The following is a 53,974-nucleotide window of genomic DNA, read 5'->3' as shown; positions in this document are numbered from 1 at the left end:
GAGCAGCCCGCGGCCGCCGGTTCGGGTGCGGGCGCGCCGATGCGGGGCAATCCGAGCCCCACGCCGATCGGCGCGGTCTTCGGCGTGACGCCACGCTCGTGCGCGTCACCGGCGCGGGTGCGGCGGTGGCTCTTGATCGCGGCATCGGCGACCAAGTGGTGCGGCGCCGCTGCGGTGATGTCCACCGTGACCAGGTCGCCGGGGCGGATCGGCTCGGCCGTGCCGCCCGGGCGGAAGTGCACGAGCCTGCCGTCGCGGGCGCGGCCGCTCATCCGCGCGGTGGCGGCGTTCTTCTTGCCGGCGCCATCGGCTACCAGCAATTCCACCTCGGTGCCGAGCAGCTCGCGGTTGGCGGCAAGGGAGATCTCCTCCTGCAGCGCGATGAGCCGGTCGTAGCGCTCCTGGACCACGGCCTTGGGCAGCTGGTCGGGCATCTCGGCGGCGGGCGTGCCGGGCCGCTTGGAGTACTGGAAGGTGAACGCGCTGGTGAAACGCGCCTGCCGGACCACGTCCAGGGTCTCCTGGAAGTCTTCCTCGGTCTCACCGGGGAAGCCGACGATGATGTCGGTGGTGATCGCGGCGTGCGGCATGGCGGCGCGCACCTTGTCGATGATGCCCAGGTAGCGGGCCTTGCGATAGGAGCGGCGCATCGCCTTGAGCACCCGGTCCGAACCCGACTGCAGCGGCATGTGCAGCTGCGGGCAGATGTTCGGGGTCTCGGCCATGGCCTCGATCACGTCGTCGGTGAACTCGGCGGGGTGCGGCGAGGTGAAGCGGACCCGCTCCAAGCCGTCGATGTGCCCGCACGCGCGCAGCAGTTTGGCGAACGCGCCGCGGTCGCGCGGCTCGTCCGGGTCTGCGAACGAGGCGCCGTAGGAGTTCACGTTCTGCCCGAGCAGCGTCACCTCGAGCACGCCTTGGTCCACCAGCGCCTGCACCTCGGCGAGCACGTCACCGGGGCGGCGGTCGACCTCCTTGCCGCGCAGCGAAGGCACGATGCAGAAGGTGCAGGTGTTGTTGCAGCCGACCGAGATGGAAACCCATCCCGCGTAGGCGGACTCGCGCTTGGCGGGCAGGGTGGACGGGAACGCCTCCAGCGACTCCAGGATCTCCACCTGGGCTTCCCTGTTGTGCCGCGCCCGCTCCAGCAGCACCGGCAGCGAACCGATGTTGTGGGTGCCGAACACCACGTCCACCCACGGCGCCTTGCGCACCACGACGTCGCGGTCCTTCTGCGCCAGGCAGCCGCCGACGGCGATCTGCATGCCGGGACGGCTCGCCTTGATCGGCGCCAGGTGCCCGAGCGTGCCGTAGAGCTTGTTGTCGGCGTTCTCGCGCACCGCGCAGGTGTTGAAGACGACGAGGTCGGCCTGCGCGCCGGGCGCGGCCTTCACGTAGCCCGCGTCCTCCAGCAAACCCGACAAGCGTTCGGAATCGTGCACGTTCATCTGGCAACCGAAGGTGCGGACCTCGTAACTGCGTGCTGTGCCCTCGGCGGGCGCGGGAGCCAACACTGCCTGTCCGATCGAATCCACCCGTCCAGGGTACGGGGCGGCCTCCGACGGTTTTCGCGGGCATCTGCCCAGGCTCGGGGGGCGTCCGCGGCCGAGGACGGAGGGACCGTGAAGTTACGCGCACATGTCGAATCGGCGTGGCGGGAGGGTGTGTCGCGGAAAGTCGGGCAAATTTCCGATTTTTGCCTAAGGTCATGACCATGACCGACGACGCAGCCGCTCCCGGCACGACCGGGGACGCCTCTGCCGGGGACGTCAGCGCCGCCACCAGCGCGCCGCCGATGATCTCGATGCGCAATGTGGACAAACACTTCGGCGACCTGCACGTGCTGAAGGACATCAATCTCGAGGTCCCCAAGGGCCAGGTCGTCATCGTCCTGGGGCCATCGGGGTCCGGCAAGTCGACGCTGTGTCGCACCATCAACCGGCTGGAGCCGATCGATTCCGGCGACATCGCCATCGACGGGACCCCACTGCCCGCCGAGGGCCGCGCGCTGGCCGCGCTGCGCGCCGACGTCGGCATGGTCTTCCAGTCCTTCAATCTCTTCGCGCACAAGACGATCCTCGAGAACGTCATGCTCGCGCCGGTCAAGGTCCGCAAGGTCAAGAAGGACGACGCTCGGACGCGCGCCATGGAGCTGCTCGACCGGGTCGGCATCGCCGATCAGGCCGACAAGTACCCGGCGCAGCTGTCGGGCGGCCAGCAGCAGCGCGTCGCCATCGCCAGGGCGCTGGCGATGAGCCCGAAGGTGATGCTGTTCGACGAGCCGACCTCCGCCCTGGACCCGGAGATGGTCAACGAGGTGCTGGAGGTCATGGTGTCGCTGGCCAAGGACGGGATGACGATGCTGGTCGTCACCCACGAGATGGGCTTCGCGCGCCGCGCGGGGAATCGGGTGCTGTTCATGGCCGACGGCCAGGTGGTGGAGGACGCGGCGCCGGACGCCTTCTTCACCGCCCCGAAGTCCGAGCGTGCGAAGGACTTCCTGGGCAAGATCTTGAGCCACTGACCTGCCGGAACAGCGGCCAGCACACCCACTGGATAGGGAGAAGGAACTCGATGAGGATCAATCGCGCTCTGCGCATCGGCGTCGGGGCGATCGCCCTGACACTCGCCGCCGCGACCGCCACCGCGTGTGGCGGCGGCAGCGACAAGTCCGCCCTGGATCACGCCAAGGACGGCAAGCTCACCATCGGCATCAAGTTCGACCAGCCGGGCCTGGGCCTGCGGAACAAGGACGGGTCCTACAGCGGCTTCGACGTCGAGGTGGCCAAGTACGTAGCCGGGAAACTGGGCGTGCAGCCGAACGACATCACGTTCAAGGAGGCGCCGTCGCCGCAGCGCGAGACCCTGATCGAGAACGGGCAGGTCGACTACATCGTCGCCACCTACTCGATCAACGACAAGCGCAAGGAGAAGGTCGACTTCGCCGGACCGTACTACGTCGCGGGACAGTCGCTGCTGGTGCGCGCCGACAACACCGACATCAACGGCCCGGACAACCTGAAGGGCAAGAAGGTCTGCTCGGTGAAGGGCTCCACCCCGGCCCAGAACATCGAGAAGAACTTCCCCGATACGCAGCTGCAGACCAACGACACCTACTCGCTGTGCCTCGAGGGCCTGCGCGCGGGCTCCTGGGACGCGGTGACCACCGACGACATCATCCTGGCCGGTTACGCGGCGCAGAGCAGCGGCGCGTTCAAGGTGGTCGGCAAGCCGTTCACCACGGAGAACTACGGCATCGGGTTGAAGAAGGGCGACAAGGAACTGCGCGACAAGATCAACGACGCGATCGAGGCGATGATCGCCGACGGTTCCTGGAAGAAGGCGTTCGACTCGACCGTCGGCGCGTCGGGCTACCAGGCCCCGCAGTCGCCGACGGTGAACCGGTACTGAGCGTCCGCACTGCCCGCCCGGCACGGGTGGCCCGTCCCCGACCGGGCCGGGCCACCCGCCGCACCGCCCCTGCCCATCGAGACCCGATCGGAGGAACGCGTCCGCCGTGTTCGACCTGATCTCGAGGTACGACAGCCAAATCCTCGAAGCCTTCTGGGTGACCATCCAGCTGACCGTGCTGTCCGCGGTCGGCGCGCTGATCCTCGGCACCGTCGTCGCGGCGCTGCGCGTGTCTCCCGTGCCGGTCGCCCGCTGGGTCGGCACCGCCTACGTCACCGTCTTCCGCAACACCCCGCTCACGCTGATCATCGTGTTCATGTCGCTGGGCCTCTACACGACGATGGGCTGGCGCCTGGCCGGTGAGGGGCCGGACTCGTTGGCGCAGAACAACTTCCGCTTCGCGGTCGTCGGCCTGAGCCTCTACACCGCCTCCTTCGTCTGCGAGTCGCTGCGCGCGGGCATCAACACCGTGCCGATGGGCCAGTCCGAGGCGGGCCGCTCGCTCGGGTTCGGCTTCCTGCAGAACCTGCGGCTGGTCGTATTGCCGCAGGCTTTCCGCTCGGTGATCGCCCCGCTGGGCAGCGTGTTGATCGCGCTGACCAAGAACTCCACCATCGCCTCGGCGATCGGCGTCGCCGAAGCGGCGACCCTGATGGCGGAGATGACCGAGACCGAGGCCGCCGTCCTGGCGATCGGCGCGATCTTCGCGCTCGGCTTCGTGATCCTGACCCTGCCGACCGGCCTGTTCTTCGGCTGGCTGGCCAAGAGATACGAGGTCGCCCGATGAGCACGGGAGCTTCGGTCCTGTTCGACGCGCCGGGCCCGAAGGCGCGGCTGCGCAACAACGTCTACTCGCTGCTGGTCGTGGTCGCCGTGGCCGCGACGGGCTGGGTGCTCTATCGCGGTTTCGCCGACAAGGGGCAGTTCACCGCGGAGAAGTGGAAGCCGTTCCTGGAGGCGGAGGTCTGGTCGACCTACCTGCTGCCCGGTCTGCGCGGCACGGTCGTCGCCGCGCTGCTGTCCATCGTGCTGGCGCTGATCGTCGGCATGATCTTCGGCATCCTGCGGCTGTCGGACCATCGCGTGGTGCGCTGGATCGCGGGAACCGTCGTCGAGGTGGCGCGCGCCATTCCCGTGCTGATCCTGATGATCTTCCTGTTCGCGGTGTACTCCGAGTACGACCTGTTCGCGTCGGAGGATCTCGCGCTCGCCGCGGTGGTCACCGCGCTGACCGTCTACAACGGCTCGGTCATCGCGGAGATCGTGCGCGCGGGCATCCGCTCGCTGCCGAAGGGGCAGACCGAGGCGGCCGTCGCGCTGGGCCTGCGCAAGAACCAGCTGATGCGGTTGATCCTGCTGCCGCAGGCGATCACGGCCATGCTGCCCGCGCTGATCTCGCAGATGGTGGTCGCGCTCAAGGACTCGGCGCTTGGCTACCAGATCACCTACGTCGAGATCGTGCGCTCCGGCCAGCAGCTCGGCGCGGCCGAGCAGAACACGATCCCGGCGCTGATCGTCATCGCCATCGTCATGATCGCGCTCAACAGCGCGCTGACGCTGGTGGCGACCAAACTGGAGCAGCGGCTACGGGCACGCAGACGCGGCAAGGGCGGCGGCGCGGTTGTCGCCGCCGACTCGGTCATCACCGACGCCGCGCCCGGCGTCGACCTCGGCCACAAACCCTGAGTCCGGCGTCGGAACCGTTGCAGCGCAAGCGAACTAGCTACCGCGCGGCAATACCGCACGGCGCGGATCGCGGCGCCGGAGTGTTGCGCTCGAGCTGAGCGCAACACTCGTGCCCGCGCAGGCGTCCGTTCAATCTCGTAGGCATACGCCGATCCCCGGTACGACCGGTGGGACGGTCATCAGTGCTTCAAACCTGCGGGAGTTGATCGATGACCAGCCGTACCTCCGCCCTTTTGTTCGACGAGTCCTTCCCCGACTGGGACGAGCAGGTCGGGATCGGCGGTGGCGCGTTCGCCTACCTGGCACCGGGTCAGCACGCGCGCTACCTCGCCGAAATCGGCGCCCCGCGTCCGTACCCGGCGCCGCGGGTGTTCTTCGCCGGCGAACATCTGTCGGTCGCGCACGCCTGGATCCAAGGCGCGCTGCAATCGGCGCTGGAGTCGGTGCGCCATGTGCTGGATCAGGTGAGCGTGCGGCTTGATCGCGCCACCTGGGTGCTCGCGTCGGTGAGCGCCGTGTGGGGCGCAATCCGCAAGTCCCCGACACAGGAGTAGGAAATGACGGTTACCACGACCTCGATCACGCTGGAACGCGCGACGCTCATCGTCAGCGAGGCGCTCGCCCACGGCACCGCGCACGGCTTCGACCCGCTCACGGCGGCGGTTCTCGGCCAGGGCGGCCATCTCGTCGCGTTACAACGCCAGGACGGCTCCGGCATATTGCGACCACAGATCGCGATAGCCAAGGCTTGGGGCGTGCTCGGCCTCCCCAATCGCGAGATCGCCCGCCGCGCGGCGGCCGTGCCTGCCTTCTTCACCTCGGTGGCGGCACTCGCCGAAGGGCGCATCCTCGACGTGCCCGGCGGCGTGTTCACCCGGGACTCGGCGGGCAGAATTCTCGGCGCGGTGGGGTCGACTGGGGCCGCGACCTCCTTGGAGGACGAACGCGCCGCCATGGCGGGCATCGAGGCCGCCGGTCCATCCTCCGACACAGGAGAGGCGTAGACCGACTATGCCGCACCCGAAACCCGCGCAGCGTTGCACCTCCGCCGCGGCGGTACGAAGGGTACAGACCTCGACCGCCGCGGGCCGGGCCCCGATCGGCTGTCCGAGCAGCGACAATCAGCAAACCGATCGAAAACGTCGTAGCCGTCCGAGATTCCGCTAGACCCGGGATCTCTCCAGTGCGGTGGCCGCACCCGGCACAGGTGAAGCCGCGCACCGGCCCTCCGTATCCCGCACAGCCGACCGGCGTGGAGCGCAGTTGTGAGCGGGATACGGCTCGGCCCGACCGGGCCGGATCGATTCGGCGATCGCCGACGACGACCGCGCATGGCTTCAGCCGCCGTCGCGAGGCGCCGACCCCGGTGCCGGCGACGAACACGCACGAGTTCGTGCGGTTGGACGGCAGCCGGTATACGACATCGCCGGACCGACCGACCCCGGCTCTGCATCACCGGAAGCCACGTGCGCCATCGAGTTCAATCGATGGACTCGTCGAGGTCGCCCTCGACTCCCCGAGCGGCCAATTCGGTTTTGACCACCCGGTAGGCCGTGGACTGGCCGTAACCCCGCCGGGCGAGCATGCCGACGAGGCGGCGGATCGTCTTGTCCTGGTCCAGTTCTCGCGGCAGCGAGCGCAATTTGCGGCGGACCAGCTCGGCGGCGCGGGCCTCCTCGTCGTCGCCGGTGATGGCTTCGAGAGCGGCCGCGGCATCCGACTGCGCGACGCCCTTGCGCCGGAGTTCCTGCGCGAGCGCCTGTTTGCCTTTACCGGAGAAGGTGTGGCGAGAATGCACCCATTGCTCGGCGAAGGCGGCGTCGTCGACGAGCCCCACTTCGCCGAGGCGATCGAGCGCCCGCTCGCTCACTTCGGCCGAGTACCCCTTGGCGGCCAGACGCTGCGCCAGCTCGGCACGGCTGCGAGCGCGAACGGCCAGCAGACGCAGACACGCCTCCTTCGCCTGTTCGACCGTTCCGCCTTCGGCTCCGGCCGCTCCCGGAGCCGCCGATCCTCCTTCGGAGCCGGCCGATGCCGAGCCGGTCCGCGCTCCCCGGTGACTACGACGGGACCCAGCCGAGCGCACCCGCTGCGGATCGGATGCGCCCGGCCGGGTTCCCATGGTGTCCGGCGCGGCCGAATCACCTTCGGCCCTCCGGACGAGTTCGTGATCCTGCCCGCGCGACCGGGCGCCGTCCGGCGAACCGGAGGCGGACAGGAGTTCTTCCAGCCGGCGCCGCATCTCCTGCACCGCGTCGGCTCGTGCCCGCCCGGAGCCGGACGGAGCCGTTCCGGGCGAGCGACGGCTGTGCGTCGGCTCAGAAATCGGCGGGCACCTCCGCGGCCGCATCGGCCGTCACGTCGGCGCCGATGCCGAGCTTCTCCTTGATCTTCTTCTCGATCTCGTCGCGGACGTCGACGTTCTCCAGCAGGAACTTGCGGGCGTTCTCCTTGCCCTGACCGAGCTGATCGCCCTCGTAGGTGTACCAGGAGCCGGACTTGCGGATGAAGCCCTGCTCGACGCCCATGTCGATGAGCGAGCCTTCCTTGGAGATGCCGTGACCGTAGAGGATGTCGAACTCGGCCTGCTTGAACGGCGGGGAGACCTTGTTCTTCACGACCTTCACGCGGGTGCGGTTGCCCACCGCGTCGCTGCCGTCCTTGAGCGTCTCGATACGACGCACGTCCAAGCGCACCGAGGCGTAGAACTTCAGCGCCTTGCCGCCGGTGGTGGTCTCCGGCGAGCCGAACATCACGCCGATCTTCTCGCGCAACTGGTTGATGAAGATGGCGGTGGTGCCGGAATTGTTCAACGCGCTGGTCATCTTGCGCAGCGCCTGGCTCATCAGGCGGGCCTGCAGGCCGACGTGGCTGTCGCCCATCTCGCCCTCGATCTCGGCGCGCGGCACCAGCGCGGCCACCGAGTCGATGACGATGATGTCGATGGCGCCGGAGCGCACCAGCATGTCGGCGATCTCCAGCGCCTGCTCACCCGTATCGGGCTGGGAGACGAGCAGCGCGTCGGTGTCGACGCCCAGCTTGCGGGCGTAGTCCGGATCGAGCGCGTGCTCGGCGTCGATGAACGCCGCCACCCCGCCCGCGGCTTGCGCGTTGGCCACCGCGTGCAGCGCCACGGTGGTCTTACCCGAGGATTCCGGGCCGTAGATCTCGACGACGCGGCCGCGCGGCAGGCCGCCGATGCCGAGCGCGACGTCGAGCGCGATCGAGCCGGTGGGGATCACCGAGATGGGCTGGCGCGCCTCCTCGCCGAGGCGCATGACGGCGCCCTTGCCGAAGCTCTTCTCCACCTGGGCCAGCGCGAGCTCGAGCGCCTTGTCCCGGTCGTACGCCTGTGGTGCCATGTCCTGATCCCCTTTTCGACGGGTAAGTCTTTCTGTGGTTGGCGCCTACAGTAGAGCGCGGCACCGACAAGTTCCGGCGACCAGCCTAGACGAACAGGTGTTCGAGTCAAGCGACGCGCCCCGCACGCGCCGCGCCGCTCCCGGCGAACTCCGGGCGATCAGCGCACGAGCGCGATCCGGTCGGTGTCCAGCAGCGTCTGCGCCTGTTTGAGCACACGCAGGGAAGGCGTCACCTCCACGTCGGTGATCCCCGCCAGCGCGCCGAGCCGCTCGGTCACATACCGGTAGAGGTCCGCGGTGTCGCGGCAGATGATCGAAGCGAACAGGTTGGACGACCCGGTGGTGGCGGCGGCGAAGACGATCTCCGGGTGCGTGGCCATCGCGCGCCCCACCGCGTCCAGGTCGGCGGGCCGCACGCGCAGCCACAGCGCGCCGCGCACACCGTAGCCCATTCGCTCGATCGCGAAATCGACGTCGAAATACAGCACGCCCGCCGCGGTCAGCTCGGCCATGCGCCGCGCGACCCGTGGGGCCGTCCATCCGGTCGCGGCCGCGAGCTGGGCGTACGGAGCGCGCCCGTCCCGGCCGAGCAGCGTGAGCATCGCCTCGTCGGCCGCCGAGAGGTCCACCGACGCGTTCGGTCCCACACCTGAGCACCTCGGCCGGGCCGGGCCGAGTTCGTCCAACTGAGCGGCGGTGAGCAGGTGCCGATAGCGCGGCCACTCCTCGTCCAGCGGGAAACGATGGATGACCTCGTGCGCGGCCAGTTCCAGCACTTGCGGGGCGCGGGGCAGGATCTGCAACAGCAGCGCGTCGCGCCGCTGGATCGAGCGCGGCCTGCCGACGCAGGTGACCTCGGACCCGGTGGACAGCAGGGTCACCCAGCTCAGATCCGGGAAACGGGCCAGCGATTCGGCCAGCCGCAGCGCTTTGTCCGGTGTGGATTTCAGGCGCAGCACCCAGCGCGCGTGGCCCAGCGGCACCGCGTTCACCTGCCCGGCCACGTGCAGGATGCCGCGCTGTCGCAGGGCGCGGTACCGCCGCGCCACCGTCTGCTCGGAGACCCCGAGAACGCCGCCGAGCCGGGCGAACGGAATCCGGGCGTCGTGCACCAGCGCGTGCACGATCTGTTTGTCCAGCACATCGAGTTCGGAGGATTCGCTCGAGCTGTCGTCATCCACTAGAGGAATCTAACGCTGATGTGGCTGCGGATAGGGGGTTCCGGTCGATTGCCGCACGCTTGGCGTCGAAATCGTTCGAATCCGCCGTGGAGGCTCCCGTGAGGAAATGGCTCCCCTTGTTCGCCGCGTGCCTGGGCACGCTGATGCTGCTCATCGACGTCACCATCGTGAACGTCGCCCTGCCGGACATCGCCGCCGATCTGGACACCGGTTTGTCCGGCTTGCAGTGGGTGGTGGACGGCTACGCCCTGGCGCTGGCCGCATTGCTGCTGGTGCTCGGCTCGCTCGCCGACCGGGTCGGCGCGAAGCGCGCCTACCTGGCCGGACTGGTCGTCTTCGCGGTCGCCTCGCTCGGCTGCGGCGTCGCCCAGAGCGCGGCCGGCCTCGTCGCGGCGCGCGCGCTGCAAGGCGTCGGCGGCGCGGCCATGTTCGCCACCACGCTGTCGCTGCTGCACGCCACCTACACCGGCCGCGACCGCGGCGTCGCCTTCGGCGTCTGGGGCGCGGTGTCCGGCGCGGCGGCTGGCATCGGCGTGGTCCTCGGCGGCGTGCTCACCGAGGCGCTGTCGTGGCGCTGGATCTTCTTCGTCAACCTGCCCATCGCCGTGCTGGCGATCGTTCTCACCGCCGTCGTGTTCCCGCCCGCTCGGCGGCGGGCGGGCCGAGCGGTGGACGTGCCCGGCATGCTGGCCTTCGCGACCGCGGCGACGGCGGTCACCTACGGCGTCATCCGCGGCGGCGAGCACGGCTGGACGGACGCGGCCGCGCTGACCGCGTTCGCGCTGGGCGCCGCCGCGGCGGCGATCTTCGGTCGGGTCGAGGCACGCGGTGCCGCGCCGATGTTCCCCTTGGCACTGCTGCGCAATCGCGATTTCGGCGCGACCCTGTTCGGCGCGTCCGGTCAGACGTTCGCCGCGTTCGCGAGCAGTCCTCTGATCTCGCTGTGGCTGCAGCAGCAACTGCGCATGTCGCCGCTGCACGCGGGTCTGGCGATGCTGCCGATGGCCGCGACCGCGTTCGTGGTGGCGGGCGCGTTCGGACGGCTGCTGCACGACGTCGCGCCGAAGTGGACCATCGGCGCGGGGTTGGTGGTGGTCGGCGTGGGCAGCTGGCTGCTGATGCTCGTCGGGGCGGGGTCGTCCTGGGTCGCCCTGGTGCCGGGATTCGTGGTGATCGGCATCGGCATCGGCGTCAACGCGCCCGCCCTGGTCTCGGTCGGCATGGCCGCGGTCGCCCCGCAGCAGGCGGGCACCGCCGCGGGTGCGGTGAACACCGCGCGGCAACTGGGCCTCGCGCTCGGCGTCGCGGTGCTCGGCACCGTCTTCCGCGGGGTGGCCGACGCCGCGCAGCCGATGACGGCGCCGCACTTCGTCTCCGGGCTCGACGCGGCGTTCGGCGTCGCGGCCGCGGTGGGCATCGGATTCGGACTGATCGCGTTCGCGTTGTTCCACCGCCAGCGCGCGAACACCGGGGCCGACGCCGAGCGCCAGACCGTCGCCGCCTGACCCCACTCCCCCGCGAACGGCGGCGCCCCGGCCGGGCGTCGCCGTTTCGCACCGAGCCGGCAGTTCTAACGCTGCGGCAGCACGGACTCGTCACCCGGATCCCTCGGCCCGAAGATGCGCCGCTCGGATTCCTCGATCCGGACATCGTTGATGCTGGCCTCGCGCCGGGACATCAACCCGTCCGGCGCGAACTCCCACTGCTCGTTGCCGTAACTGCGGAACCACTGTCCGGATTCGTCGTGCCATTCGTACTGGAACCGCACCGCGATGCGGTTGCCGTCGAAGGCCCACAGATCCTTGCGCAACGCGTAGCCGTTCTCGATCGACCACTTCCTGGTGAGGAATTCGACGATGGCGTCGCGGCCGGTGAAGAACTCGTCGCGATTGCGCCACACCGAATCCTCGGTGTAGGCGGCGGCGACCAGCTCCGGATCGCGGGTGTTCCACGCGTTTTCGGCAGCCCGCACTTTGGCCTTGGCGGATTCCGCGTCGAACGGGGGCAGGGGAGGTCGCATGACAGCTACCTTTCTCGAAGTTTCACGGATTCACGGGAGAAAGCTCGGCAGGACCCCATCGCAACGCTCCCCCTGATCGCTCGACCACCTCTTCGATGGCGAAATCGATCGAGCACTGCGCGCCCGCGGTGAATGTTTCGGGCGCCCAGATCAATTCGGCGGTGCCGGTGAGCTGCAACATGGCGCCCGTGGACCAATCCGGGATCAGGATTCCGCAGCGGGGATCGACCGCGATGTTGCCGAGCGTCATGAACATCGAATTGCCCCGATAGTCCGGCCAGCGCAGCCGGGTGGGCGAGAGCACCTGCAGGAAGCCGGGATTCCCACCGCGGTGCGAGGCGTCGGCGTTGCCCTCCTCGTCCGCGGTCGCGACGAAGAACGTGTCGGCCGAGGCGATCGCGGCCCGCTGATCGGCATCCAGTGCGGCGCCGTGACGCACCTTGGGCGCGGCGGCACCGGGTGTGTAGCTCTCGACGTCCCGCCGGGAGATGTACTTGGGGCAGTTCGAGTACACCTGATCGGTGACAATGCGCAAGCCCGCGCCGTCCGGCGCCGATCTTCCGTTGACTCGCATCCGCCTGCGCCGCTGCGGTTGCAGGGCGATCATGCCGACGCGGGAGCGCCGGGTCAGCGCTTCGTGCAGCGGATCGGCGGCGGCCGGACGGGTGCCGATCGAAATGGTCCGCTCGTCCACCGCCCGGACGAATCCCGGCTGCCCGACCAGCTCGCTCGCCCACATCCGGCCCGCCGCGTCGGCGGCGGCGAGCACCACCATCCGCTGGTCGGCCAGGAAACCGGCGGCGACCGCGGGAATATCGGAACGGATCATGCGGCCGACCCGGTCGGCGATGTCGCCCTGCCCCATCCGGCGTTGCACGGCGATCTCCCCGCGATGGAACGCCCCCATCACGATGCTCCCTTCGCTACCCGGCCGGGTCAGAAGAAACCGCAGGTCGGTGCGGCGCCGCTGGGCGCGGGGGCGGATTCGGCGCCGCTGGGCGCGTACACCTCGAGCCGGATGCCGTCGGGATCGGTGAAGAAGATCCCGCCCGACGCGACGCCCTCGCCGTGCGCCACCACGCCGTCGTGGGCGAAGGCGACCGAGAGCTCCCGCAGCACCCGTTCCACCGCGCGCACCTCGTCGATGCTGCCGACCTGGAACGAAAGATGATGCAGCCCCGGCGTTTCGGTGGAGAACGCGCCGTCGCTCTGCTCCCACAGCGTGACGACCAGCTTGCCGTCGCGGCCGAGGAAGGCCCAGCGGCGCCGCTCGTCGGCGCTCGCGGCGATCTGGTCGAAACCGAACGCCCGGCGATAGAAGTCCACGGAGCGATCCAGATCGGAGACGTTCAGGCCGATGTGACCGGTGCTGAGCTGAGGCGCGGCGACCGAGGTCATGGGTTCCTCCTAGGAAGATTAAACCACCTTATGTGGTTTCACTGGTTAGAACCTACCCAAATCCGGACGCCAGTGTCAACCATTCAAATAGTTTTACCGGTTAGAAAGGAGGTGGTGGCCGTGGCCGACAACGCGCGCTCGGTACCCTCGGGCATGCCCGATCCACGCCCCCACCTCGGTGAACCCCTGGCGCTCGATCTGCTGAACACCAGATGGATCGAGCACGGACCACAGGACCTGCTCACCGATGTCACCGGCCTGCGCACCTGGCTGGCCTCGGCGGGACTGACCGATCGCGCGACCGCCGACGAGGCCACTTTGCACGCGGTGGTGGCCGCTCGCGCCGCCATCTACGACGCGGTCGTGCACGCCTCCCCGGCCGGGCTCAACGACGTGCTCGACCACGGCCGGGTACGTCGCACGCTCACCGCGACCGGTCCCGCCGACCTGGTGGACGTCCCGGAGCCGGCCTGGCTGCCCGGCTGGCTGGCCGCCGACAACCTGCTGGAGCTGTTGGGCACCGCACCGGACCGGATCCGGCAATGCGCGCATCCGGAATGCGTGCTGTTCTTCTACGACACCTCGAAGAACGGCACCCGCCGCTGGCACTCCATGGCCACCTGCGGCAACCGCACCAAAGCGGCGCGGCACTACGCGCGAAAAGCCTGAGCCTTCAGAACAATTCGTCCAGCAGCCGGTAATACGTCAAGCGACTCTCGTCCGGCTCGGCCAGCCCGTAGGCCGCGAAGAAGGCCGCCACCTCCGCTTCACCGTGATCGGCGCGCAGATCGCGCGCGGCAAGCGCCAGATCGCGGTAGCGGTCGGCCACACCGAGGCCGGAGACATCGAGCAGGACCCCGTTCGTCAGCACGTTCGGCGGAGTGAAATCGCCGTGCGCCACCACCAGGTCCTCTCGATCCGGCCGCTGCGCCAGCAGCCGCGCGAGGATCTCCGCCGGGGTGGCTGCGGTGTTGTCGTCGTCGAAATCGTCCGCGTCCACGAGTCCCTCGACCACGTTGCGGCGCGCCCGCGCCAGCACGACGTCCAGGCTCTCGTCGAACGGGCACTCGGCGACCGGAATGTCGTGCAACCGCCGCAGCAGTCTGCCGAGCGCCGTGCCGACCGACGCCGCGCCCGTGTCCGTGTCCGCAGACCAGCTCGGTGCGCCCGCGTCCGCGAGCACCAGCACGTCGTCCTCGAACGCCGCGACCTCCGGCACGGGTATCCCGTGGTCGCGCAGCCAGGTGAGCCGCTGATACTCGGCTACCGCCTTGGGCCCGCGCTCGAGCCAGTAGACGCCGTCGACGCGCACGACCGCACCGCTCATGCCCTCGTGCCGGTCCGACCAGCTCGGCGCCGCGCCGAGCAGCGCCGCGACGGTGGGTGGCAACGGGATCGGCAGCTCGTCGAGCGTGTCCAGCGCCGCGCGGGTGGATTCGATCTCCTCCGGATCGCCCTCGGCGATGCGCAGCCGCATCGCCTCGGCCAGCAGTTCGCGCGCCTCGGGCAGGTGGCCGCGCTCGGCGAGCGCCTTGCCCAGGTGCTGCACGGCGAACGAGAGCACCTCCGGCGCGGCCACCCGCGCGTGTTCCACGGCGCGGCGGTACAAGCGCTCCGCGGTGCCCGCGTCGCCACGGTAGCGGTAGACGTCGCCCAAGTTGATCCACACGGTGATCCGGCGCCGTTCGGTGTCCACCAGTTCGAGCGCGCGATCGAGGTGATCGAGCGCCTCGTCGTAGCGGCCGAGCAGCATCAGCTCGATGCCGGTCTGCCGGTAGCCCGCGAAGTCGTCGGGACGCGCCTGCGCCACCCGGACGGCCAAACGCTCCGGGTCGTGCGGGATCATTCGCTGCCGCTCGTCGAATCGGTACAGCGGCTCGTCGCGCTCCACCTGCCCGGGGGCGCTCACCAGCGCGTCCTCGGCACGTCGAACTCGGCGCACAGGGCGCGCCAGACGTCGCGGGGATCGGTCCCGGCCTCGATGGCTTCGGCGCCCGTGCGCCCGCCCAGCGCGGGAATCACGTGGTCGGCCAGCAGGGCGTCGCCGCGGGCCACACCGAACTCGGTGTGCAACAGTTCCTGAAACTCGGTCAACCGCACCGTCCCGAACTTACTCCGGTCGCACGCGTTCGCTGGTCAGGGGCACACCGGCACCCGCTCCGGTCACGAGTGAACGGCTTGGCGGACCTGGTGGCACAGGGCGACCGGATCCGGGAAATCGGGGGTGGCCGCGGCCTCCTGCGCCGCTCGGGTGTAGCGGGGATCGGCGAGGATCGCACCGACCGCGGCGCGAACGGCCTCGGGCGACAGCGGCCGGACGACAATCGAACTGCCTTGCCGCGCCACGCGATTGGCCAACTCCCACTGGTCGCCGCCGCCGGGAACGGTGACGATCGGCACCCCGGCGGACAACGTCTTGGCCAGCAGTCCGTGACCGCCGCCGCCGACGACGACGGACGCGTGGGTCAGCAGTTCGTCCTGCCGCCCCAGCCCCGCCGTGGCCCACGGCGGCAGATCGGCGGGCGGCGTGTCCAGCATCGAAATGGCCACGCGGACACCGGTTCCCTCCAGCGCCTCCAGGACGGTCTCGACCATGCCCGCCACACCGGTGTGCGCGGTCGATGGGGCGACCATGACCAGCGGTGCGTCCCCGGGCGGGAGATCGAGGATCGCGTCGGTCGGCTCCCACAGCAGCGGGCCGATCACGTGGGCGTTCTCCGGCCAGTCCGGGCGCGGTACCTCGAGCGCGGGCAGGGTGGCGATCAGGCGAGCGGCGGGGCCGGGATCGTCGGCCGGGAGACCGACGCTCTCGCGCGCCCGCCCGCGCTGGCGACGCCCGTTGCGCAGAGCACGCGCGGTCAGGCCGCGCAGCACGCCGTCGCGCACCCGTCCGCGCAGGCCCACACCTGGCGCGAGCCCGCTCCCGATGGGCGGCAACCCCTTCGACGGCAGGTACAGCGGGTGCGGGGACAGTTCCACCCACGGAACGCCGAGCCGCTCGGCGGCCATGCCGCCGCCCGCGGTCAGCACGTCGGAGATCACCAGTTCGGGCAGCATGGCGCTGAGTTCGGGCAGGATCTCGGTGGAGATGTGCGCGGCCCGCTCGTGGATGCGCTGCCCGGCGTCGGCGTCGTCGTCCACCGGTCGCGGCGCAAGGCCTTTGAGTCTGCGCACCCCGATTCCGGCGGCGAGTGCCGCGTCGAACCACCGCGGACCGGTGAACAGGACCGGCTCGTCACCGGCCGCCAGGAATTGGGAGCACAACGCGATAGCGGGGAATGCGTGACCGGGATCGGGCCCTGCGACGACGGCTACTCGCATCCGCCTAGCCTGCCACACCCTCGGGCGGGCCGATCACTCCCGCGTCGCGGCGTCCGCCGCTACAGCTTGCTCACCGTCGAGTTGTCCGACCCCGACACCGCCTTGTACAGCAGGTACAGCCCGAACACGATGGCGCTGATGACCAGGATCGGGAACAGGCCTTTGATCAGCGCGCCGATGACGGCCAGCGCGATCCAGACGACCGCGACGATGCCGATGATCTTCCACAACATTTCGATGCCTCCATGAGTCGGTTTCCGCTTCGAGCATGACACTCGGATCAGCGGGAATCACCAGGTGAGAAGGCATTTCGGGGTTGAAATCAGGGTTCACCCTTACTCCGCGGCCCGGCTGGGCACGCGGCGATCGGGGTTTCGGCGCCGACCGGTCGTTCCCCGTCCGGAACACAGACGCTGGTGCGCGCGTCGGCGGACGCGCGCACCAGCATCGGCAACGTACCGCTCAGCCTTGACGCTCGGCGTCCGGCAGCTCTCCGGCCAGCGGATCGTCCTGCGGCATGCCATCCGGTTCCCGCATACCCAGATCGGCCGTGTCGATCGCGTAGGGATCGACCGTCGGTTCCCGGCCCACGCGCGACCGGTCGCCGGTCGGCGGCATCGGCAAGGTCTCCTCGTCCGGACCCGCGTGGTTGCGCCTGCGCGCCGTCGCGACGTCTTCCGGATCACCGGTCCGCCGCTGCGGCGGACGGGTCATCGCGGGGCGGGCGCGCGGCGGCTGCGGCACCGGCTGCCTGCCGTAGACGTCCCAGGCGGACTGATCCGGATCGATCTGGTAGTGGTCGAACAGTTCCTGCTCGGCCTGCGGGCTGATCTGGCCGTTGTGGTCGAGCTGCGGCGAGGCCTTGACCGCGTCCTTGCCGACTCGCACCTGCAACACCGCCGACTCGGGGCGGTGTTCGGCGCCGGCCAGCGGGACCAACGCGTCGGCGCTGAACAGGCCGGTGGATACCGCGATCCAGGTGGGTGATCCGGAATTGTTGTCGACGTAGACCCGTTTGACCTTGCCGATCTTCTCGCCTTCGGGGCCGTACACCGAGCTGCCGATGAGCGTTTCCAGCATTTCAGTCATGGGTTCCTCCGCAGTTCGTCCGTGCGATGCGCAGCCCGACAGACCGCGGCTGGCCACCGCCCGTGCTGGGAAAAGAGTTCAATCGCTGATGGGTCGATCGGTGGCGTCGGGGGCCGCGGCCACGTGCTGCGCTCTGCGCGACAGCCGCACCGGGTCCTCGGCGCTGTCATACGTCAGATACCGGCTGACGTCCAGCCGCTGCGTGTCCTGGTCGAGCAGCGATCGACGATGGGAAACATCGAGCATGACGTGCTCCTGCCAGTAGTGCATGTGCCCGGCCCCAGACGAGGCCGGAGGTGATCAGCTACAGGGTGGCAACTACCCGTACTTCGGCCGATCAAACCGGACTCGCCTGGCAATTCGACGACACGCCGCAGCAGGAGGATAAAACAGCTATCTGCTAGCTATCAGGATCCGGCGCGCTATGGACGGGCCTGCGCGCGGCCGCTCTTGATCAGCGTCAGCGCCGACGGGCCGCTGGTGAACCGGAAGTCCGTGCCACGATGGTCCACCTCGCCGTCGGTGGCCAGCGACACCGGCTCGCCGGTGACCCGCACCTCCACGCGGGAGACCCTGCGGTGCCGATAGGTGGGCGAATACTCCAGCGTGCCGGTGAACGTCGCGAAGACCAGCCGCAACCGCGAGAACGGGACGTCGGCACGCAGGTAGCGGACATCGAGCGTGCCGCCGTGCAACTCCGGACGCGACATCGGGATCTGGTCGGCCGGGTGGTAGGCGCCGTTGCCGACGAACAGCATCCACAGCGCGGTGCGCGTGCCATCGACGATGACGTGCAGGGGCTGGGCCCGGAAGAGCACGCGCACCATGGCGATTCCCGCCGCGGGCCATTTGCCGATCCGGCGTTCCCAGCGCTCGCGGACGCGAACGAAATCGGGATAGCCACCGAGACTGGCGGTGTTGACGAAGGTCCGCGGCTCGGCGCCGTCGAAGCGAACCTGCGCCACGTCGACGGCCACCGCTTCGCCCGCTTCCAGCCCGGCGACGGTCACATCGACCTCCGCCACTCCGGCGTCCCTGGCGAAGTGGTTCAGCGTGCCACCGGCGAAGACCGCCAGCGGCAACCGGTGCCGCACCGCGTACTCGGCGACGGCCGACACCGTGCCGTCCCCGCCGACGACGCCGAGAGCACGGATGCCGTCGCGCCGCAGCAGTTCGTCGACCCGCTCCCCGACATCATCGCCGCCGCCGAGTTCGAGCACGTCGGCGGCGGGCAACCGCGTGCGAAGGGCGGCGAGCGTATCGTCGCCGTCGCCCGATCCGGCGTGCGGATTGCCGATCAGCAGCAATCCTGCGCCTTGCGGCAGCGGTTCGATGTGCGCGACCGGGCCGAGGACAGCGGGACCCTCATCGCGCACCGCCCACCACCGCCGGGTGGCCAGCGCGATCGCGCCGCCGAACAGCGCGCCCGCGACCACATCGGAGGGCCAGTGCACACCGATGTGCACCCGCGAATATCCCACCGCGGCGGCCACCGGGGCGACCGCGACGGCCGCACGGGGCGATTCCAGCGCCATGCCCGTCGCGAAGGCCGCGGCGGAGGCCGCGTGCCCCGAGGGAAACGACGAGGAGACCGGCGGAGCGACCAGCCTGCGCACGAATGGAACGGATTCGTCCGGCGGACGGCGGCGCGGGAACAGCGGCTTGGCCACCCCGTTGGCCACGCCGCTGGCGATGCTCAGAGCGAGCAGCCCGCGCACCGCACCGCGGCGGGTCGAGCGATCCCCGGCGACGAACAGCACCGCTCCCAGCCCGATCCACAATCGACTCTTGTCGGCGGCGGTACTCAGAGCCTTCAGCACCCGGTCCGCCGGCGTCGCGCGCACGCGCGCGCTGCGACCGACCAGCCAGCGATCCAGGCTGCTCGTCATTCCGATCACCCCACCGTCGCGTTCGCGAGCCGAGAGAAACCGCATCGCTGCAGCCTACCGGCCGCCTGTGCGCCGCGCCTTGGCCCGCGGCGGGACACATGTGCTCAGGTGTCCACCCGATCCAGCAACGCGGTCGCGACCGAGGCAAGTTCAGTGCACGGATGTACTCTGATCTCGAACGCCAAACGGCGCTGCGCGACAACAGGGAAGGGATGATCGAATGACGCAGACACCCCAATCAGCACACAGTCATGCACTGAATCTCGTCTGACGGCGGGATCTCGATGGAACAGACGAACGAGCTGGCACAAGAACTCGCGGCCGCGGCCCGGCGGCACGGCTCCGCGATCGCGGGCATCGTCGGATCGGCCGCACGCAAGGCGTCGTGGGAGGTTCTCGATCTCATGGCCGAGAGCCGCGAACTCGTCGGCGCGGCGTTTCGCGCCAGGGCCGAGGAATTGCGCCGCCGGGACCGGCCGAGCTGACCGGACCCGATCAGATCGGTGGCCGTTGCGACGCGGACACCGATTTGTCGGCCACCTCGATGAGGGCCTGCGCCCAGCCGTCCAGCCGGTCGGAGGCGTGGCGCAGGTCCGCCACGATGGTGTCGAAGTTGTGCCGCACCACGGTGTGCTCCGGGACCGCGAGAATCCGGCCCGCCGCGGCAACCACCTGCTCGTACTCCGCGACGCCCGCATCGAGCCTGGCCAGGATCAGCCGCAGGTTCTCGGTGAGCGCCACCGCCGCGGGGGAATCCGCGCTTCCGATGGCGCCGAGCCCCTGTTCCATCGCCGTGATGTCGGCGGCCAGCGCGTGCAGCGCCGCGGCCCCCGAAGCAGCCGTTTCGAGCATGTCGGCCAGTTCGTCCGGAGGCAGCCGATGCGAACGGGCGATCTGGGCGCCCATACCGTGCAACGCCTTCTCCGCGCGCACCAGACGCGCGATCGTCGGCCTGGCCTTCGACCACAACGGGGGGAGCTTGCGCGGAATGAAGGCCGCCTGCGGCAGCGGCGCTCCGCGCAGTCGCAGATAGCGGCGAGTGCTCAGCGCCGCACCGGTAACCAGCGCCACCGCGCCGCCGCCGACCATGACCACGGCCCACACCGGCGCCGAAAGGGCAACCAGGCCAACGGTTCCCACTGTGGTGAGGCCGGACACCGTGCCCAGCTGGAAGCTGCGGCGGCGGGCCCTGCGGCGGCGGCGCAACTCCCGCTCCCGTGGATCGGCCCAGCGGCGCACCGCGACGAGCGCGTGCTCACCGGCTTCGCGCAGACTGTCCGGCAGGCTGCCCGGCTGTGGCGCGAGCGCGGCCTGTGCCCGGATCATCGCCGTCCCGCGCAGGCGCCGCGTCTCGAGGCGCCGCTCGCGAAATGCACTGCCGCTCATACCTTCTCTCCCACCGGTCGCACCCATCGGACAGACCGAGACCCGACTCGGCCGACGGCCGGCCGGTCGGGTCCCCACGCCTTGTCCCCCAGTGAACCAGCCCCCACCGACACGTGTTCGCCGAACACCCGGTCGCGGCTACTGCTGCGCGGCCTGTCCCTTGTTCATCTGCGGCTGCGCCGCCTGTGCCGGGTTGATGGCGGGCTGGGCGCCACCGGCGGGCAGCTGGTCACCGCGCATGGACGCGCGGATCTGCTCCAGCTTGCTGTGCCCGGCCATCTGGATGCTGGCCTGCTGCACCTCGAGCATGCGGCCCTGCACCGAGTTCTGCGCCAGTTCCGCGGCGCCGAGCGCGTTGGCGTAGCGGCGCTCGATCTTTTCGCGCACCGCGTCCAGGCTCGGCGTGCTGCCCGGGGCCGACAGCGTGGAGTCCATCTGCTGCAGCGAGGCGGAGACCTGCTCCTGCATCTTCGCCTGCTCCAGCTGGCTGAGCAGCTTGGTGCGCTCGGCGACCTTCTGCTGCAGCAGCATCGCGTTCTGCTCCACGGCCTTCTTCGCCTGGGCGGCCGCCTGCAGCGACTGGTCGTGCAGGACCTTCAGGTCCTCGACCGACTGCTCGGCGGTGACCAGTTGCGCGGCGAACGCCTCGGCGGCGTTGGTGTACTGGATCGCCTTCTCGGTGTCACCCGCCGCGGTGGCCTGATCGGCCAGCAGGACGGCCTGGCGCGCGTTGGCGTTGAGCTTCTCGACCTCGTCCAGCTGCCGGTTCAGCTTCATCTCCAGCTGACGCTGGTTGCCGATGACCGACGCGGCCTGCTGCGAAAGGGCCTGGTGCTGCCGCTGGGCTTCCTCGATAGCCTGCTGAATCTGGACCTTCGGATCCGCGTGCTCCTCGATCTTGGAATCGAAGAGGGCCATCAGGTATTTCCAGGCCTTGACGAACGGATTAGCCATCGATTGATCCCGCCTCCATCTGACATGCCGCGCTCGGGCGCGACTCCAGTGCGCGACCGTCACGCACTCGATATGTGCCTATCCTCCACCATGTGGCACCCGGGCCGGGCGAACCCGGCCCAACCGACGCCTAACGGAGAATCTATCCGCTTTCCGCGCCGGTCCGCAGCGTTGCCGCCGCTGCCGCCTCTCGCCGCCCGTCACGCACCCTTCACCAGGACCAACATGTCCGATCGCGGAGCGGGGATGACGATCCGGGTGTCCTCCGCCAGCGGCAGCGGCCGCGCGGCGGGCTCGGCCACCGACATGGCGGCCGACGCGGGCGCGGCCTCCGGCTCGGCCTGCGCGGCGGGCTCGGCCGCGGTGCGCTCCGGCTCGGCAGCGGCCGTCGCGGCCTCGTCCGCACCGGCGGTCGCTCCGTCGACGCCCGCCATGATCGTGCTCACATCCCACAGCACCCGCGACAGCGGCACGTCCAGCGCTTCGCAGATGGCGGCCAGCAATTCGCTGGAGGCCTCCTTGCGGCCCCGCTCGACTTCGGAGAGATAGCCGAGGCTCACCCGCGCCGACGTCGACACCTCGCGCAAGGTCCGGTTCTGGGCGAGACGCGCACGCCGCAAACTGTCCCCGATCGCCTCTCGCAGCAGCGTCATCTCGTTCTCCTTCGCTCCCGGTCGCCGGGCCGACGCGATTTTCGACCCCACGCATGCCGTTCTTTCTGGCACAACGTCGGAGCCGGGGCGGATGGTTCCCGCCGGGACATCTCAGCCGCTCCGCCCGTCGCGGTCGGCCGGGTCCGTGCCCGCCTCCCGCACACACCGCAGCAGTTCCGCCACCGCCGTGCGCGTCGCACCGATTCTGATCGTCCACCGGTCGCCGGGGAGTTTCAACCGCACCACCTCGGTATGCCCCGGACCGGCCAGTCCGAGGAAAACCGTGCCCACCGGGTGCCCGTCCTGCGAATCGGGGCCGGCCACGCCGGTCAGCCCCACACCCCAGTCCGCGCCGCAGCGCGTGCGGGCGCCGACGGCCAGCTGTTCGGCGGTGCTCGCCGCGACCGGGCCCTCGGCCGCGAGGACCTCGGCGTCGACGCCCGCGAGGCTCTGCTTGAGGTCGGTGGCGTACACCACCAGCCCGCCGCGCAGCACGGCGCTGGCGCCCGGCACCCCGGCGATGGTCGCGGCGAGCAGGCCCGCGGTCAGCGATTCCGCGGTGGCCACCGTTTGCCGCACCGTCACCAGAGCGCGAACGAGTTCGATGGCGGGCACGTCGGCGAGCAGCGGATCGCTCATACGCCGCGGTTTCGCCCCGAGCCGCCCGCGAACCACACCCGGGCCGCCTGACCGACGTAGTCCAGCCCGGTGGCCACGGTCAGCGCGACCGCCAGGTACATCAGCGGCATGCCGATCCCGGCGGCCCAGCCCGACAGCGGCAGCAGCAGCATCGCGATGGCCAGCGATTGGACCAGCGTCTTGAGCTTGCCGCCGCGCCCGGCCGGGATCACCCCGCGCCGCACGACGACCAGGCGCAGCAGCGTGACGCCGATCTCCCGGCCGCAGATCACCAAAGTGATCCACCAGGCCAGATCGCCGAGCACGGACAGGCCGATCACCGCCGACCCGATCAGCGCCTTGTCCGCGATGGGGTCGGCCAGTTTGCCGAAGTCGGTCACCAAACCATATTTGCGAGCAAGTTGCCCGTCGAACCGATCCGTGATCGCGGCGAGGCCGAACAGGGCCGCGGCGGCGATCCGCCACCCGGTCTGGTGACCGTCTCCGGCGAACAGCGCCACGACGAACAGCGGCACGATCGCGATGCGCAGCATGGTGAGCACGTTCGCGATGTTCAGCAGCGGCGGACCGCTCTCGGCCTGCGCGGGCGCGAAGCCGGGGCGCAGCGGGGCGGGCGCGCTCCAGGGGCGGTCCGTCTCGTCGGGTTGCACGCTCATGCCGTCGCCTCACCGGCGATCGGCTCGCTCACGGCCGCCTCGCCGGACCGCCGCGCCGGGCGGCGCGGTGCGGTGAGCTGAACGAGTGGATCTGCGGCACACGTTCAGACTATCGGTAGCCGGGCCGACTACTGTGCACCCCATGACCTCTCGGGGACCACTAGGTGGTTCGACAAGCGACGCGTATCCGGGCGCGGCTTCGGCCGCGCACAGCTCCCTCCCGGTCGTCCGACGCGCGCGAACCTCCGATGTGCCCGAGATCAAGCGCCTCGTCGACGTCTACGCGGGCCGGATCCTGCTGGAGAAGAACCTGGTCACTCTCTACGAGGCGGTGCAGGAGTTCTGGGTCGCCGAACTCGACGGCCGCGTGGTCGGCTGCGGCGCGCTGCACGTGCTGTGGGCCGATCTCGGGGAAGTGCGCACGGTCGCGGTGCACCCCGATGTCAAAGGCAGCGGTGTGGGCAAACTCATCGTGCGGCGGCTGATCGAAGTGGCACGCGAGCTGGAGTTGGAGCGGCTGTTCGTGCTGACCTTCGAGGTGGAGTTCTTCGGCAGGCACGGGTTCGTCGAGATCGACGGCACGCCGGTCACCGCCGAGGTGTACGCCGAGATGTGCCGGTCTTACGACACCGGTGTGGCCGAATTCCTCGATCTCAGCTATGTGAAGCCGAACACTCTCGGCAATACTCGAATGCTGCTGACGCTCTGAGTCCATCCCCCACAGGAAGCGATACCCGTGCCGATCTTCGCCGTCCATTACGTCTACTCCGAGGCCACCACCGCGGGCCGGGACGTCCATCGCCCCGAGCACCGGGCCTGGCTGGCCGGTCTGCTCGAGGCGGGGACGCTGCTCAGCAGCGGTCCGTACCCGGACGGGTCCGGAGCGCTGCTGCTGTTCCGAGCGCAGGACGCGGGGCAACTGAAGGACCTGCTCGCCCAGGATCCGTTCGCGCGGGAGAACCTCATCGATGACGTCCGCGCGGTGGAGTGGGCCCCGGTCTTCGGAGCCTTCGCCTCCTGAGGGCTACCGGTCGGTTCGGACCCGCGTGCGCAGCAGGCTGGCGACCGTCGCGATCACCAGGATGACCAGGATCACCCCCAGCGAGACGGGTGTGGAGATCTCCGGCGCCGCGACGTGCTCGCCGCCGTTGACGAACGGCAGCGTGTTCTCGTGCAGGGCGTGCAGCACCAGCTTCACGCCGATGAACGCGAGGATCGCCGCCAGCCCGTAGGACAGGTACACCAGCCGGTCGAGCAGCCCGCCGATCAGGAAGTACAGCTGTCGCAGGCCCATGAGCGCGAACGCGTTCGCGGTGAAGACCAGATACGGCTGCTCGGTCAGGCCGTAGATGGCCGGGATGGAGTCCAGCGCGAAGAGCAGGTCGGCGAAGCCGATGGCCAGCAGCGCCAGCAACAGCGGCGTGACCGCCCGGCGGCCGTCGACCCTGGTGACCAGCTTGTCGCCGTCGTATTCGTCGGTCGTGGGCAGCACCCGCTTGGCCAGCGCGACGATTCTGCTGTCTCGTTTCTCCTCGACCTCGACCTCGTGGCCGCTCTCCCGCAACAGCTTGACCGCGGTGTAGACCAGGAACAGCCCGAACAGATAGAACACCCAGCTGAACGCGCTGATGGCGGCCGCGCCGACGGCGATGAACGCGCCGCGCATGACCAGTGCGAGCACGATGCCGATCAGCAGCACCTTCTGCTGGTAGATCCGCGGCACCGCGAAGGTGGCCATGATGATCAGGAAGACGAACAGGTTGTCCACCGAGAGCGCCTTCTCGGTGACGAAACCCGCGTAGTACTCCCCGGCGTAGGTCGAGCCCCACCGCCAGGCGACCACGCCGCCGAACAGCAGCGCCAGCCCGATGTAGACCGCGGACCAGAACCCCGATTCCCGGAAGGTCGGCTCGTGCGGGGTGCGGACATGGGCGAAGAAGTCGAAGACGAACAGGCCGAGGATCACCACGACGGTGATCGCCCATTCGAGTGCGGTTACGTGCATACGGTGTGCCGATCGAAGAACATGATGTCCATAATGCCCGAATTGTCCGTTACTGCGCGATTGCGGGATGATTGCCACCCATAATTCCACACGCGTTCACCAGGCCGGCCGCGCCACAGTCGTCGCGAGTTGTCCGCGATCACCACTCCCGCGACCGGTAGCCGGAAAGGCTGCCGCCTAGCGGATACACCTCGGCCGACCGGGAACTGAACGGGGTAGGGTCGTCGGCGACGCGAAAGCGCTTCCCGGCACCGGCATCCGGTGCTACTTTCTGAGCCGCGAAGATCAGACCACAGGAAGGCGAGACGATGACCGCGACGACTGGGCGACACGGGTTGCCGAGCGGTTTGTCGCATGTCCGCGTCGTGCTATCGGTCTCGTCCGTCTCTTGGCGCACGAGCGCGCGGAGCCGCCCCTGAACGTGTCTTTCGCAGACCCGTACCGAGCAGGGGGTCACTCCGCGGCGAACAGCCTGGAGTGACCCCTTTTTCGTGCGACCGATCCCTCGTAGCCCAATCGGTAGAGGCGCCGGACCTAGATTCCGGGAGATGCGAGTTCGAATCTCGCCGAGGGAACCGATCGGATCATTCCGGCGACTCGGCGGGCTCGCCGTCCCCGCCGCCACGGATCGACCACAGCAAGCCTTCCAGCTCATCGGGTTTCACCAGCACGTCGCGTGCCTTGGAACCCTCGCTCGGGCCGACCACGCCGCGGGTCTCCATGAGGTCCATCAACCGTCCCGCCTTGGCGAAACCGACGCGCAGCTTGCGCTGGAGCATGGAGGTGGACCCGAACTGCGAGGTGACGACGAGTTCCACCGCCTGAAGGAAGACGTCGAGGTCGTCGCCGATATCGGGGTCGACGTCCTTCTTCTCGCCCGCCTTCGCGGCGGTGACGCCCTCTTGGTATTCCGGCTCCGCCTGGTTCTTGGTGAAGTCGACGACGGCGTGGATCTCCTCGTCGCTGATGAACGCGCCCTGCAGCCGGGTCGGCTTACCCGCTCCCATCGGCAGGAAAAGGCCGTCGCCCATGCCGATCAGCTTCTCCGCGCCGGGCTGGTCGAGGATGACGCGCGAGTCGGTCAGCGAGGACGTGGCGAAGGCGAGCCGGGAGGGCACGTTGGTCTTGATCAGGCCGGTCACCACGTCCACCGAGGGCCGCTGCGTGGCCAGTACGAGATGGATGCCGGCCGCGCGGGCCTTCTGGGTGATGCGGACGATGGCGTCCTCCACGTCGCGCGGAGCGGTCATCATGAGGTCGGCCAGCTCGTCGACGATGGCCAGGATGTACGGATAGGGCCGGTACACCCGTTCGCTGCCCAGCGGCGCGGTGATCGCCCCCGACTTCACCTTCTTGTTGAAGTCGTCGATGTGGCGCACCTTGTTGGCCTGCATGTCCTGGTAGCGCTGTTCCATCTCCTCGACCAGCCAGGCCAGCGCGGCCGCGGCCTTCTTCGGCTGGGTGATGATCGGCGTGATCAGGTGCGGAATGCCCTCGTACGGCGTAAGTTCCACCATCTTCGGGTCGATCAGGATCATCCGCACCTCGTCCGGCGTCGCCCGCTGCAGCAGCGACACCAGCATCGAGTTCACGAAGCTCGATTTACCCGAACCGGTGGAACCCGCGACCAGCAGGTGCGGCATCTTGGCCAGGTTCGCCGAGACGAACTCGCCCTCGATGTTCTTGCCGAGACCGATCACCAGCGGATGGTGGTCGTTGCGCGTGGACGGCGCCTTGAGCACGTCGGCCAGCCGGACCAGCTCACGGTCGGCGTTCGGCACCTCGATGCCGACGGCGGACTTGCCCGGGATCGGCGCGAGCAGCCGGACGTTCTCCGTGGCGACGGCGTAGGCGATGTTGCGCGCCAGCGCGGTGATCTTCTCCACCTTCACGCCGGGGCCGAGCTCGACCTCGTAGCGCGTCACCGTCGGGCCGCGGACGAACCCCGTCACCGCCGCGTCGATCTTGAACTGCACCAGCACCTCGGTGATCGCCTCGATCATCGATTCGTTGGCGGCGCTGCGTTTCTTGGGCGGATCGCCATCGGTCAGCAACGACAGCGGCGGCAGCGTGTAGTCGCCCTCGACCTCGCGATCGGTGACGAACTCCAGCTGTTTCGGCGGCGGTGGCGTTTGATCCTCCACGACCGCGGCGGGGCGCTGCTTCTTCGGCTTCGGTTTCGGCGCGGGTTCCTCGGCCGCGATCTGCTTGGCGTCGCGCAGCGGGGGCTCGCCCAGCGACTCGGTGACCGCGTCGGGATCGCCGAACTCGTCGGGCGGGTAGTTCTCCGCGGGCGTGCGACCGCGCCGCCTGGTGGTGGCGCGATGCACCGGGAATCCGTCGGCGTCGTAGTCGGCCGGGTCGTAGTTCCGGTGCTCGCCGTCGAATTCGCCGTATCCGTCGTCGGTCTCGGCGCCGAGGTAGCGCCGCAGCTTGGCCGGCACCTCCCGCACCGTCGTCCCGGTGATGAGCAGCGCACCGAAGACGGTGGCCAGCAACAGGATCGGGACCGAGAGCCAGGCGGTGAGGCCGTCGGTCAGCGGCCCCCCGGTCACGAAGCCGACGAAACCGGCGGCGCGGGAACGCCCGTGCGCGTCGGTGGGGGCGCCCGCGGCGATATGCCACAGCCCGAGGGCGGGCAAGCCGATCAGCAGGCCGCCGAGCACCAGGCGCGGCCGGATCTCCGGGCGCGGTTCGGTGCGCATCAGGACGACGGCGATCCCGGAGGCGACGAACGGTAGAGCGGCGGAGGCCGATCCGGAGATCGCGCGGATCACGTCCTCGACCAGATGGCCGATGGGGCCGCCCGCCGACAACCAGACCGCCGCCGCTATCACGGCGCTCAGCGCGATGAGTGCCAGCGCGATGCCGTCGCGCCGATGCCCGTGTTCGATCTCCCCCGCGCGGCTGAGGGCGCGCGTGGTCGCGCCGAGCCCACGGGCCAGCATGGTCCAGCCGCTGCCGATGCCCCGGGTGATCACCGCGAGCGGAGCCGTGTCGGACGGACGGCGCGCCGGGCGCCGGGCCTGCGTGGCGCGCCGGCGGGGCGTGGTGGCGGTCCGGGGCGTCGCTGTGCGGGGCGTCGCGGTACGGGGCGTGGCCGCGCGAGAGCGCGCCGTGGTGGTCCTCCCCCGCGCAGATCCCGCCCGCGCCCGAGTCGTCGTGGTGCTGCGGGACTTACCTGCCATGGCCCCAGGCTAGCCGCAATCGCCCCATCGAAACCATCCGCAACACTGGCGCCGTTGCGCCTCTAGCGGCTTTTGGCCGGTTCCGGGTTCCCCCGACGGCGCGAGAACACCAAAATCAGACCGATCGGTCCGATTCCAGGACCGTCCGGACGGCCTCGGGGGACCCGGAGGTCTCCAGCCGCACCTCGTCCCGGCCGAAGGCGTGCAACACCAGTTCCGACGGCTTGCCGGTGAGCGTGACGACGTCCTCGGACGCGGACCGTACCACCGTCCGCCTGCCGTCCGGCGTCGCCAACTCGACCGTGACCGGCACCTTGCGGTAGGCCATTCCGGCCATCTTCCGCAGCACCGACCACAGCCGGTCCTCGTCGGCGGCGGGCAGTTCGCGTGGCTGCCAATCGGGCTCGGCGCGGCGCACGTCCTCGTGGTGGACGAACATCTCCGACAGGTTGACCACCGCGTCGACCGGCCGCAGCGGCGACCACCACGGCGGACCGGTACGCACCAGCTCCAGCAGCTCGGGGAACGGCTTGCGCGCCGCCTTCGCCTGCACGCGCTCCAGATACCCCGCGAACGGCCGCAGCAGGATGCCCGGCGCGGCGTCGGGTCGTCGTTCCCGAACCACCAAGTGCGCGGCCAGGTCTCGCACGGTCCACGCACCGCAGAGCGTCCGCGCGTCCGGCCCCGCTGCCCGCATCGCCTCGACGATCCCTCGGCGCTCCCGCTGTGCCATAGTCACACCCCCGAACATACCGACCACCCGGCCACGCCGCCGCGCGGCACGACGCGCCGCGGTCACCGCAACCGCGGCGCCACTCGCCGATCCACTCGGGAGCCTCCCTCGGCGCGCGGCCGATCACGGCGTTCGCCGCTCTCCCTGCCGGGAAATCTCCGGCTAGCGTTATGAGAGTCGGCTCTGTACCTTGTCACTCGGTCCATCGGGTCGTGGGCCAATGACAAGAAGGGGCAAATCCTCGTGAAGAAGTTTGCTACCGGTGTGGCCGCGCTCGCGGCGGTCGGTGCGGCGCTGGCTGTCAGCGCGCCCGCCGCGAATGCCTACACCAACAACTACGGCGCGATCGCGCTGTCCACCTCCACCGGTTTGATCGGGTACTCCTACGACTACCCGAACTCGGCTGCCGCAGAGCAACGCGCCGTGAGCGCCTGCGGCGCGGCGGATTGCGAGTCGGTGGTCTGGTTCCGCAACGGCTGCGGCGCCGTCGCCTATTCCAGTGGCACCGGCACCTGGAGCTGGGGGTACGCCTCGTCACGGCGCAGCGCGCAGGGCCAGGCGCTGGCGCACAACGATTCCGACGCCTACATCGTGCACTGGAACTGCACGTCCAACCACGGCTGACGCCCGGACTTCGAGTCGAAGGAAACAACGTGAAGCACCGCACTTTCCGGACCACCGTGGCCGTCGTCCTCACCGCACTGGCCTGCTCGCTCACCGCCTGCGCCTCCAACGACGACTCCTCGTCCACGAGCACCAGCGCCACCCCCGGCCACGCGGCCGGTGAGTTGGAGGGCGGCTCCGGCAAGGGCGACAAGGAGGCCGGCTCCGCGCCGACCACGCCGTCCTCGCCCGCACTGCCGAAGCCCACCGTGCAGCAGCTCAACGAGCGGCTGCAGAAGGCGTTCGATCCGAACGTGCCGAACACCGAGAAGATCAGCTGGATCCAGGCCGCCGAGCAGGATCCCTATCTGGTCGCCAACCTCGTCGACGCCGCTAAGAAGCAGAAGGTCACCGTCGAGGTCACCAACGTGGGTGATCCGAAGGACGGCAAGCTGAAGGCCGACGCCAAGGTCACCATCGACGGCACCCCGGTGGACGACGCGTTCATCCAGTTCGTGTCCGAGGGCGGCCAGTGGAAGGTCGACCACACCTTCGCCTGCAACATCGTCAAGAGCGCGAAGATCGAGTCGGCGGCCTGCCAGGAGTAGGCATACCGATACGGGAAAAGCGCCGGACAGCGCAGCTGTCCGGCGCTTTCGCTGTCGATGAGGTCAGACCCCGATGACGGTCGGCACGATCATCGGACGGCGACGGTAGGTCTCGGCCACCCAGCGGCCGACCACGCGGCGCACGCCCTGCGCGATGCGATGGGTGTCGGTGACGCCCTCCCCCGCCAGCCGCAGCAGTTCGGCTTCCACCAGTTCCGCCGCGTCGAGCAGGGCGGTGGGGTCGTCGGAGAAGCCGCGTCCGCTCAGTTCCGGAGTGCTCACCGCCTTTCCGGTGGTCTCGTCGATGGCGACGGTGATCGAGATGAATCCGCCCTCGCCGAGCACCAGCCGGTCCGACAGCGTCGACTCCCCGACGTCGCCCACCGACAGTCCGTCGACGTACACATGGCCCACCGGCACCCGGCCGACGACCGAGGCGATGCCGTCGACCAGATCGACCACCACGCCGTCCTCGGCCAGCACCACCCGCTCCTGCGGCACTCCGGTCGCCACCGCCAGCGCCGCGTTCGCGCGCAGGTGGCGCCATTCGCCGTGCACCGGCATCGCATTGGTCGGCCGCACCGCGTTGTACAGGTACAGCAGCTCGCCCGCCGAAGCGTGCCCGGAGACGTGCACCTTGGCGTTCTGCTGGGTGATCACCGTGGCCCCGAGCCGGGCCAGGCCGTTGACCACCGCGAACACCGAGTTCTCGTTGCCGGGGATGAGCGAGGAGGCCAACACCACCAGGTCGTCGGGACGGATGTTGATCTGGCGGTGATCGCCGCGCGCCATGCGCGACAGCGCCGACAGCGGCTCGCCCTGCGAACCCGTGGAGATCAGCACCAGGCGGTGGCTGGGCAAGGTGGCGGCGACATCCAGGTCGACGACCACGCCCTCCGGCACGGTGAGGTAGCCCAGATCCTGGGCGATCTGCATGTTGCGGACCATCGAGCGGCCCACGAAGCACACCCGCCGCCCGTACTTCTGCGCCACGTCGACGACCTGCTGGATGCGGTGCACGTGACTGGCGAAGGAGGCGACGATGACCCGGCCGTTCGCCTTGCCGATGACCGAGTCCAGCACGCCGCCGATCTCCCGCTCCGGCGTGACGAATCCGGGCACCTCGGCGTTGGTGGAGTCCACCAGGAACAGGTCGACGCCCTCGTCACCGAGCCGGGAGAATCCGGCCAGGTCGGTGAGCCGTCCGTCCAGCGGCAGCTGGTCGAGCTTGATGTCACCGGTGTGCAGGGCGACGCCGGCGGGCGTGCGGATGGCGACCGCGAGCGCGTCGGGAATGGAGTGGTTGACGGCGAAGTACTCGCAGCCGAACGGGCCGTGCGTGGTCTGCTGCCCCTCGGTCACTTCGATCAGCTTCGGGTGCAGGCGGTGTTCCCGGCATTTCGCGGCGACCAGCGCGAGGGTGAACTTGGAGCCCACGACCGGGATGTCGGGCCGCAGCCGCAGCAGGAACGGCACCGCGCCGATGTGGTCCTCGTGTCCGTGGGTGAGCACGACGGCCACCACGTCGTCGATCCGGTCCTCGATGGGGCGGAAGTCCGGCAGGATCAGATCGACGCCCGGCTGCTGGTCCTCCGGGAACAGCACGCCGCAGTCGACGACGAGCAGTTTGCCGCCGTACTCGAAAACCGTCATGTTACGGCCGATTTCGCCGATGCCGCCGAGGGCGACCACACGCAGGCCGTTCTCGGGCAGAGCGGGCGGGGCGCCCAGCCGGTCGTGCGCGGCGATCGGATCCGCTTGCGCCGGAGGCTCTTCGGCCCGCCGTGCGCCGGACTGTCCCCGTCCGCGGCCCGCTCGACGGGACCCGGAATCCTGCCCTCTGGCCGCTCGGCGCGTCTGCGCAGGCGCTGCCGGCTGCTCGGCCGGTGCGGCGGAAACCGACGTTTCGGCCAGTGGAGGCTCGGGCAGCGCGACGGGCTCCGGCGGCGCGGCCTGCTGCGCCGGAGCGGGTGCGGGCGCTCCCGCGGGGCGGGACGCGCTGCGGCGGCGACGGGGTAGGGACTCGTTCACGACAGCACTCCGACCGCTCGCAGGTCCGCGGCCAGCGCCTCCAGCTGCTCGCCGGTCGGCATCAGCTGGGGCAGCCGCGGCTCGCCGACCTCCACTCCGAGCAGCCGCAATCCGCCCTTGCTCATCGCGACGCCGCCCAACCTGGCCATCGCGGCGTGCAGCGGCAGCAGCGTGGTGTTGATCTCGCGGGCACGCACGACCTCGCCCGCGGTGTACGCCTCCAGCAGCGCGCGCAGCCGCTCCGGCGCGAGATGCCCGATGACGCTGATGAATCCGGCCGCGCCCACCGACAGCCAGGGCAGGTTGAGCGCGTCGTCGCCGGAGTAGAACGTCAGGCCGGTGCTCGCGATGAGTTCGGCGCCCATGTTCAGGTCGCCCTTGGCGTCCTTGACCGCGACGATGCGCGGATGCTCGGCGAGCTTGCGGATGGTGTCGCTGGCGATCGGCACCACCGATCGTCCGGGGATGTCGTACAGGGTGACCGGCAGGTCGGTGGCATCCGCGACGGCGGTGAAATGCGCGACCAGTCCCTCCTGGGAGGGCCGGGAGTAGTACGGCGTCACCACGAGCAAACCGTGCGCACCCGCCCGCTGCGCGTTGCGCGCGAGTTCGATCGAATGTGCGGTGTCGTAGGTGCCCGCGCCCGCGATCACCGTCGCGCGCGTGCCGACGGCATCGACGACGGCACGCAGCAGATCCGCCTTCTCCGATTCGGTGGTGGTCGGCGATTCACCGGTGGTCCCCGAGATCGCGAGCAGGTCGACGCCGCGGTCGACCAGGCGGGCCGCCAGCGCGACCCCGGCATCGACGTCGAGCTTGCCGTCGGCACTGAAGGGGGTCACCATCGCGACACCTACCGTGCCGGACGCACGCAGCTCCGTTGGCGTCGATTCACCGTTCGTCATGGTCAGAAAGGCTACCCGGTCCGGGACACGCCCTCGACACCGTCGTCGGCGATCAGGCCGCAACAAGGACGCGAATCCATATCACCGGCAGCGGCATGATGTCATTTTGCCGCTTGCCTGATGTCATATATGACGTCAGACTGACATCATGGATTTGAACAAGTACACCAGCAGGCTCGGCGAGAACCTGCTCGCCGCCGCCGCACTCGGCGACGAGAAGACGCAGGCCACGGCCGCCGCACTGGCGGCGGCCACCGAAGGGCCGGCCCGCTTGGTGCTGCTGGCCGCACTGTCGGAGCTCGCGGCCGAGGTCAGCGCCGCGCTCGGCGACCGAACGGTGCACGTCTCGGTCGACGGCACCGACGCCTCCATCGATGTGCGCAAGAGCACGACGGGCGAGGAAGCCCCCAGCTTCGAGGAGATGACCGGAGACATCAGCAGGGTCACGCTGCGGCTGGTGGAGCAGATGAAGGCGCGTGCGGAAGAGGCTGCCGCACAGAGCGGTCAGTCCCTGAACTCGTGGCTGTCGAGCGCCGTCCACGGAGCCTTGCGCGACCAGATGCGCGGGTACGGGCCCAAACGAGACACCTGACCCGAACGCGCTACAGCAGCGCCGCGAGATTGCCGCGATCGCCGACGACGACCTCGTCCAGTTCCAGCCAGTCGGCCATCTCGCGCAGCGCGCCGCCGAGTGCGTGCGCGGTGGCGGCGGTGTCGTATCCGGGCTCGGCGAACGCGGCGGGCACCCACAACCGGCCGCTCGCGCGTTCCGCCCGCAGATCGACGCGGCCGACGAGTTCGCCGTCGAGCAGGAACGGGAAGACGTAATACCCGTGCACCCGCTTGTGTTCGGGGGTGTAGATCTCGATGCGGTAGTGGAAGTCGAATATTCGCTCGGTGCGGGCGCGGAAGAAGATGAGCGGGTCGAACGGGCACAGCAGCGCCGCGCCTTCGATGCGGCGCGGCGTGGGAGCGCCCGCCCGCAGATAAGCCGGTTTCCCCCAGCCCGCCACCTCCACCGGGATCAGCTCACCCGCGTCCACCAGATCGGCGATGGCCGGTTCGGTCTGAGTGCGCTCGAGCCGGTAGTAGTCCCGCAGGTCCGCTTCGGTGCCGATGCCGTGCGCGGTGGCGGCGCGCAGCACGAGTTCACGCACGGCGTCCGGCTCGGCCACGTCGCGGGCCAGCACCTCCGCAGGCAGCACCCGCTCGGTCAGGTCGTAGTGCCTGGCGAAGCCCACGCGCGTGGCCACCGACAACGCGCCCGCCGCGAAGAGTTGCTCGCAGATCATCTTGGTATCGCTCAGATTCCACCAGGAACCCTTCGGGCGCGGCTTGTCCAGCTCCAGGTGGCGCTCTACCTCGCCCGCGGTGGCCGGGCCCACCGCGGTGATCACGTCCAGGATGTCCTTGCCCAGGGTGGGGTTGCGCTCGACCACCTTGCGCATGCCCGACCAACGCCCGTGCTCGTATCGCCGCATTCGCCAGCGCAGCAACGGCCAGTCCTCGACCGGGATGAGCGCTGCCTCGTGCGCCCAATACTCGACGAGCGACCGGGGCTGCCGCGAGCCGTTGCTCCATGCGGCCTGATCCAGGATCGTGCGATCGTAGGGGCCGATCCGGCTGAACACCGGCGCGTAATGCGCCCGCACCACCGCCGACACCGAATCCAGCTGCAGCAGTTGCGTGCGGTCCAGCACTCCCAGCACCGTCCGCCGCGTGATCCGACCGGGCCTGCGCGCCCCGAAACCCTGGGCCGCCAATGCCGTTCGCCGCGCCGCCGCAGCACCCATCTTCCGCATGACAGGCAACGATGCCACGAGGCACCGACAGTGTCTGATTTCCAGCGCCTGCGGCGCTGGGTGTTCGCATGCTCGGTCTCGCTTCGCTCGAAACCGGTGGTTGAGGTGGTGTGGTCACGTGACGTGGCAACGGCGCGGCCCGGGAAGCATCCGTTGGCAATAGCTGGGGACCGGGTCGGGCGATCAACGTACTCGGAGGGGCCGATGCTCGGTCTCGCTCGGCTCGGCTCGGCTCGGCTCGGCTCGGCTCGGCTCGGCTCGGCTCGGAAGACATGGTTGAGCCGGTGTGGTCACGTGACGTGATAACGGCCTGAGGCCAGGTCGGCCATTGGGAGTGGCTGAGAACCGGGTTGGAGCGGTCAACCTACGCGGAATGGAGCGACTCCGATGTCGCAGATGGGCCGTGGAAGCGCGCGGCAAGTTTCGTCGCGGTGGGAGCCGCGTCGGCAGGTCAGGTGGATACCGTGATCGTGCCGGTGGCGTCTATCTCGGTGCGGCGGTCGCGGTCGGACGCGGTGGCCAGGACGGTGGCCAGGATGCGGCGGCCGGTCGGGAGGATGCGGACGGTGACCGAGCCGTCGTTGGCGGCGTCCAGTTCCCTGGTGGCCGCGTCGATCACCTGCTGGCGCACCTGATGCGGGACGCCGGTGAAACCGCCGTCGTCGAGCAGGATCACCTCCACGCCGCGGGAGCGGGCGCCGCGGGCGGCGCTGCTGAGCTGGTCGGTGGCCAGCTGCGGGGCCCGCAGCCCGTCGCGGAGTTCGGCTTCCAGGAGCCTGCACTGTTCGCGCTCGGCGGCGGTGAGTTCGTCGCCATCGGCAATGCGTTCCAGGATCGGGCGAGCGACCGCGTCCAGCCGCGCCAGCTGACGGGTGCGTTCGGAGTTCTCCGCGGCCATCGCGGCCTCCGCGGCGGCGCGCATGGCCGCTTCCTCGCGCAGCAGCCGCAGCGATCGCTGGGTGGGCCGCATGATCGCCGCGAACAGGGAAACCCCGGCCACCGTGGCGACCGGCACGATCGAGCCGACGGCGACACCCACCCGCAGACCGGCCACCATGCCGACCACGGCGATCACCACGCCGATGCCGGCGACGCCGAGCCAGGCCGCGGCCAAGCGTCCGCGCAGCACCAGCACGGCCAGCACATAGGAGGCGGCGAACGCCGTCCACACCTGCTTGGACCAACCGTGCTCGACGTCGAACGACGTCAGGGCGGTGGCCAGCGGACCGGAGGCGGCGACGAATACGGTCGCCTGCCACGGCAGCGGATCGGTCGGCGCCGCCACCACCACGACTCCGGCCAGCGCCAGCACGACCAGCGCCGCGATGGCGGCTGCCACCGGCGATTCGGAGAAGTTCCTGATCATGTACAGCGCGATGGTCGCTTCGAGCACGGTCAGGAACAGCCAGGCCGCGCGGTCGCGGAGCCCGAGCAGATCGCGCAACCCGAATTCGGTTTCCTGCTCAGCCATTTCCGCCCCACACCAGCGTCACGGTCGTCCCCTCGCCCGGCTCCGACTCCACGAACCCGGCGCCACCGGCGAGCTGACGCATGCGGCCCAGGATGCTCACCGAGATGCCGAGCCGATCCACGGGCACTTCACTCAGATCGAAACCCGCGCCGTCGTCGCGGAACACCACCCGGATACCACCGGCGCTGATCGTCACCGTGACGGTCCGGCGCACCTCGCGCCCGGGGACGGTGGCGTGCCGCAGACTGTTGCGCGCGGCTTCGGCCAGCGCGGCCGCGATCGTGCTCGCGGCGTCCACCGGCAGGTGCAGATCGTCGAATCCGGCCCAGCGCCGTGTGGTGAACCGGATGCCGGGGTTCACCTCGTGCACGGCCGAACGCAGGAATCCGATGGCGGATTGCGCGTCCAAGCGGTCGGGTTCGGTCTCCGCGACCCGGCACTCGTCGAGTTGTTCCAGGGTTCGTTCGGCCTGGCGGCGCAGCACCGGGGATTCGGTCCCGGCCCGGGAAGCGTCCAGCAGCGTGGACAGCACCGCGTCGTGGATCAGCGCGGCGAATCGCGCGCGTTCCCGTTCCCTGGCTGCCGCACCGGCGACCGCCGCGGCGCGGCTGCTCTCGATCGCCGACTCACGATCCACTCGGGCCGCCGCCGCCCTGGCATAGATCACGCACCACAGGAACAGCGCGCTCAACCCGGCCGCCCTGGCGAAATCGCCGAGCAGCGCCAGGGCGGTGGTCTCCCGCAGCACGATCAGATTGACCAGTGCGCTGAACGCCGCGCCCACCACCAGGTAGGTCACGGCCAGCGGCGGCCGCCAGGCGAGCACGGCCGCGAGAACGCCCAACGCCAGCACGCGGTACAGCCACACCGAAGCCGCCTCTTCGGCATTCGGCACCGCGTACGCCAGCGGAACCACCGCCATGGCCCCGAGGAAGCTCACCGCCGCCGCACCGGCCACCCGCTGGATCACGCGCGTGCTCATCCCGACCGAGACGACCGCGAGCGCCGGGAAGAGCCCGAACGCCAGCGCCACCTCGACGGCCGTCCACCGGACGGGCACGAAACGACTCTGATCGGCGATCTCGGGCAGTTCCACGATCGCGGCGATCACGCCAGCGATGCCGATGGCGAAGCCGAACCGGCGCAGGATCCGATCGGCGGCGCCCTCGGAGGCCTTCTCCCTGGACAACGCGAGGACGCCGCGACGCCAACGGCTCGCACGTGGCCGTTCGCGTGGGAGGGAGCGAGGGTGCGACGGGGTGTCCAGCATGCTGGACGCGGTCATCCGCGCGGCTGCCGCTCTGGCACCGGGAGCCACCCGTCCTCCACCGCCCGCTTGTACAGGTCGGTCTTGGTCGGCGCCGGCCGACCGGCGTCGGCGTACTTCTGGCGGATCCGGCCGAGATAGTCGTTGACCGTCTGCTCGGACAGACCGGTCAGCCGCGCGACCCGGGAGGCCTTCTCCCCGGACGCGTACAGCGTGAGCACTTCCTCTTGGCGCGGGCTCAGGCCCACGTTCGACAATTGCGGATCGCCGTCGATGGCGGCGGCCCAGTCGGTGGTGACCACCTGTTCGCCGCTGGCCGCACGACGCACGGCGGCGACGACGGTCGGCACGTCCTCGGACTTGCGCACCACGCCGAGCACCCCGGCGCGCGCGGCGGAGCGCACCAGGAACGCGTTGTCCGCGCCGGTGAAGACCAGTACCTCGATGCCGCGGTCACGCAGGGCGCGCACGTTGTCCTCGGGCGAGGACCCGTCGGCCAGCCGCAGGTCCAGCACCACCAGATCGAGCTTCGGCGCGCCGTCGGCGGCGGCCAGCAGTTCCGGCACGGTGCCCGCGGTCAGCACCAGATCGAGATCCCTTTCCGGCGCAAGCATCGCGGCGAGACCGATCGCGACCGACTCGTGGTCCTCGACCAATCCGATCCGGCGCGGGGCGTTCTCGCTACCTTCGGCCCAGGTCACCTGGTTCTCCCATCCCGAGCTACTCGTCCACATCCCCACCGCGACAACATCGCAGACAGTATGCCGGGCAATGGCGTGCCGTGGTCAGACACCAGAATTCGGGGGATTCACGGCATGAGCCCGGCCGCGAGCGTGGCGCCCAGTTCCCAGCACCGCCGCAGGTCCTCCTTGGCGGGCGGGCCGGAGTCACCACCACGGCGGCCTGCTCCCAGCCGTCGCGGTGCCGCCCACCCCCGCTCCGCGCACCCTCGTCTACACCGGTCTCAGCTCGACGGCGCAGGCGGCCGGTGCGTCGAGGAGCGGAATGTCGAAGTACCGCGCGGCCCGGCGGCGCTGCGAGTCAGCCGCCTTCGTCCTCGATGCGCTGCCGGATCGCCTCCACCGTCCGGTCCTTCGGGAGGCGCTCTGGCCAGCAGACGACCGCGACCAGCACGGCGCCGGGCAGCGCGAAGACCAGCACCCATCCGAGCATGATCCACATCCTCAGACCTCCGAGTCTCGCACCGAGATCGGCTCCTCCTCGATGGTTTCCAGGAGGCCACGACGTGCGGCGAGCAGCAGGTCTTCGTCCACCGGGACATATGACACGGCGGCGAAGGCATTCGCCCTGTGGGCGTGGAGTTTCGCGTAATCGTCCGGGTCCATCGGCCATCCGTCCGGGTGGACGAATGACCATGACCCGTCGTCGTGCTGGAGATGGCGCGGGCCCTCGCCTTCCGGTGCGAGCCCAAGTTTCCGAGCATCTTCGTCGTCGCGTCGCGCGGATAGGTCCACGGCCGCCCCTTCCGTCGTCTAGTGGCACCCGCCGCCGGGGAGTAGTCACCGACCCCAGCACCACAGCGGGGGCAGCGTGCCGAGACTGTCGCCTCGGCATCGACCCGGCGGCGGGGCTTGAAAATGCACGCTAAGCGTGGGAAGCCCCCTTCGGATAGAAAAGTGCGCGTGAGTGCGCAAGTGTTGTCAAAGACCGAGCAACACAGAAGAATCAGCGCACAGTTGCACACTTCGGCCCGCACACGCGCCACGAGAGGACAGCACCATGAAGGTTCGATTCATCGGCGGTGAATCCGGTGGCGACGGATCGCCCCGGCTCTACGTCACCGAGACCGATCCGCCGCGCTACGCGGCGCAGGGTTGGCTGACCGACGATCCGGGCACCGTCGAGATCCCGCACAAGTTGCTGTGGTTCACCGAGCCGGGCACCTGCATATCGGGTGTGCGCGACACCGGGCACGGGACATTCCTGCTGACGGGCGAGCCTGTCACCGACCCGGAAGCGCTGGCGATCATGCAGATTCCGACCCACGAGACGGCCGTGTTGGTGCCGATCAGTCAGGAGGTGCGCCCGGATGCGCCTGCTTCACGGCGCTGCTGAGCTGCGACCGGTGTTCGCCACCGCCCAGCGTTCCGCCTTCCACCTGGAAACGCACGACGACTACGCCAGCGAGTCGGAAGCCGAGTCGCTGTCCGCCTTCCGCGCCGACGAGACCACCGACCCCGGAGGGGAATGGTTCTCGGGCTGGACCAACCACGTTGCCGCCACGGTGGCGCGCGGGGTGGAGGTGCGGCGTGCCCGTATCGTCACCGAGCCACACACGCTCTACACGCGGTATCTGCTCGCGCTGAGCCGCCACAATGTCGCGGCCGGTGAGGACATCCGCTATCTGGCACGGCACTACGCCGATCCATCCGACTCGGCCACGGAGGATTTCTGGTTGTTCGATGAGCGGGCGGTGGCGTTCTCCCTGTTCGATGCCCGCGGGTTCTGGGTGGGGGCGGCTCTGACCGACGAGCCCGTGATCGTCGCGCACGCGGTCGCGATCCGCGACCGGGTGTGGTCGGCGGCGACTCCGTTCGAGGAGTACGCGGACCGATGAATGGGGCGGCACGGGCGAAAGTGGCTCTTGGAGCACGACTTCGAGAGCTGCGCAAAGATGCGGGGCTGGACGGGCGGCAGTTGTCCACCGCTGCCGGGTGGCACTGGTCCAAGACATCCCGCATCGAGCACGGCAAGCAGATGCCGAGCGAATCGGACCTGGCGGTGTGGTGCCGGGTGTGTGACGCGAAGCTAGCGCTACCCGATCTGGTCGCGGCGTTGCGCAACGTCCGGGCGCAGTGGGCCGAGTGGCGGCGTATCACCGCGACCGGGCACACCCGCCGACAACAGCGCGGTCAAGAACTCGAATCCGAAACACGGCAGCTTCGCATCTACAACCCCACCATCGTGCCCGGCCTGCTCCAGACCGAGCCGTACGCCCGTGCGGTGCTGGCGCAGTGCATCGGATTTCTCGGCACCCTCGATGATCTGGACACCGCCGTTGCGGCACGAATGGCACGGCAGGACATCTTGCGCAGCGGCGGCACGCGGGTGGTCGTGCTGGTCCACGAGGCGGCGCTACACACCACCCTCGGAGACGACAAGGTGACCGCCGGGCAACTGCGGCACCTGCTCGACGTGGCCTTCGGGAATCCGCGCCTGGGCTTCGGCGTCGTCCCGCTGCGAGCCGGGTTCGTCTACCTCTCCGGCAGCTTCCACCTGTTCGATCGTCGGCAAGCGCTGATCGAAACCGCCAGCGCCGAACTCACCATCACCGCACCGAGTGAGCTAGAGCTATACGAACGGCTCTGGGACGGGCTACACAGCCAGGCCGTCTACGGCGACGCCGCCCGAGCGCTCATCGTGCGAGCCCTGGAGCGGCGTACGGGGGCTGCGTGAGATCTGGCGGAGCATAGAGGCGGCCTCCGACAGTTTCGGCGCGCTGCCCAGGCACAATGTGAGCCCAACTCGGCTGAAGCGACACCACTGCTCATTCCATGAGCTGGGCCGCCACTGTCGCCCCGAGCTCCCAGCACGCTTCCAGGTCGGCCTTCGATGGCTGACCCGAGACCACCACGTACTCAGCGGCTTTCACCCACCCCAGGCCGGTGGTGATCGAGGTGACGCCCTTCTCCGCACCCTCGGTGCCCTCGTTGCCGTGAAAGTACGCGCCGAACGGGCGGCCACGGGTGGAATCGAGACAGGGGTAGTAGATGACATCCAGCCCGTGTTTGAGGGCGCCGCTCATGTACCCGAGGTTGGCCGGGGTGCCGAGCAGGTACCCGTCGGCCTCCAGCACGTCGGTCGGCGACAGGGACAGGGCCGCGCGGCGCACGACCTCCACGCCTTCGATTTCCGGATCGGTCGCGCCGGATACCACGGCCTCGAACATCGCCTGGCAGTGCGGCGAGGGCGTGTGATGGATGATCAGCAACCGGGCCACCTTGCGATGGTATCGGCCCGCGCGAGCGTCAGTCGGCGCCGCGCTCGTGCCGTTCCAGCGCGACCGCGCGGCGCATGGTCTCGCGGGCTCGGGTGCGGTCGCCCGCGTAGTCGTAGGCGCGGGCGAGGCGATAGGAGACGCGCCAGTTGTCCGGGTCGGCCTCCCACTCCGCCTTGACCGTCGCGAACAGCTCGTCGGCGGCCGCGCGTTCGATGCGGCCGGACGGCATGCGCGGCAGCGCGGAGGTGTCGAGTTCGAGCCCCTCGTCGTGGATGCGCCGCGCCAGGTGCTGATGCGCCAGCGCCGCACGCACCGTGGCCACCACGATCCACACGCCGAGCAACGGCAGGATCAGCACGCCGACGCCGATCACGATCGCGGCCACCTCGCCGGAACCGATCAGGCTGAACGCGATCCGGCCCAGCAGCAGGAAGTAGAAGACGAGCACCAGGACGAGCGCCGCGATCGGCGCCACTACCTTGACGACCTCCCCGCCGCCCTTCCGGTCGTCCGGCTCCGAGCCGCTCACGGTCGCGCTCCGGCGCGGCCCGGCTGCCGGGCGCTCACAGGTCGAGGAACGGGTCGAGTCCGACGGTGAGACCGGGGCGGTTCGCGATCTCCCGCACGCCGAGCAGCACACCGGGGGCGAAGGATGAGCGGTCGATGGAGTCGTGCCGGATGGTGAGCGTCTCACCTTGCGTGCCGAACAGCACCTCCTGGTGGGCGACCAGACCGGCGAGGCGCACCGAGTGCACGCGCACGCCGTCCACGTCGGCGCCGCGCGCACCCTCCAGCTCGGTCGTCGTCGCGTCGGGGCTGCGGTCGAGGCCCGCCTTGTCCCTGGCGGCGGCGATCAGCCCCGCGGTGCGGTAGGCGGTGCCCGACGGTGCGTCCGCCTTGTTGGGGTGGTGCAGCTCGATGACCTCCACCGATTCGAAGAATCGGGCGGCCTGCTCGGCGAAACGCATGGACAGCACCGCGCCGATGGCGAAGTTGGGCGCGATCAGCACGCCGACCTCCGGGCGACCCGTCAGCCAGCCGCGTACCTCCGCCAGCCGGGCCTCGTCGAAACCGGTGGTGCCGACCACCGCGTGGATGCCGTGCTCGACCAGGAACTTCAGGTTCCCCATCACCACGTCCGGGTGGGTGAAGTCGACGACCACCTGGGTGTCCGCCGCGGTGAACTGGTCGAGCGGATCGTCCTTGTCGACGGCCGCGACGAGTTCCAGATCGTCCGCCGCCGTCACCGCCGCGCAGATCGCCTGTCCGACTTTGCCCCGCGCTCCGAGCACTCCGACCCGAATGGTCACCGCACCTCCTCGTTCCGTTCCCGGTCGGGAATCAGCCTAATGGGCCGGGCCGACCGCGATCCCGCCGCCCGACGGTGACCGGGAAGGGGCGGCAACCCGACTTCACCCCTCGACCCACGCCGGTCCGAACACAGCCGAGGCGGCCGCTCGATGAACACTGCCGGACGCAGTCCGTCTTTGATCCGCGCCGGGCCGAGCGAAGGCGAGGCAGCCGCCTATTGCGCCGCCCCCCGCGGCTCCCCGACCTCCGCGTCGGGAACGCCGCCGAGGTTCGCGACCATTCGTTGCAGGATCCGCATGGTCTCGGCGAACTGCTCATCGCTGATCCCTTCCGCCAATTGCTTTCTGCGCCGGGCGATCCGGACGAAGGCCTCGTCGTGGGTGCGGCGGCCCCGCTCGGTCAGCGACAGCAGGCCGGCGTCGTCGCGGACCAGTCCGTCGGCGACGAGTGCGGCCAGTTCGGCGGGCCATTCGGAGTCGTCGGTCCAGAAGGTGTCGAGCGCGTCGCGGATGTCGTCGGCGCGCTGCGGCCCGTCGGCCAGCGAGTGCGTGACCTGCCAGCGCCTGCGGCTGAACCCGCCGGAGGCGAGGTCTTCATCGAAGCGCTCGTTGATCAGTCGATCGAGTTCCACCAGCCAGTACCCGATGCCACGGTGGATGGCCATCAGCACTCCTATACATGTTGAGCAACAATTACATGTATTCTTACATATAAATCCACGGCATGACAGAGTGAACACATGGACGAGCACGACGCGATCACCGTCGCCGTCGAAGCGGCGATGGTCCGGATCCGGCGCAGGCAGACGCGCGGTGCGCTGAGCGACGGCGCGATTCCCGTCGCCGTGTTCCGCGCGCTGGACGCCGTGGCCGACGGCGCGGCCGACACGGTCGGCGCACTCGCTCCCGCACTCGGCGTCGATCAGCCGAGGGCCAGTCGCCTTGTCGCCCAAGCGGTGTCGGCCGGCCTGCTGGAACGCGTCGCCGATCAGCGCGACGGACGGCGGTCGGTCCTGCGCCTGACCGCAGCGGGAAACCGGGCGGTGGCCGCGGCAAGAGCGGGCAGGCGCACCGCCATGGCCGCCGCGATGGCGGACTGGACCCCCGCCGAGCGCGCGGAGTTCGCCCGCCTGCTCGAACGATTCGTCGACCGGATGGACCGGCCCGCCGACTGAGCCGCTCGCGCCGGACGCGGAGTCCGGCGGCGGACCGGGTCAGTCGAAGACGATGACCTGGCGCAAGGCGTGGCCCGCGGCGAGTTCGTCCATGGCGCGGTTGATCTCGTCGAGCCCGACGTGCGCCGAGACGAGCCGCTCCACCGGCAGGCGTCCCGCCCGCCACATGCGGACGTACTCGGGAATGTCGCGCGACGGCACCGCGGAGCCGAGGTAGCTGCCGACGATGGAACGCCCCTGGGCGACCAGGGCCAGCGGCGAAATGCTCGCGCGCGCGTCGGGAGCGGGCAGTCCGACCGTGACGGTGGTGCCGCCGGGAGCCGTCGCGGCGACAGCGGTCTCGAAGGCGCGGACGTTGCCCGCGGCCTCGACCACCACCTCGGCCTGCACACCGAGCTCGGCGACCTCGGCCGAAGTGTAGGCCGCGTGCGCGCCCAGTTCCCTGGCCAGCGCCAGCTTCTCCGGCACGGTGTCGACCGCGATCACCGAGTGCCCCTCGGCGGCGAGCGACACCGCGACCAGCACCGCCGCCATACCGACGCCGCCGAGGCCGACGACCATCACCCGGTCGCCTGCGCCCGGCCGCGCCGAATTCAACAGCGCCCCACCGCCGGTCAGCACGGCGCAACCCAGCACGGCGGCCACCTCCGGAGGCACGTCGTCCTCGACCGGCACCACCGACCTGCGATCCACCACCGCGTGCGTGGCGAAAGCGGAGACACCCAGGTGGTGGTGCACGTCGGCGCCGGCACGGGACAACCGCCGCCCGCCGTTGAGCAATTCGCCCGCGTTGTTGGCGACGCTTCCGGGCACGCAGGGCGTGCGGCCGTCGGTCGCGCACCCCACGCACTCGCCGCACCGCGGCAGGAACGTCATGACCACGCGCTGCCCGACCGCGATGTCGCCGTCGCCGGGACCGACCGCTTCCACCCGGCCCGCTGCCTCGTGGCCGAGCAGCATCGGCACCGGCCGCACCCGGTTGCCGTCCACCACGGACAGGTCCGAATGGCAGATCCCCGCCGCCTCGATCCGCACCAGCAGCTCTCCCGGCCCCGGCTCGCGCAGCTCCAGGTCGCATACGGTGATCGGCGCCGACTCGGCGAACGGCGCCGGCGCCGCGATCCGCTCCAGGACCGCTCCACGAATCTTCATGCCGCCGACGCTACCGCGCCCGGTGGTGCGAGCACATCGGACGGTGGCCGCCGCCGGACGCGGCCCGCGTACGATGCCGCGCATGGCGGTGGATCTGGTCGACGCGGTCGTGCGATTGCACGCCGACCTCGCTACGTGGCTCGGATCGCAGGCGCCCGCGGAGGTGTTCGAGCGGTTCGCGGCGGCGCAGCACGAGCGGTTCAGCATGGTGACGATCGGTGGCGAAGTGCTGGGGCGCGGCGCGTTGCTCGCGGGGCTGCGCGGTGCGCGCAATTCCTCGCCCGGGTTGGCGATCGACGTGTCCGAGATCGAGGAACTCCTGCGGGCCGGCGGCACCGCGGTGGTGCGGTTCCTGGAGACGCATCGAACGGACGCGAGCGTCACCCGTCGCCGGGTGACCGCCGTGCTGACGACCGACGAACCCGGCGGACCACGCTGGCTGACGGTGCACGAAACCGACTCCGCACCGGCCTGATCCTTCCCAGCCCCGGGATGTTCGCGGTGCGGCCGCGTCCTGCGTGCCGCACAATTCCTGCCGCGTTCCCGGACGCGATTCGGTGGCCGGGAACGACGTGGACTCGAGGAGGTCGGTGCCGGTGGACCGGTGGGAACGCGACGGCCTGCGCTCCGCCAACAGCGGAATCCGCAACCAGGTCGACCACATCCTGGACGCGCTCGCCGAGCAGCGCCCCCACGTGGCGGAGCTGCGCGACAAGCTGTCCGCCGTGCGGTGCACGGCCGAGTCGGCGGACAAACTGGTGGAGGTGACCGTGGACGCGGCGGGGGTCATCGTCGACGTGCGGTTCGCGCCGACCGCCCTGCGCGGCACACCGGAACAACTGGGCCGTTCGGTCACCGAAGCGGGCAGGCAGGCGGCTCGGCTGGCCCGTGAGCGGCACGCGGCGATCATCGCGCCGCTGGTCGCCGAAGCCGACGCGATACCCGACCTGCCCGATCTGGTTCCCGGCGCTCCGAGCTTGCGCGCGGTGTGGGACCCCGCGCGCGAGGAGCCGAAGGGCTCGAACCCAGAGCCGTGATTCCTCGCCGGACGGGACGACCCGGCCGGTCCGGGCAGACTCGACCGGCGAGGAATCACGACCACCCCGAGTTCGGTTCCAACGACTCGGGGTGGCTCGTTCGTGCGGTTGTCGAATGTCGGCACATGGCATCTACCTCCGTTCTGGCGGGCAGCGCAGCGGCTGCGGTGGATGGGCGAAGGCGATCAGGCGTAGAGCTTCGCCAGGAAAGTGTTCAGGTTGTCGCGCACCCGCTCGATCTTCTCTTCGGGCGTGAGGTCCTCGCGGTACCGACTGCCGAGCGCGGGCCGTTTCTTGTTGCGCGCGTACAGCGAGCAGGCGAGATCGGTGCACATGTAGGTGCCCACCGAGTTGCCCCTGCGCCCTGATTCGCCCGCCTTGTGCGCGGTCATCAGCGAGACGCCGCCGCCGGTGTGGGTGGTCAGGCAGATCGTGCACATCTGCGCCCGGCCGGTGCCGCCGGTGGCATAGCGCAGCGCCACGCCGACCAAGCGGTCGTCCTGCGGGACGACCAGGTAGCCACGCCCCGGCAAGGACGGATCGCTCCAGCCGAGGAAGTCCAGGTCCGCCCAGGGCCGGTCGTCCAGGTCCTTGGGCACCGGCAGCCGCTTGGCATCGCCTTTCGAACAATTGACGAACGACGACCTGATGTCGCGTTCGGTGACGGGTTCCACGAGGGTTCTCCTTCGTATCGATCGGTGGACAAACCCGAGAGACCTTACGGTTCCGCGGTGGGAGAAACAACGGATTTTCTGCCCTCCGCGCACCGTGCGCAGCACCAGCCAGAGGACCCGGCGGTACCGAATGGCCTTGCCCGCGAAGGTGTTTCGCGGCCGTCCCGGCGGGTATCCACCGCGTGCTGGAGGTGTGAGGGTGGCGCAAGAGATGCAGAAGACATTCGCGGCGCGGCACCGGCTGCGCGGGCCGGCGGATCTGCCGTGGCGATCGTGGTGGGGCGCGGTGAGACGGTCGGTCGGCGAGTTCCAACGGGACAATCTCACCGACTGGGCCGCGGCACTGACCTACTACAGCGTGCTGTCGCTGTTTCCCGGGTTGATCGTGCTGACCGCAGGGCTCGGCATGCTGGGACGTGACGACACCAGGGCGCTGGTGGACACCATGCGCGAGATCGCGCCCGGCAGCGGCACCGACCTGCTCGTCGACGCGGTGAACAACATCGAGGAAGCGCAAACCCCGGCCGGACCGCTGGCGCTGCTGGGTCTGGCATCGGCGCTGTGGACCGCCTCCGCCTACATCGGCGCCTTCATGCGCGCGACCAACGCCATCTACGACATCGCGGAGGGGCGGCCGGTCTGGAAGACCGTTCCGGTGCGGGTCGCCCTGACCGCCGCGGTGGTGGTCCTGCTGGGCGTCTGCACCGTAGGCGTCGTCGTCAGCGGTTCGCTGGCCGAGCAGATCGGCCGGTGGCTGGGGCTCGGGCAGGCCACGATCACGGTCTGGGGCATCGTCAAATGGCCCGTGATGATGGTGTTGATTGCTCTGGTCTTCGCCCTGCTGTACTGGGCGGCGCCGAACGTGCGGCAACCGGGATTCCGCTGGCTGACTCCCGGCAGCGCGCTGGCCGTCCTGGTCTGGGCCGGCGCGTCGTGGGGGTTCGCGTTCTACGTCGGCCACTTCGGCTCCTACAACCGGGTCTACGGCTCCCTGGGTGGCGTCGTCGTGTTCCTCGTGTGGCTGTGGATCTCGAACATCGCGGTACTGCTCGGCGCGGAACTCGACGCCGAACTCGCGCGAGCGCGCAGCATGGCCCACGGCCACCCCGAGGATGACGAGCCCTACTTGCCGCCGCGCGACGAGCCCGACGAATGACCGGCGACGGCAACGGTTCCGCGAGCGGCACCGGGGCTACGGCACCCCCTCGAAGGGCCGCGGCGTTTCGGCGGGACCGCTCGCGGTAACTCGAAACCCGTCTGGATCGGCATTTTCGAGAGGACTCCTATGGCTCAGCACACGGAAAACCCCGCCGCCGCAAGGCCCGCGACCATGCCGTCGGACATCAAAGGAAAATTATCGGTGTTCGACCGCTTCGCGACAGCGGCCAGCGCGCTGGCCTCGAAGGCGGGATTCTTCGTCTTCTGCGTGATCCTGGTCCTGGTGTGGGCGCCGACGATTTTCGTCCTGCCGAGCGTCGACACCTGGCAACTGGTCATCAACACCGCGACGACCATCATCACGTTCCTGCTCGTCGCGTTGCTGCAGAACACCCAGAGCCGCTCCGACGCCGCCGTCCAGCAGAAACTCAACGCCATCGCCGACGGACTGGCCGATCTGATGCGAGAGATCAGTTCGGAGCATCCCGAACTGCTGCGTCACCGCCGCGAACTCGCCGACGCCGTCGGACTCGAGAACCGCGAGAGCGCAGGATGATCGGCGCGCAGGCCGGTGGCGCCGGCCCGCGCGTCCGCCGACCGGTCACCGCCGCTCGGTCTCGCCGCTCTCCTCGGCTTCCCGGATCGCTTCGGCGAGTTCACGGCGCAGGCGCTCGGCGTTCGCCTCGTCACCCGCGTCCGCGGCGGTGGTGATGTCCTGGCGCAATTGCGCGATCGTGTCCTGCGAGACCATAGGACCTCCCTCGTCTTTCCGACGGTTCCAGTAGAAGGGCGGCGCTTCGCCCCTCGTGCTCAGGGTGGCCGCTGGCGTGCGGACGAAACACCCGATGCCTGTTCGGCCCCGCCAGCACGCCCGTCCGAACCGCTCCACCGGTCCCGTCGCGCGGTAGAGTAGGAATCCCCCGACGGTTGAACCCGAGCCGAAGCGGGTATCCCCTTTTGCAGTGTGCGCCGGATCGATCTCGTCGCACCATGTGGTACCAACCGCGCCTCCCTGTCTGCATGACAACGGTTGTGACCAGTCCGTACGCCGAGCAGAGCGGCTCGACAGTTCCTCTACGACGTGCTGGGCGGGATGCCGTATGCGAAAAAGCAGGAGTGCCGCAGGATGAAGTCATTGGCCTTCCACAGCGACAGCTTGGGCGACACGGAGGATTTCCTCAATCTCAATTACACCAGGATGCGGATCGCGAACAGCACTGGTGTACCGGTGCGGGCGGACATCACCCGCACCATGCTCGGTCCGGTGAGCCTCGATGATCTCCACTTGAGCTTCGACATGAACTACGTCGCCCAGCCGCTGGGCAAGATCTGCCTGTTCGAAGTGGACTCGGGGTCGATCGAAGAGAACTACGCCGACGGCACCGACTTCTTCCAGCCCGGCGAGCTGGGGCTGCTCACTCCACCGGATGTGCCGTATTCGGGTGTGATCCACCACGCCCGCTACCGCATCACGATGTTCGACCCCGAGCTGCTGACCAGGGTCGCCGCCGCGAGTCCCGGTCACGACCTGGAACCGGTGCGCCTGACGGGACATCGCCCGGTCTCCGCGGTGGCGGCGCGGCAGTTGTCCGGTGTGCTCGAGCACATGCGCGGTCTCGCCGCGGACAGCGTCGCCAGCGAGGCGCCGCTGATCGCGTCCACCGCCGCGCAGTACCTCGCCGCCACCGTGCTGCACACCCTGCCGAGCACCGCGCACCTGGAACCGACGGCGAGCGACCGCAACGACGCCCACCCCGACACCGTGCGGCGCGCGCTGGCGTACCTCGAGGCACACGTGCGCGACGACATCAGCGTGGCCGACATCGCCGCCGCCTCCTACGTCACCGTCCGCGCGCTGCAACTGGCGTTCCGCCGCCATCTGGACACCACGCCCATGGCGTATCTGCGGCGGCTTCGCCTGCGCGGGGCACACGAACAGCTGCGCGACTGCTCGCCCGACGACGGTCACACCGTGACCTCGATCGCCGCGGCATGGGGCTTCGCGCACCCGGGACGGTTCGCGACCGCCTACCGCGGCGCGTACGGACGATCCCCCCATACAACGCTCAGCGCGTAACGCCGAGGCGTCCGCGCGGCGGGTCCGCTCGAGCGCGCTCGCGGTCAGTCCCGCATGGCGCGCTCACGCAGCTCCGCGAGTGTCCGCGACAGGACCCGGGAGATGTGCATCTGCGAGACGCCGAGCACCGCGGCGATCTGCGCCTGCGTCCGCCCTTGGAAGAAGCGCATGTGCAGCACGCGCCGCTCCCGCTCGGGCAGTTCGGCGAGCAGTGGAGCGATCGCCAATGCCTCGTCGGTCAGCTCGTAGGATGGGTCCTCCGCGCCGAAAGTCTCCGCGACCGCCACCGAGGTGCCTCCGGTGTCGTCGTCCTCGACGACCGCGTCGATCGAGTTCGCGGAGTAGGCGTTGCCCGCCAGCAGCGCCTGCGTGACCTCGGTCAGGTCCAGGTTCAGCTCGACGGCGATCTCCATGGCGGTGGGCATCCGTTCCAAGCGCTGGGAGAGCCTTTCCACGGCGGGGCCGATGGTCAGCTGGATCTCCTTGATCCGGCGCGGAACCCGCACCGCCCAGCTGTGATCGCGGAAGTGGCGACGCACCTCGCCCATGATCGTGGGGACCGCGAAGGACAGGAACGACGGTCCCCGCGCCGGATCGAACCGATCCACCGCGAGCACCAGCCCCACCGCGGCGATCTGGTACAGATCGTCGTAGTTCTCTCCCCGGCCGACGAAGCGACGGGCGATGTGCTCGGCCAGCGGCAGGCACCGCCGCAGGATCGCTTCGCGCAACCGCGGGCGTTCGGGATCGTTGTCCTGCATCGCGGACAATCTCTCCAGCCACGGCTCGATGCCGTCGTAGCTGTCTGTTCCGCGTCGCGTCCGTCGGGGCGTGGCGGTCCTGTGGTTCGCGGTCGCCAATGACATGAGCTTCCTCGATTCCCGTTCTCCGCGATCGGCGCGCTCACCGGCAGGTGAACGAGGCGATGATCGCCGGGTAGCCGCCTGACGGCTGCCTCAAGCGCTCGTGGGCGGTCTTGTTCGTATTTCGGACGGCCGGCGGCTGGAATGTGCGTTCTCGGCACCCCGCGTCTCGGCGAGACGCCGCCGCGGCGCGACCCCGCCCGACCGGCACCCGGGTGCCCGCACCGCGCGACCGTGCGCCGCGGGCGCCGGACAAGCGACGACCGGCACACTCCGTCCGATATCGAGGACGTCCACGATGCGCCGCACCGGGCCGTCGTCGGGCACGGTCACGCCCAGCGTGACGTCCGCTCTCGCGCCCCATCGCGCCAGCCGCAGCAGCATGCGCACGCCCGCGCAGGAAAGGAAACGCACCCCGCACAGGTCGATGACGACCGACGTGGGTTTCGGTGTTGTGTCGCAGTAGTTTTCGACGACATCGGTGATCGCGGTGAAGTACTCGTCGGCGGTCGCCGCATCCAGTTCACCGTGCGTGAGGAGAAGGAGGCCGTCCGCGGTTCGGATGCCTTCCACGCCGTTCTGACAGGTCATGCGCACCTCCGGCGGCCGGTGTCGGCACAAGATCGCATGCTCGAGCCTGACAGCCATCACCGTGGATGTCAGCGCGACAGACGAAGTCCGACCGGCCGGATATCCGGAAAACGAAGTGCGCCCGGGCCCCACGCACGCTCACTCCTGCGGTATGCGGTGGTGGACGGTGAGCAGGATGTGGTCGAACGCCGCAACCAGGTCCGCGGGTGGCGGCGGCACGAGCGGGAGTTCGGCGATCAATTGCTGGGCGAGCGCGCGCAACTTGGTGTTGGTCTCCTGGGAACGCCAGCGCAAGACCTGGAACGCCTGATCGGCGCTGATCTGGTAGATGCGCATGAGCACGCCCTTGGCCTGCTCGATCACCGCGCGATTCTCGTAGAGCCCCGGCAGGGTGGCGGCGAGCATGGCTTGGTGCGCCTCGGCGATGGTGCCGGAAAGGTCTACGTAGAAGCCGGAGGTACCGACCGCGGCGCCGGTGTCGTCCAGGATGCGGTCGGCGACGACGAGCACGGTGTGTTCCTGGCCGGACAGGTCGATGAACCGATGCCTGCTCGAGAAGGTCTCCCCGTGCTCGACGGCGCGCTCGATGATCTCGGCGACGTGCGTGCGGTCGTCCGGGTGTTTGTGCGCGAGCAACAACTCCGTCGTCGGCTCGATCTCGCCGGGCCGGTAGCCGTGCATGCGATACACCTCGGCCGACCATTCCCAGCGACGATTGGCGAACCAGAACCGGAAACTTCCCACCGAGGGCTGATCGGGCAGTACGGAGCCGTCGGCGGGCACGTCGGACACGCGGGGCTGCATGTGTTGAGTCATGAGTGCAATGCCTCTCCGAGGTACAAGGGGCTTGCGGCCGCGACGCCACCCGGATCACCGCCATCCCTTCGACGGGATCACACGTACGTGGGCGTGTTCGGCCGAGAATCCGCTGTTGACTCAACGGCCGGCGCGCGCACATCGTGGCGGTAGCCGGTGACCTGCGACCCAGTATGTCATCCGGGTCCGACTCGGAGATGACGAGGCTCGGTTACCACGGGAACATCGAGGTAGCGCCAGGTTTTCGAACTTCGAGGTGATCGTCTGGCACACAAGGGTTTTCTTCGCGAACCGCCACCGATTCCCTCTCCGAGTACGCCGCGGCGCCGCCCGACCCGACGAACTCGGCTGCCGCGAGCACCGCACGGCGCACCGCGCTCTCCGGTCCGCGCCCCTCGGCCAAGCGAACTGCGGCGGCGACGGCGAAGCTGTCGCCCGCGCCGCAGGCATCACCGCCACCCGGCACCCTTTCCACGGACGCAAGCGGGATGCGCAGCCGCTTGCCCGACGCACGCAGGCACAGCAGGGCGCCTTCCGTTCCGAGGGTCACCGCGATGGCATCGACGGCCCACCCTTTGGCGAGCTTCCACAGGTCGGGTCCGTCGTCGAGCCGCCCGGACAGCAGGGTGAGCGCTGCCGCGTGATCGGGGGTGACCAGGGCCGCGCCCGGGACCGGGACGGGACCGCGCGGAGAGGGATCCCAGACGATCGGGATGTGTTCGGCGCGGGCGCGCAGCACCTTACGGATCTGCGGATGGGCCGCGGCTGCGCCACCGTGATCCGAGACCAGGACGGCGCGCGCCGCCGCCAGCACGGCGACCGCCTCTTCGGGAAGCGGGGGGGGGCGGGCCCGCCCCGCCCCCGCGGCGGGGGGGGGGGGGTGGGCGGGCCGGGCGGGGGGG

64 protein-coding genes and 1 tRNA gene (1 of these 65 only partly in view) are annotated in these 53,974 nt (G+C 69.7%); 24 read left to right on the top strand and 41 right to left on the bottom strand.

Annotated elements, in window-relative coordinates:
• On the bottom strand, positions 1-1,535 hold the 5' portion of the coding sequence (miaB, locus tag U3653_RS13225; protein ID WP_195078851.1) for a tRNA (N6-isopentenyl adenosine(37)-C2)-methylthiotransferase MiaB. The gene continues 19 nt to the left of window position 1, outside the view; the window shows 1,535 of its 1,554 coding nt (coding positions 1-1,535); it begins with the start codon at positions 1,533-1,535; its stop codon lies off the left edge, out of view.
• Between the two features lie 260 nt (positions 1,536-1,795).
• Here miaB and U3653_RS13220 point away from each other — a divergent pair, with 260 nt between their 5' ends.
• The 6 genes from U3653_RS13220 (at position 1,796) to U3653_RS13195 (ending at position 6,101) form a co-directional block, all read left to right on the top strand.
• Positions 1,796-2,524, top strand: coding sequence for an amino acid ABC transporter ATP-binding protein (locus U3653_RS13220; protein WP_195078963.1), 729 nt, complete (start codon positions 1,796-1,798; stop codon positions 2,522-2,524).
• Between the two features lie 50 nt (positions 2,525-2,574).
• Positions 2,575-3,411, top strand: a complete 837-nt coding sequence (locus tag U3653_RS13215) for a glutamate ABC transporter substrate-binding protein (protein ID WP_195078850.1) — start codon at positions 2,575-2,577, stop codon at positions 3,409-3,411.
• Between the two features lie 106 nt (positions 3,412-3,517).
• Positions 3,518-4,198: an amino acid ABC transporter permease gene (locus U3653_RS13210; protein WP_195078849.1), complete on the top strand. Its 681-nt coding sequence runs from the start codon at positions 3,518-3,520 to the stop codon at positions 4,196-4,198.
• The gene (locus U3653_RS13205; RefSeq protein ID WP_195078848.1) at positions 4,195-5,097 is read left to right on the top strand and encodes an amino acid ABC transporter permease; all 903 of its coding nucleotides are present in this window, start codon (positions 4,195-4,197) and stop codon (positions 5,095-5,097) included. The genes U3653_RS13210 and U3653_RS13205 overlap by 4 nt, the downstream gene beginning before the upstream one ends.
• 209 nt (positions 5,098-5,306) lie before the next feature.
• On the top strand, positions 5,307-5,651 hold the full coding sequence (locus U3653_RS13200) for an FAD-dependent oxidoreductase (RefSeq protein WP_323124738.1): 345 nt from the start codon (positions 5,307-5,309) through the stop codon (positions 5,649-5,651).
• 3 nt (positions 5,652-5,654) lie between these two features.
• Positions 5,655-6,101: a GlcG/HbpS family heme-binding protein gene (locus U3653_RS13195; RefSeq protein ID WP_195078847.1), complete on the top strand. Its 447-nt coding sequence runs from the start codon at positions 5,655-5,657 to the stop codon at positions 6,099-6,101.
• 476 nt (positions 6,102-6,577) lie between these two features.
• On the opposite strand, the gene recX is transcribed toward U3653_RS13195, so the two are convergent.
• The 3 genes from recX to U3653_RS13180 all read right to left on the bottom strand — a co-directional run bounded on the left by recX (position 6,578) and on the right by U3653_RS13180 (position 9,640).
• Positions 6,578-7,219 carry a recombination regulator RecX gene (gene recX, locus U3653_RS13190; protein ID WP_195078962.1) on the bottom strand — a complete coding sequence of 214 codons (642 nt, stop codon included), beginning with the start codon at positions 7,217-7,219 and terminating at the stop codon, positions 6,578-6,580.
• Between the two features lie 196 nt (positions 7,220-7,415).
• The gene (gene recA / locus U3653_RS13185; protein ID WP_043728224.1) at positions 7,416-8,459 is read right to left on the bottom strand and encodes a recombinase RecA; all 1,044 of its coding nucleotides are present in this window, start codon (positions 8,457-8,459) and stop codon (positions 7,416-7,418) included.
• Positions 8,460-8,617: 158 nt separating this feature from the next.
• Positions 8,618-9,640, bottom strand: a complete 1,023-nt coding sequence (locus U3653_RS13180; protein ID WP_323124737.1) for an Lrp/AsnC family transcriptional regulator — start codon at positions 9,638-9,640, stop codon at positions 8,618-8,620.
• A gap of 98 nt (positions 9,641-9,738) precedes the next feature.
• On the opposite strand from U3653_RS13180, the gene U3653_RS13175 reads away from it, so the two are divergent.
• Positions 9,739-11,145, top strand: coding sequence for an MFS transporter (locus U3653_RS13175; protein ID WP_323124736.1), 1,407 nt, complete (start codon positions 9,739-9,741; stop codon positions 11,143-11,145).
• 65 nt (positions 11,146-11,210) lie between these two features.
• On the opposite strand, the gene U3653_RS13170 is transcribed toward U3653_RS13175, so the two are convergent.
• The 3 genes from U3653_RS13170 to U3653_RS13160 are packed head-to-tail and all read right to left on the bottom strand — an operon-like array spanning position 11,211 to position 13,058.
• On the bottom strand, positions 11,211-11,660 hold the full coding sequence (locus tag U3653_RS13170) for a nuclear transport factor 2 family protein (RefSeq protein WP_195078845.1): 450 nt from the start codon (positions 11,658-11,660) through the stop codon (positions 11,211-11,213).
• 22 nt (positions 11,661-11,682) lie between these two features.
• Entirely contained in the window at positions 11,683-12,567 is an 885-nt protein-coding gene (locus U3653_RS13165; protein WP_195078844.1) for a pyridoxamine 5'-phosphate oxidase family protein, read from the bottom strand.
• A 29-nt stretch (positions 12,568-12,596) separates the two neighbouring features.
• Positions 12,597-13,058 carry a VOC family protein gene (locus U3653_RS13160; RefSeq protein WP_195078843.1) on the bottom strand — a complete coding sequence of 154 codons (462 nt, stop codon included), beginning with the start codon at positions 13,056-13,058 and terminating at the stop codon, positions 12,597-12,599.
• A 153-nt stretch (positions 13,059-13,211) separates the two neighbouring features.
• On the opposite strand from U3653_RS13160, the gene U3653_RS13155 reads away from it, so the two are divergent.
• Positions 13,212-13,727 carry a CGNR zinc finger domain-containing protein gene (locus U3653_RS13155; protein ID WP_195078960.1) on the top strand — a complete coding sequence of 172 codons (516 nt, stop codon included), beginning with the start codon at positions 13,212-13,214 and terminating at the stop codon, positions 13,725-13,727.
• A gap of 4 nt (positions 13,728-13,731) precedes the next feature.
• Here U3653_RS13155 and U3653_RS13150 read toward each other — a convergent pair whose 3' ends face one another.
• The 7 genes from U3653_RS13150 to U3653_RS13120 all read right to left on the bottom strand — a co-directional run bounded on the left by U3653_RS13150 (position 13,732) and on the right by U3653_RS13120 (position 19,357).
• Positions 13,732-14,967, bottom strand: a complete 1,236-nt coding sequence (locus U3653_RS13150) for a phosphotransferase (RefSeq protein WP_323124735.1) — start codon at positions 14,965-14,967, stop codon at positions 13,732-13,734.
• Entirely contained in the window at positions 14,964-15,158 is a 195-nt protein-coding gene (locus tag U3653_RS13145; RefSeq protein WP_195078842.1) for a DUF3046 domain-containing protein, read from the bottom strand. Before U3653_RS13145 ends, U3653_RS13150 begins: the two co-directional genes overlap by 4 nt.
• Positions 15,159-15,221: 63 nt before the next feature.
• A complete protein-coding gene (locus U3653_RS13140; protein WP_195078841.1) occupies positions 15,222-16,379 on the bottom strand; it encodes a glycosyltransferase in 1,158 nt (385 codons plus the stop codon).
• A gap of 59 nt (positions 16,380-16,438) precedes the next feature.
• Complete coding sequence (locus U3653_RS13135) at positions 16,439-16,612, bottom strand: hypothetical protein (RefSeq protein ID WP_039799283.1); 174 nt, start codon at positions 16,610-16,612, stop codon at positions 16,439-16,441.
• 229 nt (positions 16,613-16,841) lie between these two features.
• Positions 16,842-17,468 (bottom strand): PRC-barrel domain-containing protein, encoded by a 627-nt coding sequence (locus U3653_RS13130; RefSeq protein ID WP_195078840.1) that lies wholly within the window; start codon positions 17,466-17,468, stop codon positions 16,842-16,844.
• A 78-nt stretch (positions 17,469-17,546) separates the two neighbouring features.
• Entirely contained in the window at positions 17,547-17,714 is a 168-nt protein-coding gene (locus tag U3653_RS13125) for a CXC family chemokine (protein WP_195078839.1), read from the bottom strand.
• 176 nt (positions 17,715-17,890) lie between these two features.
• Positions 17,891-19,357 carry a bifunctional phosphatase PAP2/diacylglycerol kinase family protein gene (locus tag U3653_RS13120; protein WP_195078838.1) on the bottom strand — a complete coding sequence of 489 codons (1,467 nt, stop codon included), beginning with the start codon at positions 19,355-19,357 and terminating at the stop codon, positions 17,891-17,893.
• 284 nt (positions 19,358-19,641) lie between these two features.
• Between U3653_RS13120 and U3653_RS13115 the strand changes: the two genes are divergently transcribed.
• The gene (locus U3653_RS13115; RefSeq protein ID WP_067809022.1) at positions 19,642-19,842 is read left to right on the top strand and encodes a hypothetical protein; all 201 of its coding nucleotides are present in this window, start codon (positions 19,642-19,644) and stop codon (positions 19,840-19,842) included.
• A gap of 10 nt (positions 19,843-19,852) precedes the next feature.
• On the opposite strand, the gene pspM is transcribed toward U3653_RS13115, so the two are convergent.
• The 5 genes from pspM to pgsA all read right to left on the bottom strand — a co-directional run bounded on the left by pspM (position 19,853) and on the right by pgsA (position 23,645).
• Complete coding sequence (gene pspM / locus U3653_RS13110) at positions 19,853-20,743, bottom strand: phage shock envelope stress response protein PspM (RefSeq protein ID WP_323124733.1); 891 nt, start codon at positions 20,741-20,743, stop codon at positions 19,853-19,855.
• 138 nt (positions 20,744-20,881) lie between these two features.
• Positions 20,882-21,697 carry a phage shock protein PspA gene (pspA, locus tag U3653_RS13105; RefSeq protein ID WP_195078837.1) on the bottom strand — a complete coding sequence of 272 codons (816 nt, stop codon included), beginning with the start codon at positions 21,695-21,697 and terminating at the stop codon, positions 20,882-20,884.
• A gap of 200 nt (positions 21,698-21,897) precedes the next feature.
• Positions 21,898-22,350: a helix-turn-helix domain-containing protein gene (locus tag U3653_RS13100; protein ID WP_195078836.1), complete on the bottom strand. Its 453-nt coding sequence runs from the start codon at positions 22,348-22,350 to the stop codon at positions 21,898-21,900.
• Between the two features lie 111 nt (positions 22,351-22,461).
• Positions 22,462-22,989, bottom strand: a complete 528-nt coding sequence (locus tag U3653_RS13095; RefSeq protein WP_195078835.1) for a CinA family protein — start codon at positions 22,987-22,989, stop codon at positions 22,462-22,464.
• Positions 22,986-23,645, bottom strand: coding sequence for a CDP-diacylglycerol--glycerol-3-phosphate 3-phosphatidyltransferase (pgsA, locus tag U3653_RS13090; protein WP_195078834.1), 660 nt, complete (start codon positions 23,643-23,645; stop codon positions 22,986-22,988). The genes U3653_RS13095 and pgsA overlap by 4 nt, the downstream gene beginning before the upstream one ends.
• A 142-nt stretch (positions 23,646-23,787) precedes the next feature.
• Here pgsA and U3653_RS13085 point away from each other — a divergent pair, with 142 nt between their 5' ends.
• Together U3653_RS13085 and U3653_RS13080 are read left to right on the top strand one after the other, a co-directional pair.
• The gene (locus U3653_RS13085; RefSeq protein ID WP_195078833.1) at positions 23,788-24,354 is read left to right on the top strand and encodes an amino-acid N-acetyltransferase; all 567 of its coding nucleotides are present in this window, start codon (positions 23,788-23,790) and stop codon (positions 24,352-24,354) included.
• A gap of 27 nt (positions 24,355-24,381) precedes the next feature.
• The gene (locus tag U3653_RS13080; protein WP_195078832.1) at positions 24,382-24,666 is read left to right on the top strand and encodes a YciI family protein; all 285 of its coding nucleotides are present in this window, start codon (positions 24,382-24,384) and stop codon (positions 24,664-24,666) included.
• Positions 24,667-24,669: 3 nt separating this feature from the next.
• Here the strand turns inward: U3653_RS13080 and U3653_RS13075 are convergent, their stop codons facing one another.
• The gene (locus U3653_RS13075) at positions 24,670-25,650 is read right to left on the bottom strand and encodes a TerC family protein (protein WP_195078831.1); all 981 of its coding nucleotides are present in this window, start codon (positions 25,648-25,650) and stop codon (positions 24,670-24,672) included.
• Positions 25,651-26,151: 501 nt separating this feature from the next.
• Here U3653_RS13075 and U3653_RS13070 point away from each other — a divergent pair.
• Positions 26,152-26,225, top strand: a tRNA-Leu gene (locus tag U3653_RS13070).
• Between the two features lie 9 nt (positions 26,226-26,234).
• On the opposite strand, the gene U3653_RS13065 is transcribed toward U3653_RS13070, so the two are convergent.
• Positions 26,235-28,838: a DNA translocase FtsK gene (locus U3653_RS13065; RefSeq protein WP_195078830.1), complete on the bottom strand. Its 2,604-nt coding sequence runs from the start codon at positions 28,836-28,838 to the stop codon at positions 26,235-26,237.
• A 115-nt stretch (positions 28,839-28,953) separates the two neighbouring features.
• The gene (locus tag U3653_RS13060; protein WP_195078829.1) at positions 28,954-29,577 is read right to left on the bottom strand and encodes a TIGR03085 family metal-binding protein; all 624 of its coding nucleotides are present in this window, start codon (positions 29,575-29,577) and stop codon (positions 28,954-28,956) included.
• A gap of 237 nt (positions 29,578-29,814) precedes the next feature.
• On the opposite strand from U3653_RS13060, the gene U3653_RS13055 reads away from it, so the two are divergent.
• Both U3653_RS13055 and U3653_RS13050 read left to right on the top strand, forming a co-directional pair.
• Positions 29,815-30,195 carry a DUF4189 domain-containing protein gene (locus U3653_RS13055; RefSeq protein ID WP_323124732.1) on the top strand — a complete coding sequence of 127 codons (381 nt, stop codon included), beginning with the start codon at positions 29,815-29,817 and terminating at the stop codon, positions 30,193-30,195.
• A gap of 29 nt (positions 30,196-30,224) precedes the next feature.
• Positions 30,225-30,782, top strand: coding sequence for a WKL family lipoprotein (locus U3653_RS13050; protein ID WP_195078828.1), 558 nt, complete (start codon positions 30,225-30,227; stop codon positions 30,780-30,782).
• A gap of 63 nt (positions 30,783-30,845) precedes the next feature.
• Here the strand turns inward: U3653_RS13050 and U3653_RS13045 are convergent, their stop codons facing one another.
• Positions 30,846-32,813: a ribonuclease J gene (locus U3653_RS13045; protein ID WP_323124731.1), complete on the bottom strand. Its 1,968-nt coding sequence runs from the start codon at positions 32,811-32,813 to the stop codon at positions 30,846-30,848.
• Complete coding sequence (gene dapA, locus U3653_RS13040) at positions 32,810-33,718, bottom strand: 4-hydroxy-tetrahydrodipicolinate synthase (protein ID WP_195078827.1); 909 nt, start codon at positions 33,716-33,718, stop codon at positions 32,810-32,812. Before dapA ends, U3653_RS13045 begins: the two co-directional genes overlap by 4 nt.
• A gap of 148 nt (positions 33,719-33,866) precedes the next feature.
• On the opposite strand from dapA, the gene U3653_RS13035 reads away from it, so the two are divergent.
• Complete coding sequence (locus tag U3653_RS13035) at positions 33,867-34,310, top strand: hypothetical protein (RefSeq protein ID WP_195078826.1); 444 nt, start codon at positions 33,867-33,869, stop codon at positions 34,308-34,310.
• A 10-nt stretch (positions 34,311-34,320) separates the two neighbouring features.
• Here U3653_RS13035 and U3653_RS13030 read toward each other — a convergent pair whose 3' ends face one another.
• The 6 genes from U3653_RS13030 to U3653_RS13005 all read right to left on the bottom strand — a co-directional run bounded on the left by U3653_RS13030 (position 34,321) and on the right by U3653_RS13005 (position 39,604).
• Positions 34,321-35,520 (bottom strand): winged helix-turn-helix domain-containing protein, encoded by a 1,200-nt coding sequence (locus tag U3653_RS13030; RefSeq protein ID WP_195078825.1) that lies wholly within the window; start codon positions 35,518-35,520, stop codon positions 34,321-34,323.
• A gap of 451 nt (positions 35,521-35,971) precedes the next feature.
• The gene (locus U3653_RS13025; protein WP_195078824.1) at positions 35,972-36,991 is read right to left on the bottom strand and encodes a DUF8320 family protein; all 1,020 of its coding nucleotides are present in this window, start codon (positions 36,989-36,991) and stop codon (positions 35,972-35,974) included.
• Positions 36,984-38,180 carry an ATP-binding protein gene (locus tag U3653_RS13020; protein ID WP_323124730.1) on the bottom strand — a complete coding sequence of 399 codons (1,197 nt, stop codon included), beginning with the start codon at positions 38,178-38,180 and terminating at the stop codon, positions 36,984-36,986. Before U3653_RS13020 ends, U3653_RS13025 begins: the two co-directional genes overlap by 8 nt.
• A gap of 92 nt (positions 38,181-38,272) precedes the next feature.
• Positions 38,273-38,992, bottom strand: a complete 720-nt coding sequence (locus U3653_RS13015) for a DNA-binding response regulator (protein WP_397069162.1) — start codon at positions 38,990-38,992, stop codon at positions 38,273-38,275.
• Between the two features lie 307 nt (positions 38,993-39,299).
• Complete coding sequence (locus U3653_RS13010) at positions 39,300-39,431, bottom strand: hypothetical protein (RefSeq protein WP_323124729.1); 132 nt, start codon at positions 39,429-39,431, stop codon at positions 39,300-39,302.
• 11 nt (positions 39,432-39,442) lie between these two features.
• Complete coding sequence (locus U3653_RS13005) at positions 39,443-39,604, bottom strand: hypothetical protein (protein WP_195078821.1); 162 nt, start codon at positions 39,602-39,604, stop codon at positions 39,443-39,445.
• Positions 39,605-39,998: 394 nt separating this feature from the next.
• Between U3653_RS13005 and U3653_RS13000 the strand changes: the two genes are divergently transcribed.
• From U3653_RS13000 to U3653_RS12990, 3 genes are read left to right on the top strand one after another with little or no spacing between them, the layout of a single operon-like run.
• Complete coding sequence (locus U3653_RS13000) at positions 39,999-40,334, top strand: hypothetical protein (RefSeq protein WP_195078820.1); 336 nt, start codon at positions 39,999-40,001, stop codon at positions 40,332-40,334.
• Positions 40,309-40,836, top strand: a complete 528-nt coding sequence (locus tag U3653_RS12995) for a DUF6879 family protein (RefSeq protein WP_195078819.1) — start codon at positions 40,309-40,311, stop codon at positions 40,834-40,836. Before U3653_RS13000 ends, U3653_RS12995 begins: the two co-directional genes overlap by 26 nt.
• A complete protein-coding gene (locus tag U3653_RS12990) occupies positions 40,833-41,675 on the top strand; it encodes a helix-turn-helix domain-containing protein (protein ID WP_195078818.1) in 843 nt (280 codons plus the stop codon). Before U3653_RS12995 ends, U3653_RS12990 begins: the two co-directional genes overlap by 4 nt.
• A gap of 91 nt (positions 41,676-41,766) precedes the next feature.
• Here the strand turns inward: U3653_RS12990 and U3653_RS12985 are convergent, their stop codons facing one another.
• The 4 genes from U3653_RS12985 to U3653_RS12970 form a co-directional block, all read right to left on the bottom strand.
• Positions 41,767-42,219, bottom strand: a complete 453-nt coding sequence (locus tag U3653_RS12985) for a flavodoxin family protein (RefSeq protein ID WP_195078817.1) — start codon at positions 42,217-42,219, stop codon at positions 41,767-41,769.
• Positions 42,220-42,247: 28 nt separating this feature from the next.
• Positions 42,248-42,748, bottom strand: a complete 501-nt coding sequence (locus tag U3653_RS12980; protein ID WP_195078816.1) for a hypothetical protein — start codon at positions 42,746-42,748, stop codon at positions 42,248-42,250.
• A gap of 34 nt (positions 42,749-42,782) precedes the next feature.
• Positions 42,783-43,529, bottom strand: coding sequence for a 4-hydroxy-tetrahydrodipicolinate reductase (gene dapB / locus U3653_RS12975; RefSeq protein ID WP_195078815.1), 747 nt, complete (start codon positions 43,527-43,529; stop codon positions 42,783-42,785).
• 215 nt (positions 43,530-43,744) lie between these two features.
• Positions 43,745-44,194 carry a MarR family winged helix-turn-helix transcriptional regulator gene (locus U3653_RS12970; protein ID WP_195078814.1) on the bottom strand — a complete coding sequence of 150 codons (450 nt, stop codon included), beginning with the start codon at positions 44,192-44,194 and terminating at the stop codon, positions 43,745-43,747.
• A 75-nt stretch (positions 44,195-44,269) separates the two neighbouring features.
• On the opposite strand from U3653_RS12970, the gene U3653_RS12965 reads away from it, so the two are divergent.
• The gene (locus U3653_RS12965; protein WP_195078813.1) at positions 44,270-44,704 is read left to right on the top strand and encodes a MarR family winged helix-turn-helix transcriptional regulator; all 435 of its coding nucleotides are present in this window, start codon (positions 44,270-44,272) and stop codon (positions 44,702-44,704) included.
• Between the two features lie 39 nt (positions 44,705-44,743).
• Here U3653_RS12965 and U3653_RS12960 read toward each other — a convergent pair whose 3' ends face one another.
• Positions 44,744-45,856: an alcohol dehydrogenase catalytic domain-containing protein gene (locus U3653_RS12960; RefSeq protein WP_195078812.1), complete on the bottom strand. Its 1,113-nt coding sequence runs from the start codon at positions 45,854-45,856 to the stop codon at positions 44,744-44,746.
• A gap of 82 nt (positions 45,857-45,938) precedes the next feature.
• Between U3653_RS12960 and U3653_RS12955 the strand changes: the two genes are divergently transcribed.
• Positions 45,939-46,331 carry a DUF4440 domain-containing protein gene (locus U3653_RS12955; protein ID WP_195078811.1) on the top strand — a complete coding sequence of 131 codons (393 nt, stop codon included), beginning with the start codon at positions 45,939-45,941 and terminating at the stop codon, positions 46,329-46,331.
• Between the two features lie 115 nt (positions 46,332-46,446).
• Positions 46,447-46,893, top strand: a complete 447-nt coding sequence (locus tag U3653_RS12950) for a YbaB/EbfC family nucleoid-associated protein (RefSeq protein WP_195078810.1) — start codon at positions 46,447-46,449, stop codon at positions 46,891-46,893.
• Positions 46,894-47,078: 185 nt separating this feature from the next.
• Here the strand turns inward: U3653_RS12950 and U3653_RS12945 are convergent, their stop codons facing one another.
• Positions 47,079-47,567 carry an FBP domain-containing protein gene (locus U3653_RS12945; RefSeq protein ID WP_195078809.1) on the bottom strand — a complete coding sequence of 163 codons (489 nt, stop codon included), beginning with the start codon at positions 47,565-47,567 and terminating at the stop codon, positions 47,079-47,081.
• A gap of 211 nt (positions 47,568-47,778) precedes the next feature.
• Here U3653_RS12945 and U3653_RS12940 point away from each other — a divergent pair, with 211 nt between their 5' ends.
• Together U3653_RS12940 and U3653_RS12935 are read left to right on the top strand one after the other, a co-directional pair.
• On the top strand, positions 47,779-48,723 hold the full coding sequence (locus tag U3653_RS12940) for a YihY/virulence factor BrkB family protein (RefSeq protein ID WP_195078808.1): 945 nt from the start codon (positions 47,779-47,781) through the stop codon (positions 48,721-48,723).
• Between the two features lie 129 nt (positions 48,724-48,852).
• Positions 48,853-49,281: a low affinity iron permease family protein gene (locus tag U3653_RS12935; RefSeq protein WP_323124728.1), complete on the top strand. Its 429-nt coding sequence runs from the start codon at positions 48,853-48,855 to the stop codon at positions 49,279-49,281.
• 45 nt (positions 49,282-49,326) lie between these two features.
• On the opposite strand, the gene U3653_RS12930 is transcribed toward U3653_RS12935, so the two are convergent.
• The gene (locus tag U3653_RS12930; protein WP_195078807.1) at positions 49,327-49,476 is read right to left on the bottom strand and encodes a hypothetical protein; all 150 of its coding nucleotides are present in this window, start codon (positions 49,474-49,476) and stop codon (positions 49,327-49,329) included.
• A 375-nt stretch (positions 49,477-49,851) separates the two neighbouring features.
• Here U3653_RS12930 and U3653_RS12925 point away from each other — a divergent pair, with 375 nt between their 5' ends.
• Complete coding sequence (locus U3653_RS12925; protein WP_195078806.1) at positions 49,852-50,802, top strand: helix-turn-helix transcriptional regulator; 951 nt, start codon at positions 49,852-49,854, stop codon at positions 50,800-50,802.
• 44 nt (positions 50,803-50,846) lie between these two features.
• Here U3653_RS12925 and U3653_RS12920 read toward each other — a convergent pair whose 3' ends face one another.
• The 4 genes from U3653_RS12920 to U3653_RS12905 all read right to left on the bottom strand — a co-directional run bounded on the left by U3653_RS12920 (position 50,847) and on the right by U3653_RS12905 (position 53,886).
• On the bottom strand, positions 50,847-51,668 hold the full coding sequence (locus tag U3653_RS12920) for an RNA polymerase sigma factor SigF (RefSeq protein ID WP_195078805.1): 822 nt from the start codon (positions 51,666-51,668) through the stop codon (positions 50,847-50,849).
• 90 nt (positions 51,669-51,758) lie between these two features.
• Positions 51,759-52,388, bottom strand: coding sequence for an STAS domain-containing protein (locus U3653_RS12915; RefSeq protein WP_195078804.1), 630 nt, complete (start codon positions 52,386-52,388; stop codon positions 51,759-51,761).
• 6 nt (positions 52,389-52,394) lie between these two features.
• On the bottom strand, positions 52,395-53,072 hold the full coding sequence (locus U3653_RS12910) for a PAS and ANTAR domain-containing protein (RefSeq protein WP_435406562.1): 678 nt from the start codon (positions 53,070-53,072) through the stop codon (positions 52,395-52,397).
• Between the two features lie 211 nt (positions 53,073-53,283).
• Positions 53,284-53,886, bottom strand: coding sequence for a PfkB family carbohydrate kinase (locus U3653_RS12905; protein ID WP_324722371.1), 603 nt, complete (start codon positions 53,884-53,886; stop codon positions 53,284-53,286).
• Positions 53,887-53,974 lie beyond the last annotated feature (88 nt).

Source organism: Nocardia implantans, from assembly GCF_035544775.1.
Classification (GTDB): domain Bacteria; phylum Actinomycetota; class Actinomycetes; order Mycobacteriales; family Mycobacteriaceae; genus Nocardia; species Nocardia implantans.
The sequence above is the reverse complement of the archived record's forward strand: the minus strand, read 5'-3'. Positions and strand labels throughout refer to the sequence as shown.

Bases quoted from the DNA above. Each gene is read 5' to 3' on its own strand.
- U3653_RS13135 (WP_039799283.1), bottom strand. From the start codon at position 16,612: ATGTTGTGGAAGATCATCGGCATCGTCGCGGTCGTCTGGATCGCGCTG.
- U3653_RS12920 (WP_195078805.1), bottom strand. From the start codon at position 51,668: ATGTCATTGGCGACCGCGAACCACAGGACCGCCACGCCCCGACGGACG.
- U3653_RS13140 (WP_195078841.1), bottom strand. From the start codon at position 16,379: ATGCGAGTAGCCGTCGTCGCAGGGCCCGATCCCGGTCACGCATTCCCC.
- pspA (WP_195078837.1), bottom strand. From the start codon at position 21,697: ATGGCTAATCCGTTCGTCAAGGCCTGGAAATACCTGATGGCCCTCTTC.
- U3653_RS13005 (WP_195078821.1), bottom strand. From the start codon at position 39,604: ATGGACCCGGACGATTACGCGAAACTCCACGCCCACAGGGCGAATGCC.
- U3653_RS13220 (WP_195078963.1), top strand. From the start codon at position 1,796: ATGATCTCGATGCGCAATGTGGACAAACACTTCGGCGACCTGCACGTG.
- U3653_RS13025 (WP_195078824.1), bottom strand. From the start codon at position 36,991: ATGGCTGAGCAGGAAACCGAATTCGGGTTGCGCGATCTGCTCGGGCTC.
- recA (WP_043728224.1), bottom strand. From the start codon at position 8,459: ATGGCACCACAGGCGTACGACCGGGACAAGGCGCTCGAGCTCGCGCTG.
- U3653_RS13215 (WP_195078850.1), top strand. From the start codon at position 2,575: ATGAGGATCAATCGCGCTCTGCGCATCGGCGTCGGGGCGATCGCCCTG.
- recX (WP_195078962.1), bottom strand. From the start codon at position 7,219: ATGGGAACCCGGCCGGGCGCATCCGATCCGCAGCGGGTGCGCTCGGCT.
- U3653_RS13010 (WP_323124729.1), bottom strand. From the start codon at position 39,431: ATGCTCGGATGGGTGCTGGTCTTCGCGCTGCCCGGCGCCGTGCTGGTC.
- U3653_RS13000 (WP_195078820.1), top strand. From the start codon at position 39,999: ATGAAGGTTCGATTCATCGGCGGTGAATCCGGTGGCGACGGATCGCCC.
- U3653_RS13035 (WP_195078826.1), top strand. From the start codon at position 33,867: ATGGATTTGAACAAGTACACCAGCAGGCTCGGCGAGAACCTGCTCGCC.
- U3653_RS13030 (WP_195078825.1), bottom strand. From the start codon at position 35,520: ATGCGGAAGATGGGTGCTGCGGCGGCGCGGCGAACGGCATTGGCGGCC.
- U3653_RS13130 (WP_195078840.1), bottom strand. From the start codon at position 17,468: ATGACTGAAATGCTGGAAACGCTCATCGGCAGCTCGGTGTACGGCCCC.
- U3653_RS12965 (WP_195078813.1), top strand. From the start codon at position 44,270: ATGGACGAGCACGACGCGATCACCGTCGCCGTCGAAGCGGCGATGGTC.
- U3653_RS13120 (WP_195078838.1), bottom strand. From the start codon at position 19,357: ATGACGAGCAGCCTGGATCGCTGGCTGGTCGGTCGCAGCGCGCGCGTG.
- U3653_RS12955 (WP_195078811.1), top strand. From the start codon at position 45,939: ATGGCGGTGGATCTGGTCGACGCGGTCGTGCGATTGCACGCCGACCTC.
- dapA (WP_195078827.1), bottom strand. From the start codon at position 33,718: ATGACGAACGGTGAATCGACGCCAACGGAGCTGCGTGCGTCCGGCACG.
- U3653_RS13075 (WP_195078831.1), bottom strand. From the start codon at position 25,650: ATGCACGTAACCGCACTCGAATGGGCGATCACCGTCGTGGTGATCCTC.
- U3653_RS13205 (WP_195078848.1), top strand. From the start codon at position 4,195: ATGAGCACGGGAGCTTCGGTCCTGTTCGACGCGCCGGGCCCGAAGGCG.
- U3653_RS13195 (WP_195078847.1), top strand. From the start codon at position 5,655: ATGACGGTTACCACGACCTCGATCACGCTGGAACGCGCGACGCTCATC.
- U3653_RS13085 (WP_195078833.1), top strand. From the start codon at position 23,788: ATGACCTCTCGGGGACCACTAGGTGGTTCGACAAGCGACGCGTATCCG.
- U3653_RS13125 (WP_195078839.1), bottom strand. From the start codon at position 17,714: ATGCTCGATGTTTCCCATCGTCGATCGCTGCTCGACCAGGACACGCAG.
- U3653_RS13165 (WP_195078844.1), bottom strand. From the start codon at position 12,567: ATGGGGGCGTTCCATCGCGGGGAGATCGCCGTGCAACGCCGGATGGGG.
- U3653_RS12940 (WP_195078808.1), top strand. From the start codon at position 47,779: ATGCAGAAGACATTCGCGGCGCGGCACCGGCTGCGCGGGCCGGCGGAT.
- U3653_RS12960 (WP_195078812.1), bottom strand. From the start codon at position 45,856: ATGAAGATTCGTGGAGCGGTCCTGGAGCGGATCGCGGCGCCGGCGCCG.
- U3653_RS13065 (WP_195078830.1), bottom strand. From the start codon at position 28,838: ATGGCAGGTAAGTCCCGCAGCACCACGACGACTCGGGCGCGGGCGGGA.
- U3653_RS13095 (WP_195078835.1), bottom strand. From the start codon at position 22,989: ATGAGCGATCCGCTGCTCGCCGACGTGCCCGCCATCGAACTCGTTCGC.
- U3653_RS13155 (WP_195078960.1), top strand. From the start codon at position 13,212: ATGCCCGATCCACGCCCCCACCTCGGTGAACCCCTGGCGCTCGATCTG.
- U3653_RS12990 (WP_195078818.1), top strand. From the start codon at position 40,833: ATGAATGGGGCGGCACGGGCGAAAGTGGCTCTTGGAGCACGACTTCGA.
- pgsA (WP_195078834.1), bottom strand. From the start codon at position 23,645: ATGAGCGTGCAACCCGACGAGACGGACCGCCCCTGGAGCGCGCCCGCC.
- U3653_RS12935 (WP_323124728.1), top strand. From the start codon at position 48,853: ATGGCTCAGCACACGGAAAACCCCGCCGCCGCAAGGCCCGCGACCATG.
- U3653_RS12910 (WP_435406562.1), bottom strand. From the start codon at position 53,072: ATGACTCAACACATGCAGCCCCGCGTGTCCGACGTGCCCGCCGACGGC.
- U3653_RS13200 (WP_323124738.1), top strand. From the start codon at position 5,307: ATGACCAGCCGTACCTCCGCCCTTTTGTTCGACGAGTCCTTCCCCGAC.
- U3653_RS13015 (WP_397069162.1), bottom strand. From the start codon at position 38,992: ATGTGGACGAGTAGCTCGGGATGGGAGAACCAGGTGACCTGGGCCGAA.
- U3653_RS13115 (WP_067809022.1), top strand. From the start codon at position 19,642: ATGGAACAGACGAACGAGCTGGCACAAGAACTCGCGGCCGCGGCCCGG.
- U3653_RS13100 (WP_195078836.1), bottom strand. From the start codon at position 22,350: ATGACGCTGCTGCGAGAGGCGATCGGGGACAGTTTGCGGCGTGCGCGT.
- U3653_RS12925 (WP_195078806.1), top strand. From the start codon at position 49,852: ATGAAGTCATTGGCCTTCCACAGCGACAGCTTGGGCGACACGGAGGAT.
- U3653_RS12995 (WP_195078819.1), top strand. From the start codon at position 40,309: ATGCGCCTGCTTCACGGCGCTGCTGAGCTGCGACCGGTGTTCGCCACC.
- U3653_RS12930 (WP_195078807.1), bottom strand. From the start codon at position 49,476: ATGGTCTCGCAGGACACGATCGCGCAATTGCGCCAGGACATCACCACC.
- U3653_RS13170 (WP_195078845.1), bottom strand. From the start codon at position 11,660: ATGCGACCTCCCCTGCCCCCGTTCGACGCGGAATCCGCCAAGGCCAAA.
- U3653_RS13160 (WP_195078843.1), bottom strand. From the start codon at position 13,058: ATGACCTCGGTCGCCGCGCCTCAGCTCAGCACCGGTCACATCGGCCTG.
- U3653_RS12970 (WP_195078814.1), bottom strand. From the start codon at position 44,194: ATGGCCATCCACCGTGGCATCGGGTACTGGCTGGTGGAACTCGATCGA.
- pspM (WP_323124733.1), bottom strand. From the start codon at position 20,743: ATGAGCGGCAGTGCATTTCGCGAGCGGCGCCTCGAGACGCGGCGCCTG.